Annotated in this window: 64 protein-coding genes and 1 riboswitch (1 of these 65 running past the window's edge); of the genes, 22 read left to right on the forward strand and 42 right to left on the reverse strand. The window is 53.6% G+C overall.

Features of this window, described 5'->3' with window-relative positions; all coding sequences use genetic code 11:
* Positions 1 to 29: 29 nt before the first annotated feature.
* From RT52_RS06625 to RT52_RS06640, 4 genes are all read right to left on the reverse strand, one after another.
* Complete coding sequence (locus RT52_RS06625) at positions 30 to 374, reverse strand: YflT domain-containing protein (RefSeq protein WP_034807698.1); 345 nt, start codon at positions 372 to 374, stop codon at positions 30 to 32.
* A 96-nt stretch (positions 375 to 470) separates the two neighbouring features.
* Positions 471 to 1,931, reverse strand: a complete 1,461-nt coding sequence (locus tag RT52_RS06630) for a UDP-N-acetylmuramoyl-L-alanyl-D-glutamate--2,6-diaminopimelate ligase (RefSeq protein ID WP_034816096.1) — start codon at positions 1,929 to 1,931, stop codon at positions 471 to 473.
* A gap of 154 nt (positions 1,932 to 2,085) precedes the next feature.
* Entirely contained in the window at positions 2,086 to 2,286 is a 201-nt protein-coding gene (locus RT52_RS06635; protein ID WP_034816098.1) for a helix-hairpin-helix domain-containing protein, read from the reverse strand.
* Positions 2,283 to 2,516 carry a hypothetical protein gene (locus RT52_RS06640; protein ID WP_034816100.1) on the reverse strand — a complete coding sequence of 78 codons (234 nt, stop codon included), beginning with the start codon at positions 2,514 to 2,516 and terminating at the stop codon, positions 2,283 to 2,285. The genes RT52_RS06635 and RT52_RS06640 overlap by 4 nt, the downstream gene beginning before the upstream one ends.
* Positions 2,517 to 2,638: 122 nt before the next feature.
* Between RT52_RS06640 and RT52_RS06645 the strand changes: the two genes are divergently transcribed.
* A complete protein-coding gene (locus RT52_RS06645) occupies positions 2,639 to 2,857 on the forward strand; it encodes a hypothetical protein (protein WP_245175482.1) in 219 nt (72 codons plus the stop codon).
* A gap of 146 nt (positions 2,858 to 3,003) precedes the next feature.
* On the forward strand, positions 3,004 to 3,276 hold the full coding sequence (locus RT52_RS06650; RefSeq protein ID WP_034816102.1) for a hypothetical protein: 273 nt from the start codon (positions 3,004 to 3,006) through the stop codon (positions 3,274 to 3,276).
* Positions 3,277 to 3,279: 3 nt separating this feature from the next.
* On the opposite strand, the gene RT52_RS06655 is transcribed toward RT52_RS06650, so the two are convergent.
* Entirely contained in the window at positions 3,280 to 4,071 is a 792-nt protein-coding gene (locus RT52_RS06655; RefSeq protein ID WP_034816104.1) for an HAD-IIB family hydrolase, read from the reverse strand.
* Positions 4,072 to 4,139: 68 nt separating this feature from the next.
* On the opposite strand from RT52_RS06655, the gene RT52_RS06660 reads away from it, so the two are divergent.
* The 4 genes from RT52_RS06660 (at position 4,140) to RT52_RS06675 (ending at position 6,771) form a co-directional block, all read left to right on the forward strand.
* Positions 4,140 to 4,388, forward strand: coding sequence for a hypothetical protein (locus RT52_RS06660; protein ID WP_034816108.1), 249 nt, complete (start codon positions 4,140 to 4,142; stop codon positions 4,386 to 4,388).
* 116 nt (positions 4,389 to 4,504) lie between these two features.
* On the forward strand, positions 4,505 to 5,065 hold the full coding sequence (locus tag RT52_RS06665; protein WP_034816110.1) for an RNA polymerase sigma factor: 561 nt from the start codon (positions 4,505 to 4,507) through the stop codon (positions 5,063 to 5,065).
* Positions 5,062 to 5,781: an anti-sigma factor gene (locus RT52_RS06670; protein ID WP_034816113.1), complete on the forward strand. Its 720-nt coding sequence runs from the start codon at positions 5,062 to 5,064 to the stop codon at positions 5,779 to 5,781. Before RT52_RS06665 ends, RT52_RS06670 begins: the two co-directional genes overlap by 4 nt.
* Before the next feature lie 84 nt (positions 5,782 to 5,865).
* Positions 5,866 to 6,771, forward strand: a complete 906-nt coding sequence (locus tag RT52_RS06675) for a Gfo/Idh/MocA family protein (protein WP_034816116.1) — start codon at positions 5,866 to 5,868, stop codon at positions 6,769 to 6,771.
* A gap of 39 nt (positions 6,772 to 6,810) precedes the next feature.
* Here the strand turns inward: RT52_RS06675 and RT52_RS06680 are convergent, their stop codons facing one another.
* Positions 6,811 to 7,728, reverse strand: coding sequence for a DMT family transporter (locus RT52_RS06680; protein WP_034816119.1), 918 nt, complete (start codon positions 7,726 to 7,728; stop codon positions 6,811 to 6,813).
* A 326-nt stretch (positions 7,729 to 8,054) separates the two neighbouring features.
* Between RT52_RS06680 and abc-f the strand changes: the two genes are divergently transcribed.
* Positions 8,055 to 9,899, forward strand: a complete 1,845-nt coding sequence (abc-f, locus tag RT52_RS06685; RefSeq protein ID WP_034816121.1) for a ribosomal protection-like ABC-F family protein — start codon at positions 8,055 to 8,057, stop codon at positions 9,897 to 9,899.
* An 18-nt stretch (positions 9,900 to 9,917) separates the two neighbouring features.
* Here abc-f and RT52_RS16450 read toward each other — a convergent pair whose 3' ends face one another.
* Entirely contained in the window at positions 9,918 to 10,079 is a 162-nt protein-coding gene (locus RT52_RS16450; RefSeq protein WP_034816123.1) for a hypothetical protein, read from the reverse strand.
* A gap of 89 nt (positions 10,080 to 10,168) precedes the next feature.
* Between RT52_RS16450 and RT52_RS06695 the strand changes: the two genes are divergently transcribed.
* Positions 10,169 to 10,501: a hypothetical protein gene (locus RT52_RS06695; RefSeq protein ID WP_034816125.1), complete on the forward strand. Its 333-nt coding sequence runs from the start codon at positions 10,169 to 10,171 to the stop codon at positions 10,499 to 10,501.
* Positions 10,502 to 11,036: 535 nt separating this feature from the next.
* On the opposite strand, the gene RT52_RS06700 is transcribed toward RT52_RS06695, so the two are convergent.
* Entirely contained in the window at positions 11,037 to 11,885 is an 849-nt protein-coding gene (locus RT52_RS06700) for a Cof-type HAD-IIB family hydrolase (protein WP_034816127.1), read from the reverse strand.
* Between the two features lie 162 nt (positions 11,886 to 12,047).
* Between RT52_RS06700 and RT52_RS06705 the strand changes: the two genes are divergently transcribed.
* The 7 genes from RT52_RS06705 to RT52_RS06735 all read left to right on the forward strand — a co-directional run bounded on the left by RT52_RS06705 (position 12,048) and on the right by RT52_RS06735 (position 20,424).
* Positions 12,048 to 13,562, forward strand: a complete 1,515-nt coding sequence (locus tag RT52_RS06705) for a BCCT family transporter (RefSeq protein ID WP_034816129.1) — start codon at positions 12,048 to 12,050, stop codon at positions 13,560 to 13,562.
* Positions 13,563 to 13,687: 125 nt separating this feature from the next.
* A complete protein-coding gene (kynU, locus tag RT52_RS06710) occupies positions 13,688 to 14,965 on the forward strand; it encodes a kynureninase (protein WP_034816132.1) in 1,278 nt (425 codons plus the stop codon).
* Between the two features lie 12 nt (positions 14,966 to 14,977).
* On the forward strand, positions 14,978 to 15,817 hold the full coding sequence (kynA, locus tag RT52_RS06715) for a tryptophan 2,3-dioxygenase (RefSeq protein WP_034807724.1): 840 nt from the start codon (positions 14,978 to 14,980) through the stop codon (positions 15,815 to 15,817).
* 12 nt (positions 15,818 to 15,829) lie between these two features.
* The gene (kynB, locus tag RT52_RS06720) at positions 15,830 to 16,453 is read left to right on the forward strand and encodes an arylformamidase (protein ID WP_034816135.1); all 624 of its coding nucleotides are present in this window, start codon (positions 15,830 to 15,832) and stop codon (positions 16,451 to 16,453) included.
* Between the two features lie 119 nt (positions 16,454 to 16,572).
* On the forward strand, positions 16,573 to 17,559 hold the full coding sequence (locus tag RT52_RS06725) for a glycosyltransferase family 2 protein (RefSeq protein WP_034807728.1): 987 nt from the start codon (positions 16,573 to 16,575) through the stop codon (positions 17,557 to 17,559).
* A complete protein-coding gene (locus tag RT52_RS06730) occupies positions 17,507 to 17,896 on the forward strand; it encodes a GtrA family protein (RefSeq protein ID WP_034807730.1) in 390 nt (129 codons plus the stop codon). Before RT52_RS06725 ends, RT52_RS06730 begins: the two co-directional genes overlap by 53 nt.
* Positions 17,893 to 20,424 carry a YfhO family protein gene (locus RT52_RS06735; protein WP_034816137.1) on the forward strand — a complete coding sequence of 844 codons (2,532 nt, stop codon included), beginning with the start codon at positions 17,893 to 17,895 and terminating at the stop codon, positions 20,422 to 20,424. Before RT52_RS06730 ends, RT52_RS06735 begins: the two co-directional genes overlap by 4 nt.
* On the opposite strand, the gene RT52_RS06740 is transcribed toward RT52_RS06735, so the two are convergent.
* Positions 20,417 to 21,301: a MurR/RpiR family transcriptional regulator gene (locus RT52_RS06740; RefSeq protein WP_034816139.1), complete on the reverse strand. Its 885-nt coding sequence runs from the start codon at positions 21,299 to 21,301 to the stop codon at positions 20,417 to 20,419. The genes RT52_RS06735 and RT52_RS06740 overlap by 8 nt on opposite strands.
* A 191-nt stretch (positions 21,302 to 21,492) precedes the next feature.
* Here RT52_RS06740 and RT52_RS06745 point away from each other — a divergent pair, with 191 nt between their 5' ends.
* Complete coding sequence (locus RT52_RS06745; RefSeq protein WP_034816141.1) at positions 21,493 to 22,890, forward strand: 6-phospho-beta-glucosidase; 1,398 nt, start codon at positions 21,493 to 21,495, stop codon at positions 22,888 to 22,890.
* A gap of 42 nt (positions 22,891 to 22,932) precedes the next feature.
* On the opposite strand, the gene rbsB is transcribed toward RT52_RS06745, so the two are convergent.
* The 7 genes from rbsB to RT52_RS06780 all read right to left on the reverse strand — a co-directional run bounded on the left by rbsB (position 22,933) and on the right by RT52_RS06780 (position 29,578).
* Positions 22,933 to 23,844, reverse strand: coding sequence for a ribose ABC transporter substrate-binding protein RbsB (gene rbsB, locus RT52_RS06750; protein WP_034807738.1), 912 nt, complete (start codon positions 23,842 to 23,844; stop codon positions 22,933 to 22,935).
* A 377-nt stretch (positions 23,845 to 24,221) separates the two neighbouring features.
* Positions 24,222 to 25,187, reverse strand: coding sequence for an ABC transporter permease subunit (locus RT52_RS06755; RefSeq protein WP_024371256.1), 966 nt, complete (start codon positions 25,185 to 25,187; stop codon positions 24,222 to 24,224).
* Between the two features lies 1 nt (position 25,188).
* Positions 25,189 to 26,667, reverse strand: coding sequence for a sugar ABC transporter ATP-binding protein (locus RT52_RS06760; protein WP_034816143.1), 1,479 nt, complete (start codon positions 26,665 to 26,667; stop codon positions 25,189 to 25,191).
* Between the two features lie 11 nt (positions 26,668 to 26,678).
* Positions 26,679 to 27,068, reverse strand: coding sequence for a D-ribose pyranase (gene rbsD / locus RT52_RS06765; RefSeq protein WP_034816147.1), 390 nt, complete (start codon positions 27,066 to 27,068; stop codon positions 26,679 to 26,681).
* Complete coding sequence (rbsK, locus tag RT52_RS06770) at positions 27,068 to 27,949, reverse strand: ribokinase (protein ID WP_034816149.1); 882 nt, start codon at positions 27,947 to 27,949, stop codon at positions 27,068 to 27,070. Before rbsK ends, rbsD begins: the two co-directional genes overlap by 1 nt.
* Entirely contained in the window at positions 27,946 to 28,929 is a 984-nt protein-coding gene (locus RT52_RS06775) for a LacI family DNA-binding transcriptional regulator (RefSeq protein ID WP_034816152.1), read from the reverse strand. The genes rbsK and RT52_RS06775 overlap by 4 nt, the downstream gene beginning before the upstream one ends.
* A gap of 97 nt (positions 28,930 to 29,026) precedes the next feature.
* Positions 29,027 to 29,578, reverse strand: a complete 552-nt coding sequence (locus RT52_RS06780) for a GNAT family N-acetyltransferase (protein WP_034816154.1) — start codon at positions 29,576 to 29,578, stop codon at positions 29,027 to 29,029.
* Between the two features lie 68 nt (positions 29,579 to 29,646).
* Here RT52_RS06780 and RT52_RS06785 point away from each other — a divergent pair, with 68 nt between their 5' ends.
* Positions 29,647 to 30,093 carry a DUF4385 domain-containing protein gene (locus RT52_RS06785; RefSeq protein WP_034816158.1) on the forward strand — a complete coding sequence of 149 codons (447 nt, stop codon included), beginning with the start codon at positions 29,647 to 29,649 and terminating at the stop codon, positions 30,091 to 30,093.
* Here the strand turns inward: RT52_RS06785 and RT52_RS06790 are convergent, their stop codons facing one another.
* The 14 genes from RT52_RS06790 to RT52_RS06855 all read right to left on the reverse strand — a co-directional run bounded on the left by RT52_RS06790 (position 30,094) and on the right by RT52_RS06855 (position 44,378).
* Positions 30,094 to 30,534, reverse strand: a complete 441-nt coding sequence (locus RT52_RS06790; RefSeq protein ID WP_034816159.1) for a GNAT family N-acetyltransferase — start codon at positions 30,532 to 30,534, stop codon at positions 30,094 to 30,096. It lies immediately after the preceding gene.
* Positions 30,535 to 30,622: 88 nt separating this feature from the next.
* Positions 30,623 to 31,072 carry an OsmC family protein gene (locus RT52_RS06795; protein ID WP_034816160.1) on the reverse strand — a complete coding sequence of 150 codons (450 nt, stop codon included), beginning with the start codon at positions 31,070 to 31,072 and terminating at the stop codon, positions 30,623 to 30,625.
* Positions 31,073 to 31,114: 42 nt separating this feature from the next.
* Positions 31,115 to 32,680, reverse strand: a complete 1,566-nt coding sequence (locus tag RT52_RS06800; RefSeq protein ID WP_034816163.1) for a diguanylate cyclase domain-containing protein — start codon at positions 32,678 to 32,680, stop codon at positions 31,115 to 31,117.
* 128 nt (positions 32,681 to 32,808) lie between these two features.
* A complete protein-coding gene (locus tag RT52_RS06805; RefSeq protein WP_034816166.1) occupies positions 32,809 to 33,441 on the reverse strand; it encodes an SDR family oxidoreductase in 633 nt (210 codons plus the stop codon).
* 23 nt (positions 33,442 to 33,464) lie between these two features.
* A complete protein-coding gene (gene thiE, locus RT52_RS06810) occupies positions 33,465 to 34,106 on the reverse strand; it encodes a thiamine phosphate synthase (protein WP_034816168.1) in 642 nt (213 codons plus the stop codon).
* On the reverse strand, positions 34,075 to 34,917 hold the full coding sequence (gene thiD / locus RT52_RS06815) for a bifunctional hydroxymethylpyrimidine kinase/phosphomethylpyrimidine kinase (RefSeq protein ID WP_034816170.1): 843 nt from the start codon (positions 34,915 to 34,917) through the stop codon (positions 34,075 to 34,077). Before thiD ends, thiE begins: the two co-directional genes overlap by 32 nt.
* The gene (gene thiM / locus RT52_RS06820; RefSeq protein ID WP_034816177.1) at positions 34,914 to 35,702 is read right to left on the reverse strand and encodes a hydroxyethylthiazole kinase; all 789 of its coding nucleotides are present in this window, start codon (positions 35,700 to 35,702) and stop codon (positions 34,914 to 34,916) included. Before thiM ends, thiD begins: the two co-directional genes overlap by 4 nt.
* Positions 35,699 to 36,373, reverse strand: a complete 675-nt coding sequence (gene tenA, locus RT52_RS06825; protein ID WP_034816178.1) for a thiaminase II — start codon at positions 36,371 to 36,373, stop codon at positions 35,699 to 35,701. The genes thiM and tenA overlap by 4 nt, the downstream gene beginning before the upstream one ends.
* 74 nt (positions 36,374 to 36,447) lie before the next feature.
* Positions 36,448 to 36,552: riboswitch (TPP riboswitch) on the reverse strand.
* Positions 36,553 to 36,613: 61 nt separating this feature from the next.
* Positions 36,614 to 38,062, reverse strand: a complete 1,449-nt coding sequence (gene pelG / locus RT52_RS06830) for an exopolysaccharide Pel transporter PelG (protein ID WP_034816180.1) — start codon at positions 38,060 to 38,062, stop codon at positions 36,614 to 36,616.
* Entirely contained in the window at positions 38,043 to 39,461 is a 1,419-nt protein-coding gene (gene pelF, locus RT52_RS06835; protein WP_034816182.1) for a GT4 family glycosyltransferase PelF, read from the reverse strand. The genes pelG and pelF overlap by 20 nt, the downstream gene beginning before the upstream one ends.
* On the reverse strand, positions 39,458 to 41,305 hold the full coding sequence (locus tag RT52_RS06840) for a DUF2194 domain-containing protein (protein ID WP_034816186.1): 1,848 nt from the start codon (positions 41,303 to 41,305) through the stop codon (positions 39,458 to 39,460). The genes pelF and RT52_RS06840 overlap by 4 nt, the downstream gene beginning before the upstream one ends.
* The gene (locus RT52_RS06845) at positions 41,287 to 42,225 is read right to left on the reverse strand and encodes a tetratricopeptide repeat protein (protein WP_034807776.1); all 939 of its coding nucleotides are present in this window, start codon (positions 42,223 to 42,225) and stop codon (positions 41,287 to 41,289) included. Before RT52_RS06845 ends, RT52_RS06840 begins: the two co-directional genes overlap by 19 nt.
* 2 nt (positions 42,226 to 42,227) lie before the next feature.
* Entirely contained in the window at positions 42,228 to 43,397 is a 1,170-nt protein-coding gene (locus RT52_RS06850; RefSeq protein ID WP_034807779.1) for a GAF domain-containing protein, read from the reverse strand.
* 153 nt (positions 43,398 to 43,550) lie between these two features.
* Positions 43,551 to 44,378: a glycoside hydrolase family 191 protein gene (locus RT52_RS06855; protein WP_245175483.1), complete on the reverse strand. Its 828-nt coding sequence runs from the start codon at positions 44,376 to 44,378 to the stop codon at positions 43,551 to 43,553.
* A gap of 108 nt (positions 44,379 to 44,486) precedes the next feature.
* On the opposite strand from RT52_RS06855, the gene RT52_RS06860 reads away from it, so the two are divergent.
* The gene (locus tag RT52_RS06860) at positions 44,487 to 44,882 is read left to right on the forward strand and encodes a potassium channel family protein (protein WP_034816190.1); all 396 of its coding nucleotides are present in this window, start codon (positions 44,487 to 44,489) and stop codon (positions 44,880 to 44,882) included.
* 11 nt (positions 44,883 to 44,893) lie between these two features.
* Here RT52_RS06860 and RT52_RS16455 read toward each other — a convergent pair whose 3' ends face one another.
* The 3 genes from RT52_RS16455 to RT52_RS06875 are packed head-to-tail and all read right to left on the reverse strand — an operon-like array spanning position 44,894 to position 46,533.
* A complete protein-coding gene (locus RT52_RS16455; protein WP_034807783.1) occupies positions 44,894 to 45,046 on the reverse strand; it encodes a hypothetical protein in 153 nt (50 codons plus the stop codon).
* 48 nt (positions 45,047 to 45,094) lie between these two features.
* A complete protein-coding gene (locus tag RT52_RS06870) occupies positions 45,095 to 45,934 on the reverse strand; it encodes an aminoglycoside 6-adenylyltransferase (protein ID WP_034816193.1) in 840 nt (279 codons plus the stop codon).
* Positions 45,931 to 46,533 (reverse strand): pentapeptide repeat-containing protein, encoded by a 603-nt coding sequence (locus RT52_RS06875; RefSeq protein ID WP_034816195.1) that lies wholly within the window; start codon positions 46,531 to 46,533, stop codon positions 45,931 to 45,933. The genes RT52_RS06870 and RT52_RS06875 overlap by 4 nt, the downstream gene beginning before the upstream one ends.
* 54 nt (positions 46,534 to 46,587) lie before the next feature.
* Between RT52_RS06875 and RT52_RS06880 the strand changes: the two genes are divergently transcribed.
* Positions 46,588 to 47,034, forward strand: coding sequence for an NUDIX hydrolase (locus RT52_RS06880; RefSeq protein WP_034816197.1), 447 nt, complete (start codon positions 46,588 to 46,590; stop codon positions 47,032 to 47,034).
* Here the strand turns inward: RT52_RS06880 and RT52_RS06885 are convergent.
* On the reverse strand, positions 47,005 to 47,715 hold the full coding sequence (locus tag RT52_RS06885; RefSeq protein WP_034816198.1) for a YjjG family noncanonical pyrimidine nucleotidase: 711 nt from the start codon (positions 47,713 to 47,715) through the stop codon (positions 47,005 to 47,007). The genes RT52_RS06880 and RT52_RS06885 overlap by 30 nt on opposite strands.
* Before the next feature lie 71 nt (positions 47,716 to 47,786).
* Between RT52_RS06885 and RT52_RS16005 the strand changes: the two genes are divergently transcribed.
* Complete coding sequence (locus RT52_RS16005) at positions 47,787 to 48,629, forward strand: GNAT family N-acetyltransferase (protein ID WP_051622663.1); 843 nt, start codon at positions 47,787 to 47,789, stop codon at positions 48,627 to 48,629.
* An 11-nt stretch (positions 48,630 to 48,640) separates the two neighbouring features.
* On the opposite strand, the gene RT52_RS06895 is transcribed toward RT52_RS16005, so the two are convergent.
* Genes RT52_RS06895 through RT52_RS06910 form a run of 4 tightly spaced genes read right to left on the reverse strand, consistent with a single transcriptional unit; the run spans position 48,641 to position 51,086 of the window.
* Positions 48,641 to 49,588 carry an alpha/beta hydrolase gene (locus tag RT52_RS06895; protein WP_034816200.1) on the reverse strand — a complete coding sequence of 316 codons (948 nt, stop codon included), beginning with the start codon at positions 49,586 to 49,588 and terminating at the stop codon, positions 48,641 to 48,643.
* Between the two features lie 58 nt (positions 49,589 to 49,646).
* Positions 49,647 to 50,003 carry a hypothetical protein gene (locus RT52_RS06900; RefSeq protein ID WP_034816203.1) on the reverse strand — a complete coding sequence of 119 codons (357 nt, stop codon included), beginning with the start codon at positions 50,001 to 50,003 and terminating at the stop codon, positions 49,647 to 49,649.
* Positions 50,003 to 50,728, reverse strand: coding sequence for an HAAS domain-containing protein (locus tag RT52_RS06905; RefSeq protein WP_156028790.1), 726 nt, complete (start codon positions 50,726 to 50,728; stop codon positions 50,003 to 50,005). Before RT52_RS06905 ends, RT52_RS06900 begins: the two co-directional genes overlap by 1 nt.
* Positions 50,729 to 50,732: 4 nt before the next feature.
* Positions 50,733 to 51,086 carry a PadR family transcriptional regulator gene (locus tag RT52_RS06910; protein WP_034816206.1) on the reverse strand — a complete coding sequence of 118 codons (354 nt, stop codon included), beginning with the start codon at positions 51,084 to 51,086 and terminating at the stop codon, positions 50,733 to 50,735.
* A gap of 170 nt (positions 51,087 to 51,256) precedes the next feature.
* On the opposite strand from RT52_RS06910, the gene RT52_RS06915 reads away from it, so the two are divergent.
* Entirely contained in the window at positions 51,257 to 52,714 is a 1,458-nt protein-coding gene (locus RT52_RS06915; RefSeq protein WP_034816208.1) for an aldehyde dehydrogenase family protein, read from the forward strand.
* Positions 52,715 to 52,758: 44 nt separating this feature from the next.
* On the opposite strand, the gene RT52_RS06920 is transcribed toward RT52_RS06915, so the two are convergent.
* From RT52_RS06920 to RT52_RS06935, 4 genes are all read right to left on the reverse strand, one after another.
* Positions 52,759 to 53,097, reverse strand: coding sequence for a zinc ribbon domain-containing protein YjdM (locus RT52_RS06920; protein WP_034816209.1), 339 nt, complete (start codon positions 53,095 to 53,097; stop codon positions 52,759 to 52,761).
* Between the two features lie 67 nt (positions 53,098 to 53,164).
* On the reverse strand, positions 53,165 to 53,677 hold the full coding sequence (locus RT52_RS06925) for a GNAT family N-acetyltransferase (RefSeq protein ID WP_034816210.1): 513 nt from the start codon (positions 53,675 to 53,677) through the stop codon (positions 53,165 to 53,167).
* 110 nt (positions 53,678 to 53,787) lie between these two features.
* Positions 53,788 to 54,114: a four-helix bundle copper-binding protein gene (locus RT52_RS06930; protein ID WP_034807807.1), complete on the reverse strand. Its 327-nt coding sequence runs from the start codon at positions 54,112 to 54,114 to the stop codon at positions 53,788 to 53,790.
* 85 nt (positions 54,115 to 54,199) lie between these two features.
* Positions 54,200 to 54,811 carry a serine/threonine protein kinase gene (locus tag RT52_RS06935; RefSeq protein WP_034816211.1) on the reverse strand — a complete coding sequence of 204 codons (612 nt, stop codon included), beginning with the start codon at positions 54,809 to 54,811 and terminating at the stop codon, positions 54,200 to 54,202.
* A 135-nt stretch (positions 54,812 to 54,946) separates the two neighbouring features.
* Between RT52_RS06935 and RT52_RS06940 the strand changes: the two genes are divergently transcribed.
* Positions 54,947 to 55,103 carry the start of an aldo/keto reductase gene (locus tag RT52_RS06940; protein WP_034807813.1) on the forward strand. The gene runs 740 nt beyond the window's last position, so only the first 157 of its 897 coding nucleotides appear in the window; the start codon lies at positions 54,947 to 54,949; its stop codon lies beyond the right edge, outside the window.

The following is a 55,103-nucleotide window of genomic DNA, read 5'->3' on the forward strand; positions in this document are numbered from 1 at the left end:
CCCCTGTCTCTGTATGCTTCAAGGAAAGGTTATAATGTGAAGCCGTTCGGCGCGTCTTTGACGACGACAATCACTTTCCCTTGGTCCAACTTCTTCTCAAGGCTATCCGCCTCGGTCGCTGAGAAACCAAGTTCCTCGAACTGGGCACGTAACTCGTCCCCTTTTTTACGGAACAAGTTTTTCGCTGCCGTTCCGAGACCGACGTCCGATGCCGATACCGTATTCGCGTCCGCGTTGTCGGCGACTCGATCGGTCCGGTCATCGTCGTGGGTGATGACGTAAATGTGCGACTCGTCAACCCCTTTTGCTTTCATCGATTGAATGGCGGTGACGACTTCTTCATCATTTGTGAACTCTTTGTACAAAACTGACATGTCTATTCTCCTCCTTCAATTGCGTTACAGTTATAGGTATTTCCTGTTTTCATCGTTTCTACACATTAAAAAACGATGACAAGCGTCATCGTTTCGTTAAACGGCCGGTTCTTGGCCCTTCAATTTTTTCAGTTCATCCAACAAAATGTCAGATTCGTTGAACGGAATCGATTGCTTCCCGACACGTTCGATGTGGTCATGGCCTTTTCCGACGACGACGACTCGTTTGCCGTCGAGTCCTTGTAGCGCCGCATGTTTAAGGGCGTCTAACCGATTCTCAAACGTCACATGTGGTGTGTCCGCATCAATCCCCTCGAGTAAGCCATCGATAATCTGCGTAGGATTTTCTGAACGCACGTCGTGAACGGTCACAATCAAGCGGTCGGCGTAACGGCTCGCAACCCGACCCATCTCGGCCCGTTTCGTCGAGTCGCGATCGCCGGCCGCACTCAAGACGACGACCAATTCGCAATCGTCAGCTTGAAGCGTCGACAGACACTTTTCTAGCCCGTCCGGTGTATGCGCATAATCGATATAAATCTCTGCGTCCTCCGTGTCGAGACGCTCGAGACGACCTTTCGGAAGCGTGAGCCCCGGCACGTTGGCAATGATGGAACGGAGCATCAATTCAGACGTCGAGACGAGCCCGATTGCAGCAGCCAAGTTCGCCGCGTTGAACGCTCCCATGAACTGAACGGGTACTTCAATCGTCATCGCGTTCACTTTGACGCGCACCGTGTCATCGAGCCAAATGACTTGGATGTCGGCCGGTACGTTCGTGTGCGTACTGTACATGACGCGGCGTCTCGTCGGAGCGAACGACGCCATAATCGTGCTCGCCTCGTCTTCCGCATTCAAGATGATCGCGTCACCGTTCGTCTGTTCGACTTGCTCGAACAGACGGGCTTTCGCTCGCGCGTATTCATCCATCGAACGATGATAATCGAGGTGATCGTGCGTCAGGTTCGTGAACGCGGCCGCATGAAAGTGGACCCCTTCGACGCGCCCTTCCATCATCGCATGTGAGGATACTTCGACGACACAGTCGGTCACCCCGGCATCTGCCATCTCGGCCAAGAGCCGGTGCAAGACGACGGCTTCCGGTGTCGTATTCGGTGTTTCTAGCGTTTGGTCTTTATAGCGAGCCCCGATCGTGCTGACGATGCCGACCGGTCGTCCCGACAATCGAAACAAATCGTATGTGAGTGTCGCTGTTGTCGTCTTCCCGTTCGTTCCCGTCACGCCATAAATGCGCATCCGGTGCGACGGATGATCGTAAAACGAGCTCGCCACGATGCCGGCGGTCCGTTTCGTGTCAGCAACGACAATGTTTGGTACATCAAGTTCAAGCGGATATTCCGAGATGATGGCGCTCGCCCCTTTTGAGACGGCATCTTCAGCGAATTCATGACCATCCACCGTATAGCCGCGGATGCAAATAAATAAATTCCCTGGACTGACCTTCCTGGAATCCGTTTCAATTCCGGTCACCCATGGATCACATTCGATGTCATCCATCTCATTTCCTAGAATGGCGGATAAACGTTTCGTCCTCATGCTGTGTACTTCCTTTCTCATGGGTGTCACTAGGTTCGTAAACCTTATCGTCATGGTACTCGATTTTAGGCGTAATGGAGATGACAAATATATTACTTCCCTTTTTCATATGAAAACATACGTCAAACTAAAAAAATCCTAGCCCATGACGGGACTAGGAGGTTAATTCGCTATCGGTAAACTGAAGTCCTTGTTTGACGAGCGCACACTCTAACACTTGTAGTACTTTCGGGCCGATACCATGCATCGCGGCGATTTCTGTCTTCGAATACGTCGCGAGTTGTTCGAGCGTGTCAATGTAAGCGGCAGCGAGCGCCCGTTCTGCCGGCGCTGGACATTTTGGGAGCGGTGTCATCCGATTTCCTCCTCTTTTCCATAAGCGCGTTCCATAATCGGGAGACAGGCGAGGACGCGTTCAACGTAAAACGTTCGACGGGCCCGTTTTCGAACATCCCAAGCAATGATTCGCTCGCCTTGTAACCTCAACAATTTGACTCGGCGCTTTGAAATCACCCCATGTCGATCGACATACATCAATTCTACCAATCGACCTAAACGCATATCACGTAACAACTCATCCTTCATCTGTTCTCCCTCCTTTACTCCCATTATACCGAACAAAAGTTCGCATACCTAGTTTTAGGTGTGCACTTCGATATTTTCGAGTATGCTGGGAATAACGGATGTGAACGAAAGGAGCGTTGTCGATGACGACATACGTCATGCTCGCGCTCTTGGCGCTCGTCTTATTCATCTCTATGACGTTCGCGGCCAAGGCGTTACCGAATTTAAAAAATGTGTTATATAATCGCGGCAGCCTTTTCGGGGCGGACAGTGAGACCGTCACGTGCCCGAACTGCAAAAAAACGTTCAAGCGTTCCGGTGGCAACACCCAGACGTGTCCACACTGCTACCGTTCATTTTGAACCGATACCCGATCGCATCGCGCGTTCGGGTTTTTGAATGTGCTCAAATCGAGTTGTTATCGTTTACAGTCGATTCGAGACAGGGAATAGGTCCATTATTGCTATGTCCATTTCCAGGCCATGATGTGCCTTCAAAGGAGTTCACGATGTCATTCTTATCCGACCACGAATTGTTTGAACGAATCATTCAACGAGATACCTCTGCGTTCGAGCTCCTCTACGACCGATATGAGCGGGTTCTCTACTTAACCGCACTCCGTTTGACGAACCGGGCCGAATTGGCCGAAGCCGCATTGCTCGAGGTGTTTACCGACCTGTGGCGCGCCCCTCAAACATTTGATATTCAAACCACGTCGCTCCGACTCAGGCTGTTTGCTCGGGCCGAGACGGCTGCTCGCCAGTTGCTACAGAGCGCATGATCGTCAATCGAACTCACGTGTTAACACTTCTAAAATCCCGGCCGCATAAGATTTTTCCGTAACGCGTTGATGGGCTCGCTTCGCCTGCTCGGTCCCATTCCCGAGGACGTATCCGTTGCCGACCCGCTTCAACATCCCGAGGTCGTTGCCGCTATCTCCGAACGCGTAGGCGTCTTCGGCGCGAAACGAGAAGCGGTCACATACATACTCGACAGCTGCCGTTTTTCCGGCACCTTCCGGGATAAAATCGATGTCGTACGACCCGTCCGGATCGCCCGCGAGCGGGTTGCACCGGCTGATATTCACCGCGATACCGACCGTCCTCGTCGCTTCCCGAATGCGCTCGAATGCGGCCTCATGATGATCGTGGTAATAATAGTTCTGCATCCACACGTTCGTCCCGGCCCCGGGTTGCGCTTCGAGCACAATGGCTTCGGAACGCATCATGTCGACGACACGTCCGACCCGGTCCGAGAAGTCGTCCGGGAACAGTTGGCTGAACGCGTCATCTCGTTTCAGCGTCCCGCTGGTATTGACGCGATACAGCTCCGTCCCGAGGCTTGAAGCGATGCGATGCGGCCAATAGCGCATCGAGGCGCGCATCGTCTTTTCCGCCAAGTCGGCGAACGAACTGCCGGTGACCCACATCGTCGAGAACCGTTCCGCGTGTTGTTCTAAAAAATCTTCGAGTCGACGGACGTCGGCTAATTGTTCTTCCGTGCACGCATGGGGGAAGTACGTCTCGTCAAAATCGAAACAGACGAGCGTCCGCCCTTCTCCGGTAAATCGTCTCATTCGTAATCCTCCTCCTTGTGTCGCCATACCCCATCTCGTATAGTAAAAGTACGAAAGGAATGAGCGACGTGAAAAATTGGGTAAGTCGTTACTACTGTCAGTATAGCGGAATCATGATCGGGTTCGGGCTCGTCTTCGCCTTTTTGCTCGGAATCCGGACCGCCTCATTTTGGCAACAATGGCTTTCGAACGGGCCCGCGCTCGCAGCGGGTCTCGGCACGGCATGTTTATTCAGCTTGTTCGCCTATATGCTTCTCAGCCACATCCAAGCGTCTCTGTACAAGCATCTAGGTGAGGCTACGACGTGTTCCCGTTGAACGCGTCGGTTACATAACGAACTGTTCACGAATTTGTCACCCGAAAAAGACATCCATTTCACCGTTTGATCCGTTAGATAACTACAAGGGACATCCCTTCTATAAAGGAGAACGCGATGACTGATTACGAACTATATGAGCGTGTCAGGCAAAAAGACAAACAAGCGCTCGAAACGTTATATGATCGTTACGAACGGATCCTGTATGCGTTCCTGATGCAATTGACACAGGACCGCGACCTCGCCGAGGAAGCGATGCAAGAAGTGTTCATCAAGCTGTGGCGCGGCGTCGGTGTCTATGACGAGACCAAAGGCCAGTTCCGTTCTTGGCTTTTCACGATGGGACGAAACGTCGCCATCGACTTGATTCGAAGACGAAAGCCGGACCTCCAGCTCGACGAATCTTACGCCGAGACGATTCCTTCGACCGAACGTTCAGTCGAGCGTGAGGTCGAGTGGCAAGAAGAACGGACGCAAATCGAGACGGCGATGGCCGAACTTCCGGCCGAGCAACAGCAAGTCGTCCGCCTCATGTATTTCCAAGGACTTAGCCAGCAAAAGATTGCGGATGCGTGCGGTATCCCGCTCGGCACCGTGAAAGGAAGGATTCGGTTGGCGTTGAAGCAGTTACGAAGACGATTATCCCCAGATTTAATCGATAAGGAGGTGGAACGATGAACGCTTGTGACCAATTGATTGATTACTTTAACCGACATTTGACAGAAGATGAACGAATCCGGTTCGAGGCACACCTCGCGACTTGTGAGACGTGCCAACAAGAACTCGAACAACTCGAGGCTCTCGTCGGCGGCGTCGCGTTCCTCTCCGAACCAGCAGAGCCGCCAAGCGGGATGAAGGCTCGAATCTTAGATCACGTCTTCGCCGAAGACGAGACATCGAAAGCGGTCGAACCGAAGACAGACAAACCGGCACCGGTAACGCCGTTCACCGCACCGAAAGAAAGGCGGAAAGCACCGTGGGGCGCGTTCGCCCTCGCCGCTGCCTTACTGTTATCGCTAATCGGGAACGGGTACTTGTTGCTCAATCAGACCGAACCGAGCGGCATCGCCTTGACCGAGACCGTCCCACTCGACGGGGAAGCCGACGGTGTGGCCTATCTCGCCGAACAAGACGGGACGCGACAGCTGATCGTTCAAACGAACGGACTCACTCCGCTCGAGGCGAACGAAGTGTACCAAGTATGGCTCATAAAAGACGACTCCCCGATTCCGACCGGAGCGTTCGTCACCGATGACAAAGGCAACGGCACCGTCATCTATACGCTTGATGCGACGGAGGCCGAGATGGATTGGGACACGGTCGCCGTGACGAAAGAACCGGAGCGCGGCAACACGACGCCTGAAGGAGAGATTGTCTTACTCGCGAGCCTCTAATGTACAGACCGGGGACAAAAACGCATCAGGCGTGGATGTCTTTCGGTCTGTTTTTTCGTTATGATGAGACAAAGGAGTGATTGGATGCGAAAACCGAAAATCGGGGTCGTCGGTCTCGGCGGCATCGCCAAAAAAGCATACTTGCCGATTTTAACGAACAGCACAAACTTTGAACTGATCGGCGCGTTCTCACCAACCGTCGCGAAGCGGGAGGCGATTTGCCGAGCTTATCGGATGGAGTCGTTCGCGGGACTGCCCGAACTCGCAACGTCCGTCGATGCGGCGTTCGTCCACAGTTCGACCGAGACACATTATGACGTCGTCTCTTATTTACTCGCCCGTGGCGTCGATGTATACGTCGATAAACCGCTCGCCGCGACGATGGACCAAGCCGAGCGACTCGTCGAGCTGACCGAACGAAACGATCGCAAACTGATGGTCGGGTTCAATCGTCGTTTCGCCCCGATGTATCAGCAAGTCCGGGATGCAGGGCCGTTCGATTTGCTCGACTTTGTCAAACATCGGGGAAACGGCATTGGACGCGACTATACGTTCACGCTACTCGATGATTATTTGCACGTCGTCGACACGCTTCGATACTTCTCAACAGGTGACCTGCGCCTCGTGACGGGACACATCGAGACGACCGAAGCGAACGAACTGCACGTGGCGCGACACGTCTGGCGAGACGACCACGGCCTACATACGACGGCGATGCATCGACACGCTGGAGCAAACCATGAAGGATTGAGCGCCGTCGCCGCAAACGTCCGGTTCACCGTCGACGAGATGGTCACGTTGAACCGCTTCACGAACGGGACCCAGACGACCGAGACGTTCGGGTCGTGGGACACGCTCCTCACCCAGCGCGGCTTCCAAGGCGCCATCGACCACTTCATCGAGGCGTTGTCCGAGGATACCCCGATTTTGACCGACGGCCGCGAAGCGCTTCTGACGCAACAGCTCGTCACCGACTTATTCAAACGCTGAATCCATGACAAACGGGACCTGTCGGCCAGGTCCCGTTTGTCATTGGATGTGTCGTTTATCCGGTTCAATTTGGCTAATGGCGCGTTTTTGTCGACGCTCGACGAGAGTCGACCACGTCACGGCCGTCACGATACAGGCGGCGCCGATGAAGAAATTGCGATCGAGTTGTTCATTCAAGACGAGCCAGCCGAGATAGCCGCCGACGAGCGGTTGAAAGAAGAAAAAGAGCGAACCGACGCTTGCGTCCATGAGTTCGATCCCTTTGTTCCAAAAGAAGAACGCCCCGGCCGTCGAGACGATCCCGACATAGAGCACACTGAGCCAAAGAGCCCCCGTCATCGTCGGCAACCCATGATCGATGACTTCCATGCCCATGAGCGGCGTCATCAACACGAACGCGATGCCAATCGCAAACGTCGTAATCGTCAGAGACGACAGTGTCGCCGACGCGATTTTGACGTAGATTGACATGAGCGCCCACGTGATGGCCGCCCCGACCAAAATCAAGCTACCGATAAAATACGTCCCCTCGACGTGCCAGCCGACGACGATAATGACCCCGACTGTCGCCAAGAGGAGCGATCCGACTTTCACCGGTGTCAACTTCTCTTTCAAAATCACACGGGCAAACAGCACCATGAACGCGGGCGTCGCAGCCGTGACGAGCGATCCCGTATGCGCGTCCGACAGTTTCGTCCCGATGAACTGAAACGAAATCGAGGCGACATAGCCGATGACTCCGACGAGCGCGATCCACTTCCAATCACCACGCCCGATCCGTTCTCTTCCGAACAGCCACCACGCGCACATCAACACGATGAAGGCCACGAAGTAGCGCATCCAAATGAGCGTGAACGGCTCGATAAAGTCGAGCGCATATTTACTGACGACGTACATGCCCCCCCAAATACTTGCGGCGAGTGTCAAACTGATGGCACCGAGCCACTCTTTACGCATCGTGTCCCTCCTCTCCTGATGCCTAAACAATACGACACCGCTTGATCATATTCCTGTTTTCTAGTTGTCCGATATGAAGAAATCGCTTACACTGAGGATAACGATGATTGAAGGGAGGGAGAAAGGTGAACTTTGTCGGACGTACGCATTGGTCAACAGAACATTTGTACATTTTGCGTGCGATTTTTCACGATGTCGCGTAGTCACAGGACCCGTCTGTCCTTTTTTAGACATTGTTGAAATACGACAAAGCGCCTCTCCCTCTTGCCGAGCGCTTCTTTGCGCTCGGCTTTTTTGATAGGCCTCTACTTTAGGAGGAACGATTTATGTTAATCGAATTACAAAACATCCAAAAGCAATACGGCGGCCATGCCGTCTTAATCGATGCCAATCTTCATGTGAACGCCGGCGAACGAATCGGGCTCGTCGGACGGAACGGGAGCGGCAAGACGACACTTCTGCGTCTGATCGTCGGTGCTGAAACACCGGATGGCGGAACGATTTACCGGAAACAGCGGTTGATGATTGGCTATTTGGCCCAAATCCCGTCCCATCCCGACAAGACCGGTCGAGACGTGCTCTATACCGCATTCGCCGAATTGACGCGACTCGGCGACGAGATGCGACAGCTTGAAGCAAATATGGCTTCAAGTGACGACATCGACGTGCTACTCGAGACGTACGGCGCCTTGCAGACCCGTTTCGAGAACAACGGCGGCTACCTCATCGAGTCGAAAGTGAACGCGATGATCGACGGGTTGCGCCTGACCCGCTTCGTCGACCGGCCGTTCGACACGCTTAGCGGCGGCGAACGGACGAAAATCGGACTCGGCTTGGCGTTACTTCAGGAACCGGACTTGCTCATCTTGGACGAGCCGACGAATCATCTCGACCTCGAGGCGATGGCTTGGCTTGAGACGTTTCTTTCAGACAGTCCGTCCACGCTCCTTCTCGTCTCGCACGACCGTGTGTTTTTGGATGCCGTCGCCACCCGCATCGTCGAGTGTGAGGATGGTGAGTTGACAAGCTTTGAAGGCAATTACAGCGCGTTCGTCGCCCAAAAAGAGAAACGACTGCTCGACCAATTCCACGCCTACACGGAGCAACAGAAGAAAATCAAGAAAATGAAAGAGACGATTCGTCAGCTTCGGCAGTGGGCGAACGAAGGACACCCCCCGAACGAGAAGTTTTACCGTCGGGCCAAGTCGATGGAGAAAGCGCTCGCCCGAATCGAGACGATCAAACGGCCACAACTCGAATCCATTCAGCCTGACATCCAGTTCATGGCGCATGGCCGGACCGGACGCGACGTCTTCGAGGCGACCGATGTGACGGTCCGTTTCGACCAGACCGTCTTCGAGCACGTCTCGTTCTACGCGGGCCATGGTGAACGCATCGCCATCGTCGGCCCGAACGGGAGCGGCAAGTCCACGCTCTTGAACGTGTTGCTCGGCCACATCGAACCGACCTCAGGCGAAGTGCGGCGAGCGGAACGCGCGAAAATCGGTTATTTATCCCAGCACGTCGATTTTGATCACTCGCATCGGCTCATCGAGGCGTTTCGGGACCGAATCCCGGTCGATGAAGGAAAAGCACGACAACTGCTCGCCCAATTTCTTTTCTACGGTGCGAGCGTGTTCAAACCGGTCAAGGATTTGAGCGGCGGCGAGAAGATGCGGCTCATGCTCGCCATCTTGATGCATGAAGAGATGAACGTGCTCGTCCTCGACGAACCGACGAACCATTTGGATATCGAAGCACGTGAGGCACTCGAAGAGGCGCTCGACCGTTTTAACGGGACACTCGTCGCCGTATCGCATGACCGCTACTTCTTGAATAAACTATTCCCAATCACGTACTGGCTCGACGGGACGACGACGCGTTTCCCGGGAAACGTGATGTACGCGCTCGAGAAGCGACGCGAGGCAATCTTGACGGTGACTCCGATGCCAAAACCAAAAGCACCTCCGAAGCAAAAAGTAGCGACACCTTCAAAAGACGTCTCGCGCGGAGAAGCGCGTTTGGCCGAGCTCGAGGCGCTTCATCAGTCGCTCGTTCTTGAAATGAATGACACGAACGATTTGAAACGATTGATGACGTTGCAACGACAAAGCGACGCCTTGCAAACTGAAATTGATTCATTGGTCTTAGAATTACTCGAATCCATGTAAACAAAAACGACGCCGGGCTTAGCGGCGTCGTTTTTGTTCGTACCATGATTGCGTGAGAAATCCGATTATCCCGACCGCGATCAAAACGTAGGGTAGGACCCGCGGCACTGCTGCCCCCTCCCCAATGGAGAGGAAGAGCAGACCGCTCGCGAACGTCCCGAGCCAATAGATTTTCGGCATTTTGTCACCTCCCGTAAAAATCGCTTGTAATTTGTCTGAATTTTCCGTAAAATATCATCTAATTCTATCTAAAGAAAGGAGACTCGCCAATGCCACGTCGTAATTGGAACACCCTTGTCCGTTCTACCTTATTCGTCACCATCGCCCTCGCTGCTTTTTTATACGTACGTTATGACGCAGAAATCAAAGAACGAGAACACGCTTTGGAATCATACCTTGCCACTCATTATAACATTCCGGAACAGACCTACTCGCTTGACGGAGCACTCGGCTTTAGCGGGTACGTCTATGACGTCACGTTTCGCGACGAACCGGATGCCGACTATTCGTTCCGTGTGACGAAGGCGGTCGACGGTCACCGCATCGAGTATAAAGCGGCGGCTGGTGCTTCCCCGTCACGTGTCTCCACGTTCACGCAATGAAAAAGCGCCACAGTCGTGGCGCTTACGGTGAGCGTTTCTAGTCGGTTGGACTTCCACCCGATCAAGTTGATCGACCGTCCCATAAGTGTTACGTCGTGCTAGAAAGCGATGCGATTCATGCAACGATTTCCGAGCAATCGTTCGTCTTTCTGACAAGGCGGCACATACAGAAGCACGGCTTCCGGTTGCCGATCAATCGTCAGTTCGACCTATGTGAACGAAATCTGTCACGAATCCCATCCGGCCCACCTCCGCCCGAGGAGACACCCCAACCATCCGACTCGTGTTCCCAAGAATCCTTTTCGTCTGCCCCTCACATCGCGTAAGGTCGGCGACAGGTAGCGACAGGGAACGGTTCGATGACCGGTTGTCCGAACAGGCTGTCTGTCGTTTGACCGGTTCACGCCTAGTCAAACGTCTCAAGCGATGCTTCATCTGTCGTCCCCTTTCGACTTCCTAGATGAACGAGGACTACAGTAATACAATAGCCGTTTTTGAAAGCTTCGAATCCGTGTTCACCATTTCTCCAAATCCTTTACATGTAATGCTCGAGCGCATACGCGACGCCGTCTTCTTCGGCGTCTTTTGTGATGTGCGTACTGATGTCTTTTAACGCATCCACGGCATTTCCCATCGCGATGCACGTCTCCGCCACCTCGAACATCGAGACGTCGTTCAAATTATCGCCGATGGCCACTATATGTTGTTTTGCGATATGATGATGTTCTGCCAACTGTTCGAGCGCCATCCCTTTACTCGCTTTCGGATGACCGATCTCAATTTTCGTCCACCCGGCTGTCGTAATCAAAATATCGGTCCGCGGCTCATATAATTTCCGAAGTTTGTGGAGTTTACGACGATCGAACGAGTAGATGAACACTTTATACACTTCATCCGCCTCGAAATCGATGTCCTCGATCACATCGACGTACATTAAACCGAACTGTTCGTTTTGAATCTCGATTTCCCGCTCTCCCCATTCCCGCGTGAATGATTGATCGTGCGGGAGCACCTCGTCAAGCTCTCCTTTCAATAAATCCGTCCCCGAACGCAGCACTTTCACGCCGGTATTCGTATAAAACTCCACGTAGGTGTCGTGCTCGTGGGCAATGTCCCATAGCTCTTGGACGACATGTTTCGGGAGCGAGTGATAGTAAATGCGTTCATTTTCATAAAAGGCGATCGCCCCATTCCCGGATAAAATCGGGCACGTCAAATTGCTCCGTTTTAAGATTTCTTCGATATCATGAATCGAGCGTCCCGACGAGATGGCGACTAAATCGCCTTGCGCTTGCCGCCGTCGAATCGCCTCCTGGTTTGCTTCCGTGATGATGCCTTTTCGCGACAATAACGTCCCATCCAAATCAATCGCAATTAACTTCATATCGGTCCCTCCTCTTAATACAGTCTTCTTCTTTATCATTCCCTCATTTGTCATCGCTCAACGTCCAGATTGCACAATCGATGAAAATCTCGTTTTCTGACATTACTTTTAGGGAATAATAATGACGCCTACATAATCGTATTCATTTAGGAAGGAGATTTTATGAATCATACATCGAATAAGCCACGGCTGAACCGTGTGTTTTATATCTCGGCAAGTGTGATCGCCTTGCTCGTATTGTTCGGGGCCGTACGCCCGACGTTGTTCGCGGAAATCGCCGGCAACATCTTCAGTTTCACGACACAGTCGTTCGGCTGGTTTTACTTGATGGCCGTCTTTTTCTTCGTCCTCTTTCTCGTCTTCCTCGCGTTCAGTAAATATGGAAAAATCCGTCTCGGCGCGGACAGCGATCGGCCGCAGTATCCGTTCTTCACTTGGATCGGGATGCTGTTCTCGGCCGGCTTCGGCGTCGGGCTCGTCTTTTGGGGCGTCGCCGAACCGATGAGCCACTTCTTCACACCCCCTTATGCGGACACCCAAGCGTTGACGGTCGAAAGCGCCCGTCTCGCCATGGCCTACTCGTTCTTCCACTGGGGAGTGAGCCAATGGTCCGTGTTCGCCATCGTCGGTCTGATCATCGCTTATTTCCAGTTCCGGAGAAACGCGGATGGCCTCATCTCGACGAGTTTGTCTCCTCTTTTGAAAGACCGCTCGTATACGCGGCCGCTCAATCAGACGATTGACATCTTTGCTGTCATCGCGACGGTCATGGGCGTCGCCACGTCGCTCGGTTTAGGGGTACTGCAAATCAACGGTGGGCTGAACAGCGTATTCGGTTTACCGAATACGGCGCTCGTTCAAGTATTGATCATCATCGTCTTGACCGCCCTGTTCTTGACGTCGACGACGACCGGCCTTGACCGCGGGATCAAATGGCTCAGTAACGTGAACTTAGCGACGGCACTCGTCCTAATGATTTTCGTCTTCTTTGCCGGTCCGACCGTCTTCATCCTCGAGACGTTCACGCTCGGATTCGGTGATTATTTGCAAAACTTTATCCGCTACAGCCTCCGGCTCCAACCGTATCAACAAGGAACGTGGGTCCGGGACTGGACGATTTTCTACTGGGCGTGGGCCATCGCCTGGTCACCGTTCGTCGGGGCGTTCGTCGCCCGCGTCTCGCGTGGTCGCACCATCCGTGAGTTCATCGTCGGCGTTCTCGTCGTGCCTCCGGCCATTGCGCTTCTATGGATCGCGGTATTCGGCGGGACGGCGCTCCACCTTGATTTGTTCGAGGGGACGTCGATTGCCCAAGCGGTCGATGCGGACGTCACGAGCGCCTTGTTCGTCACGTTCGCCGAGTTGCCGTTGTCGTTCCTTTTGTCCGTCTTGTCCATCCTGCTCATATTGACATTTTTAATCACGTCCGCCGACTCAGCGACGTATATCATCAGCAGTATGACGACGAATGGCAGCTTGAACCCGCCTCTCGCCGTTCGCATCGTCTGGGGTGTATTGCTTGGCGGCATCGCGGCCGTCCTGCTCATCGCAAGCGGCCTCGAAGGATTACAGACCGCCTCTCTCATTTCGGCGTTGCCGTTCACCATCATCCTCATTCTGATGGTGTACACGTTGTTCAGCCTGTTGCGAAAAGAAAACATGAAGAAAATCAAATGATGTCACAAGAGCCGCCTTTTACTAGGGCGGTTCTTTTTAGTCGATCGTCTCCACTCAGTTGACACGGTTGACGTCGATTGCTACGCTTTTGTCAGAATTGCATGACGAATTTTAGGGGGATGAGTATGCTACAAGATTTCACACGGTCATACGCCGAGACGCTCGACAAAAGCGATGCTCTGGCACGCTATCGGGAAGAGTTTTATTTGCCGCAAGACGGGATTTATATGGACGGGAACTCGCTCGGGCTGTTATCGAAACGGGCCGAGCAGACGCTTCTCGAGTCGCTTCAAGACTGGAAAGAGCTCGGGATTGACGGGTGGATGTCGGGACGTCATCCGTGGTTCAACTTATCGGAAGAACTCGCCGGTTTGAACGCACCGCTCATCGGGGCACGTGCGGAAGAAGTCATGGTGACGGGATCGACGACGGTCAACTTGCATCAGCTCGTCGCCTCGTTCTATAAGCCAGAAGGTAAGAAAACAAAGATTTTAGCGGATACACTCACGTTCCCATCGGACATCTATGCGCTGAAGAGTCAACTTGAATTGCGCGGATTAAACCCAGAGGACCACCTCGTTCAAGTCGAGAGTCCGGACGGCCGTTATTTGCGTGAAGACGACATCATCGCCGCGATGACGGATGAGATCGCCCTCATCGTCTTGCCGACGGTGCTCTATCGGAGCGGACAAATTTTAGATATGGCCCGTCTCGCCAAAGCGGCCCATGAACGCGATATCTTAATCGGCTTCGACGCCTGTCATTCCGTCGGGGCCATCCCGCACGCCTTCCACGATTGGGGGGTCGACTTTGCGTACTGGTGCAACTATAAACACTTGAACGGCGGCCCAGGGAGCGTCGGCGGCTTATTCGTCCACGAGCGCCACTTCGGGACGACACCCGGCCTCGCAGGCTGGTTCGGTTCGCGTAAAGACAAGCAGTTCGATATGGACCACACGATGACGCCGGCCGACCATGCCGGAGCGTTTCAAATCGGGACGCCACACGTTTTGAGCCTCGCTCCTCAACTCGGGGCGCTCGAGATGTTCAACGAAGTCGGGATGGAGGCGATTCGTGAAAAATCACTCGCCTTGACGACGTATCTGATGGATCTCGTCGAGACCGTACTCGCACCTTACGGGTTCGTGCTCGGCAGTCCGCGTGACGAAGCCGCCCGCGGCGCCCACCTCAGTCTCGAGCATCCGGAGGCGGCCCGCATCTGCAAGGCGCTCAAACAACACCGGGTCATCCCGGACTTCCGGGCCCCAAATATCATCCGGCTCGCACCGGTCGCCTTATATAATACGTTCACGGACGTATATGACGTCGTTCAAATCTTGAAGACGATCATGGATGACAAAGAGTATGAAGCGTTTGTGAACGTCCGCGAAGTCGTGGCGTGAGGAGGAAACAAGATGAGTGAACGCATTGAACATAACGTCGAACAGACGATTCAAACTGACTTTTCTAAGGACATGTCTTATGGAGACTATTTGCAGCTCGATCCGATTCTATCGAGTCAGCACCGTCTATCGGACCACCATGACGAGATGCTCTTCATCATCATCCACCAGACGAGCGAACTATGGATGAAACTGATTTTGCACGAGTTGACGGCTGCGACGACGGCCATCGCGAACGAAGAGCTCGAACGCTCGTTCAAGATGCTCGCCCGCGTATCAAAGATTCAACAACAACTCATCCAGTCATGGAGCGTGCTCGCCACGCTCACACCGGCCGAGTATCTCGAGTTTCGGGACAAGCTCGGTTCTTCGTCCGGTTTCCAGTCATATCAAAACCGGCAAATCGAGTTCGCACTCGGATTCAAGAATGCCCGCACGCTCAGCGTCTACGCCCATGACGAGGCGTTGTATCCGCTTTTAGAGGCGTCGCTTCACGCCCCGAGTATTTATGACGTGACGGTGCGTGAGATGCATCGTCGCGGCTTGGCCATCGACCAAGCCGTCCTCAATCGTGACGTGACGACGGATTGGGAATGGAACGAGAGCGTCGAAGCGGCCTGGGTCGAGGTGTATCGGGACGTCGACACGTACTGGGACTTGTACGAGCTCGGGGAGAAACTGCTCGACATCGGCAGCCAACAACAGATGTGGCGCTTTAACCATATGAGTACGGTCGAGCGGATTATCGGTCAAAAGATGGGCACGGGCGGCTCTTCTGGCGTCAACTATTTGCGACGTGTCCTCGATCACCGGTTCTTCCCGGAACTCTGGACCGTCCGGACGAAATTATGAGGAGGCAACAGCATGAGTTGGATTGATGTATCGCAACCGCTCGAAGATACGACGACGACGTGGCCCGGGGACACCCCGTTCCGTTATGACATCGCTTGGCCGATGGCCGACAGTGGCTCGGTCAACGTCGGCAAAGTGACGATGAGCCTTCACACCGGCACTCACATCGACGCACCGTTCCACTTTGATGACGCCGGAAAACGCGTCATCGACCTCGATCCCGGACTTTATATCGGGCCGGCCCGGGTCATCCATCTGCCTGGACACGAGCGAATTGAGGCGAGTGACTTGGACGGCTTTGACTTGACCGGTGTCGAACGCCTCATTATTAAAACAGACGGTTGGCCAGATAAACTCGTGTTCCCGGAACGCATCCCGGAACTGACGCCGTCGCTTGCCGACCGGCTCGGCGAACTCGGGATTTACTTGATCGGTCTCGATTTACCGTCGGTCGATGCGATCGACAGTAAAGAGATGGCGGCCCATCACGCGCTCGCCCGTAACGGGGTCCATATTCTCGAAGGACTCGTCCTCGACCATATCGCACCGGGCGATTATGAACTGAACGCCGTCCCGCTCCCGATCGTAAAAGGGGATGGCAGCCCCGTCCGCGCCTTGTTGCGCGCCCTCGATTAATCTGACATCCATCCCTCGCGGATGGATGTTTTTTGTGGGAAACTGTGGGACGATGCTTGAGTTGTCGACTTAGCGGGAAGAGAGGTACTACGCAAACTGTGTATAAAGGAGTGTTTTTTATGAACGTCATCTCATTTATTCTCCCCGCCTATAACGAAGAAAAAAACATTCCACTCATCTTTGAAGCCATCCGCGAGCAATTCGAGGGGAGCCCGTACGACTATGAAATTGTATTCATTAACGACGCAAGTTCAGACGATACGCTAGACGCCATCAAACGGTTGGCGAACCGGCACCCTGAAGTCCGATACGTCTCCTTCTCACGAAACTTCGGAAAAGAAGCGGCTATCCTCGCTGGTCTGCAACACGTGACCGGGGACGCCGCCATTTTAATGGATACCGACTTGCAACATCCTCCTGCCCTCATTCCTCAAATGATTGCGGGTTACGAAGAAGGATACGACCAAGTCATCGCCAAGCGCGACCGGACCGGTGAGAGCGGGCTTCGAAAGTTCGCCTCGCAGACGTATTACAAACTCATCAATAAAATCGTCGATGTCGAGCTCGAGGACGGCGTCGGTGATTTTCGCCTACTCAGCCGCGAGGCAATCGACGCCTTGTTACGCATGAATGAGAATCACCGTTTCTCGAAAGGATTGTTCTCTTGGATCGGAATGGAACAAAAAATTGTCACATATGAGAACGTCTTACGCCAAAACGGCGAGACGAAATGGTCGTTCAATCAGCTGTTCAATTACGGGATCGATGGTTTGATTTCCTTTAACTCAAAACCACTCCGGTTCTGTTTTTACACGGGCGTCTCAATCTTAATGCTATCGATGCTCTATATCTTGTTCACGCTGTTCGGCATCATCCAAGACGGTGTCGAGACACCTGGTTACTTCACGCTCATCTCGGCGATTCTGTTACTAGGCGGCATTCAGCTCGTCAGCCTCGGGATTATCGGCGAATACGTCGGACGCATCTATTTCGAGACGAAACAGCGTCCTGCTTATTTGATTCAAGAGACTAATATGCAAAGGAAGAGTGTGAATGAACAAGCGAAAGGCAGAGTTTATAAAATTCATCGTCATCGGGGGAATTAACACCCTCAATTACTATTTGGTGTACATGTTGTTTCATCACGTATGGAAAGTCGGCTACGGGGTCTCTCATGTGGTGGCGTTCACGCTCAGCATGGTCGCCTCTTTCTTTTTGAACAGTTATTTCACGTTCAAAGTCAAACCGACGTTACGGAAATTTTTGCAGTTCCCGTTGACGCAAGTCGTCAACTTCACGGTCACGACCGTCTGTATTTATCTACTCGTCGAACAGCTCGGTGTCTCGACATCGATCGCACCGCTGTTCGCTATCTTCATCGCCGTACCGGCGACGTTCATCGTTACGAGTAAAATTTTGAAACGCGAGCAGTCGACCGTATGAAGAACGTCATTCTAATCGTCGCTGCGTTTCTCGTGTCAATCGTCGCCCATGCGTTCTTCATCTACTATCAATCGCAAGGCGGCTACATCGCCGGACCGAACGACGGATTGTCGCAGATGGTCCCGTTCAAACATTTCTTGTACGAGACGTTCCATAAAGGCAACCTCGTCTATGCGGAAGACTTCGGCTTTGGCGGCGGGGTCATCACCCAGCTCGCCTACTATTACGCGACGTCGGTCGTCTTTTGGCTCACCGTCGCCGTCGTCTCGTTGTTCGACGTGCTCGGTCTCGTCACGCCGGACCTCGAGCTTTGGTTACAGCTCGCGCTCGTCGTCAGCATCGTCCGTCTAGCCGTCGTCTTCGTCTTGACGACGTACGCGTATCGACTCTTTCACGTGCAGACGCTTTACGCCTTTGCCGGTGCCGTCGTATACGGTGTGTCGGTCATGTACATCCGGCACGTCACATTTTGGGAGTTTTTCGCGGACGCCTTTTTATGGGTACCGCTCCTCGTGATCGGGCTCGAACGCATCATCCGGCTCGGTCGGGCGGACCTGTTCATCGCCGTCAGCGCGCTGATGCTCGTCAACAACTTCTACTTCGCTTACATCAATTTGGTGTTCGTCCTCGTCTACGTCTTGTTCCGCCAGTTCATCCGCTTCCCGGAAGATCGGCTCAGGCGTCGGCACCAATGGATGCTTTATAGCGGGTCTGGCGTGCTCGCACTCTTATTGAGCGCGTTCGCGTTCGTTCCGGCGACGTACGGCTTTCTACAGAACGAGCGACCGTCACTCGCCCATGACATCCCGTGGCTCCGCCCCGATAACGTGTTATACGATAGCACCATTCTCATTATTCCAGCAGTTTTCGTGCTGCTCGCACTCTATCGTCCGCTCTATCGCCATACCGCGTTCCGGCTATTCGCGTCGATGAGCCTCTTGTTCATCGTGCTCCACTTCAGCCCGCACGTCGGCAGTTTCTTTAACGGGTTCTCAGCGCCGCAGTTCCGCTGGGAGTATCTCGCGAGCTTCACGATGGGCGGTGCGGTCGCGGTCGGGTTGTCGCAGTGGCGATTCGAGATGCGCGCGTTCCTTATCGCTGCAGCCGGAACGGTCACGCTCTATCTCCTTTTCGGTCTGGTCGGTGATGTCGCATCGTGGCCGGTCAGTCTTGTCATCTTCTTCTTGATGCTCGCCACCGTCGCGTCACTTTGGTGGAAACCCGCACTCGCACCTTACGTTCTGATCGCGTCTTGTCTCATCGTCTTCAACGGCTATACGAAGCTCATCCTTCACGACAAGTCCATCGTCAACACGAACGAGGCGTTCGTGAACAGTTCAAGCTACGACAGTGCCGAGCAACGGGAGTTAATCGATGTCGTGAAAGCCGACGCCGGACCGCTCGAGCGGCTCGACTGGATGGTCCACTTGCGCAACAATACGCCCATCGTCCAGTCGTTCCTCGGGACGAGTCTATATTCAAGTATTTTAAACGGGAATTTGCTGACGTTCTATTGGCGTGATCTTGAAATCGATATGTTACGGGAAAGCGTGAGCCGTTACGGCACGCTCGGCAATCGCGCGAACTTGCACCACTTGTTGTCGAGTCCGTACTGGATGCGCAACCAAAACGTGTCGAGCGAAGTTCCTTACGGTTTCGACTTACTCGCCGAGACGGAGCGCTACGCCGCCTACGAGAGTGAGACCCGGCTTCCGTTCGTCCGGACGACGACGTCCACGTATCGTCAAGCCGACCTTGAGGACGCCTCGGTATTGACACGTGAGCAGGCGATGCTCTCGGGCGTCATTTTAGAAGACGGAAGTGACACACCGACCCCGGCTCAGTCCATCGATTTCACGACCGAAGATGTTGAGGCCGCACTCGTCGGGGATACGCTCCGCGTCACTTCTGAAGAAGGTGGCATCGACTTGATTCCTGACGTACCGGAGGACGCGATCGGCGACTTGTATGTCTCGTTCAACATCCGGAAACTTGAAGGAGACGGCTTCTTCATCAAGCTCGGTGGTTATCGGACGACACGAAAGCCCGAGGCCTCGATTTATCGGACCGACCTCACCTCGATGACGCTCCGCACGCCGCTCGCTGACCGTGTGCCGTTACGGCTTCCTGAAGGCACGTACACGCTCGAGAATGTGACGGTGGAATGGGAAGATTATGCGACGCTCGAGTCTGTGATTGATGAGACGGATGCTCGACCGGAGATCCCGGTCACGTGGGACGGTCCCGACCTCGACTTTACGGTCGAAGAGGCCGCCCCGGGAACATACGCCGTTCTTCCTGTTCCGTTTGAACGAGGATGGAGCGCCCGGGTCAACGGAGAAAAGCGTGACGTCTTACAGGCGAACTATGCGTTCAGCGCGATTCAACTCGATGAAGGACGAAACGACGTCGAATTGACGTATCGTCCCCCATTCTTCACCATCACGACCGCGCTCAGTTTGCTTGGTCTCGGTCTGTTCTTCGGTTATCTCCTCTATCTGCGCCGCAAAGAGCATCCGTTCACGTGAACGGATGCTCTTCTTCTTGCATGATTTCACTCGAACTCTTGCGGTGATCGAGTCGTTTCGACATGTTGATTTTATAGGCGAGGTTCGCTTCGTAATCTTTCGAGAACACACCGGCGTATAGCAAATCGAGCAGATACTGCGTCGAGTCGTTCGATGTAAAGCTACCGATCTTTGAGTAGAGACGTTCCCGCGTCGTCAACCGGAGCGTACAATCCGCCTCGTTCGAGATGGCGTTCTCGCCGACGCTCGTCAAAGCGAGAACCGGGACGTGACGCTGTTTCAAATACGGGATGAGCCGGAGCGTCGTGTCACTTTCCCCTGTATAGGAGATGAGTAGCGCGCACGTCGTCTCGTCCGAGTTGGCCGCTTCGAATTCAGGGTCGACCTCACAGAGCGAGACGTGTTTTCCGATTCGGTTCATCTTCGCTTTAAAGTCGTGACAGAGCAACAAGTTATGAACGATTGAGAAAATTTTGATGTGACGTGCCTCATGAAGCATCGTCACGGCTTGCTCGAACGCCTCATGGTCGAGGAGCGACAACGTGTCCTCAATCGTCATCTGTTTCAAGGCAGCCATCTTGTTCGCCACCGCCATCAATCCGTCTTCGGGCGCGAACGGGTAGTTGGCATCCACGTCTGAGAAGTGACGGTTCAAATAATCGATTTCCTCTAATAGCCCCGCTTTCAATTCGACCCAGCCGGTATACTCGAGCTTATGGGCGATTCGGCTCAAAATCGACGGATGGGTATACGTCGCCTCGGCGATTTGCTTCATCGTCTTCTCTTCAATCAATTCACGTTGCGCAAACAAGTAATCAATGACGGCACGCTCAGACGGTGAAAATCCCGTTTGTTTCAATTTTTCAGTTAGTAACAATGGAAGCCCTCCTGTAAATGAAATTCACAAAAATAAAGCTGATTTCGTTTTTATTTGTAAACGCTTTCGGAGTTATCTCGTCACCTCTTGTGTTCGTGTATCCCTATTTTATACTGAAAAAGAAGACAGGATACATCCACATCATTTACACATGTGCTTTATTTTTGTGAAACGACAAGGAGGAGATTGTTTTGACAACCGGAATCAAGCTCGTCACGATTGGTGGCGGTAGCAGCTATACACCAGAATTGATGGAAGGCTTCATTAAACGCTATGAAGAATTGCCGATTCGAGAAATTTGGCTTGTTGACATCGAAGCAGGGAAAGAAAAGCTCGAGATTGTCGGAAAGATGGCACAACGCATGTGGGACGCCTCGCCGTATGACGTCGACGTCCATTTGACGCTCGATCGTCGAGAAGCGCTTAAAGACGCAGACTTCGTTACGACCCAGTTCCGCGTCGGCTTGCTCGACGCCCGGATTAAAGATGAGCGGATCCCGCTCTCGTATGGCATGGTCGGGCAAGAGACGAACGGGGCCGGCGGCATGTTGAAAGCGTTCCGGACCATCCCTGTCATCCTCGACATCGTCGAAGATATGAAACAGCTCTGTCCAAACGCGTGGCTCGTCAACTTCACAAATCCAAGCGGCATGGTGACCGACGCGATCATCCGATACGGGAAATGGGAAAAAGTCATCGGGCTTTGCAACGTACCGGTGCATGCGATGATGGCCGAGCCAGAACTGATCGGGAAGAAGCCAGAAGAATTGACACATTCATTCGCCGGATTGAATCACTTCCACTGGCACCGAGTCCATGACTTGAACGGGACAGATGTTACAGGTGAAATCATCGCCAAGATGCACGAGGATGCTTCCGGCATTCCAGCCAATATTCATGAGATGCCGTTTTTCAAGGAACAGCTAGAGCAGATGAACATGATTCCATGCGGTTACCATCGTTACTATTATCGCACCGAAGAGATGCTCGCCCATATGCTCGAAGAGTACCAGGACCCGGCGATCGGGACGCGGGCCGAACAAGTGAAGCAAACGGAAGCGGAACTGTTCGAACTGTATAAAGACCCACATCTCGACCATAAGCCAGAACAACTGTCTAAACGTGGCGGCGCCCACTATTCAGACGCGGCTTGTGAGACGATCGCCTCGATTTACGCGAACAAAAACACACACATCGTCGTGTCGACAAAAAATAATGGGGCCGTCCCAGACCTTGCCCCGGACGATGTCGTGGAGGTGTCCGCCTATGTCGGAGCGACGGGCGCGAAACCAATCGCCTTCGGTTCGCTCGCGCCGGCCGAGAAAGGCTGGCTCCAAGTCATGAAAAACATGGAGCTGTGCGTCGAAGAAGCAGCTGTGACCGGTGACTATGGCATCGCCCTCCAAGCGTTCATCCTGAATCCGCTCATTCCAAGCGGTGAAACTGCGAAGCGGGTTCTCGATGAACTCCTGATCGCGCACAAAGACCACTTGCCTCAATTCGCCGAGAAGATTGCCGAGCTCGAAGCAAGCGGTGTGACGGTCAAAGATGAAATCGTCCGATCGCTCCACCCAATCGAACAAGCATGAAAAAAAGCCGGCGCATTTTTTAAAATACGTCGGCTTTCTATGTTAGTTGATCAACTCGAGGTCGACCGGGATGTTTTCTTCGACCGTCTCCCCTTTCAAGTGCTTGACGGCAGCTTCGACACCCAATTTCCCAATCTCCGCCGGTTTTTGTGCGACTGTCGCGGCCATCGTCCCATCCTCGACCGCTTTGACGGCATCGTCCGTCGCGTCGAAGCCGATGACTTTGACATCGCTCAACCCTGCGCTACTGAGCGCCTGGACAGCCCCGAGTGCCATCTCATCGTTATGGGCAAATACTGCCACGATGTCTTTATTGTCTTGGAGAATGTTCTCCATGACCGTCAACCCTTGGGCCCGGTCAAAGTTGGCCGATTGTTTTGCGACAACGTCGAGTTTGCCATCGATTGCCTCGTTGAACCCTTGGCCACGGTCTCGTGTCGCTGACGCCCCTGGAATTCCTTCGAGTTCGACGACTTTCCCGCCTTCCCCGACGAGTTCGACCATGTATTCGCCAGCAAGCTTTCCGCCGGCAACGTTGTCTGATGCGACGTGCGCGACGACTTCGCCTGACTCAGCGTTGCGGTCGACCGTGATGACCGGGATGCCGGCATCGTTCGCGCTTTGGACAGCAGCGCCGACCGCTTCAGAATCGGTCGGGTTGATGAGAATCAAATCCATGCCTTTTTGAATCATATCTTCGACGTCACTCACTTGTTTCGCTGCATCGTTTTGTGCATCCGCGACCGTGAGTGTGGCGTCGAGTTCAGCCGCTTCTTCTTCCGCACCGTCTTTCAAGGCGACGAAGAACGGGTTATTGAGTGTAGAAATCGAGAGCCCGATTTTGAAGTCCCCGTCTTTTGTCTCTTGTTCCGAACTTGTTCCCGGTTGTTCCGTCGAACAAGCCGCCATGACGACCATTGTCAATACGAGTAGCCAAGCTGTCCATTTTTTCATCTTTAGTCGGCAAGGATACCCCTACTTCAATCGTGTCCCGGGCACAGCCCGACGATAAGTGGGGGAGGAATTTCCATCATCTTCGGTATAGGACACAATAATGCTAAACATGTGCATGATAACCGCTTATGAACTCCTACCTTGCCTCCTCCCTTCTATTAGTTAAGTCAATTCATTTTCCGCTAAAAAAACGGGTGTCGTTTATGTAGGGAAAGGTGGTGAATACCATGTCTACAATCACAGCAAAAATACAAATCTACATCCAAGCCTCTCAAGCCGCTACTATGAGGGCAACGATGGACGCAAGCCCGCACTTCAGACGGACCGTCAGTTCGTTAAGTGATGGGTCGTTGACCTTCCGTTTCCCCTTTCGATGATTACGCGTTTTGTTTTCGATCAAGGAGTACCGCGAACAAAATGACGGCTCCTTTGACGACAAGTTGGAAGAACGATGAGACCCCGAGCAAGTTCAAGCCGTTGTTCAACGTTCCGATAATGAGCGCCCCGATGAGCGTCCCGACAATCCATCCGCGACCGCCTGCAAGGCTCGTCCCCCCGAGGACGACGGCTGCGATCGCATCGAGTTCATATGACGTCCCGGCCGTCGGTTGCGCCGAGTTCAGACGTGACGTCAAGATGATGCCGGCGAGTGCGGCGAGCATACCGGACAACGAGTAAATCATGACTTTCACTTTGTTGACGCCAATCCCCATCAGCTTGGCGGCTTCCTCGTTGCCGCCGATGGCGTACGTGTGGCGGCCGAACGTCGTCTTCTTCAAGATGAAGTACAACACCCCGAACGCAATCAACATCGTGACGGCCGGCACCGGGATAATCCAGAGGTAACCGCGGCCGAGCATCTCGAACCACGTCGAATCGCCTAAACCCGTGATTGGACGACCGTCCGTATAGACGAGCGTCATCCCCCGATAAATCGTCATCGTCGCAAGTGTCGCGATGAACGGGGCCACTTTCCCGTACGTGATGACGGCACCGTTGAACGCGCCAAGTAACGCCCCGGCGATCAATCCGAGTGCGATCGCCATGACGGCGTGCTGCCCGTCGACCATCATCCCGGCGACAAACGCCGACGAGAGCGCCAAAATCGAGCCGACCGACAAGTCGATCCCCCCCGTCAAGATGACGAACGTCATCCCGAACGCGATCAGGGCGTTGATTGATACTTGGCGCAAGACGTTAAAGATGTTGTTGAGCGATAGAAAACCTGGCTCGAGCGCCGTGACGACGACGATAATGACGAGTAGACCAAACAACGGTCCGAGCTTTTGGCCCCAGCCAAGCTTTTGTGGTCGATTTAATGCAGTCGCTGCTTTCAATTCCATTTCACTGTCCTCCTGTCGCGTAAGTCATGACGCGCTCTTGTGTCGCCTCTTGTTTCGTGAGCGTCCCGGTGACGACGCCTTCGCGCATGACGACGATCCGATCGCTCATGCCGAGCACTTCCGGTAAATCGGATGACACCATGATGATGGCGACGCCGGATTCGGCGAGCTCGCTCATAATCGTGTAAATCTCTTTCTTGGCGCCGACGTCGACACCGCGTGTCGGCTCATCGAGGATGAGGACGTCTGGTTCCACACCGAGCCATTTCCCGAGCACGACTTTCTGTTGATTCCCGCCCGATAGCGACTTCACTTTTTGTTCCATCGAGTGGTGTTTGACACGCAACTTTTTCAAATAGTCGTCAGCAAACGTCTCTTCGGCTTGCTTCGAGATAATCGTCCCTTTCGCTCGCCGGTCGAGCGTCGGGAGCGAGAGGTTTTCCCGGAGCGAGAAGTCGAGCAACAACCCTTCGCCTTTGCGATCTTCCGTCAAGAAGGCGATGCCGTGACGAATCGCGTCACTCGGCTTTTTGATGCGAATCGGTTTGCCGTTCAGCTTGACCGTCCCGGCTTTGGCCCGGTCTGCCCCGAACAAGGCGCGCATCACTTCCGTCCGCCCTGCCCCCATGAGGCCCGAGAACCCGACGATTTCACCGGCACGGACGTCAAACGAGACGTTGTGGAACCGGTTACCTATCAATCCGTCCACTTCGAGCACGACGTCCCCGATTGTCGCGTTCCGGTCCGGGTAACGTTCGCCGATTTCTCGGCCGACCATCTCTTTGACGATCGCTTCGAACGATGTGTCCGCGATGCGGTGTGTCCCAATCGAGACGCCGTCACGGAGCACGGTGATGCGGTCACACAGTTCAAAAATCTCTTCCATCCGATGCGAGATATAGATGATGGACACCCCTTGGTCACGAAGCGCTCGTGATACCGCGAACAGCGCCCGAATCTCGCGGTCGGTGAGCGCGGCCGTCGGTTCGTCCATGACGATGACTTTCGCATCCGTCATGAGCGCCTTGGCGATCTCAATCATCTGCTGTTGCCCGACCGATAAGTTTTTCGCAAGTTCATCGACTTCCATGAACACGTTCAGCTCGGCCAAATATTCGCGGGCCCGACGCTTCATCTCTTGGTGCTTGATGACACCGAACGCACCCGTCAACTCGCGGCCGAGAAACAAGTTCTCCGTCACCGTCAACTCCGGCAAAATATTCAGCTCTTGATGGATGAAGGCGATGCCTTCACGCTCCGCTTCTTTCGGATGTTTGAATTGACGAACCGCCCCATCGATGACGACCTCGCCTTCGTCTTGCGTATGGAGTCCGGTCATCACTTTCATGAGCGTCGACTTTCCAGCCCCGTTCTCCCCCATCAGCGCATGAATCTCGCCAGGAAGGAGCTCGAAATCGACACCTTTTAACACGCTGACCGGTCCGAATGCCTTATGGATTTGTTTCAATTCGATATGCATCGAATCCCTCCTTAAAATATGACGCCCGCGTGCAAGATGACGTTCGCGTAAGGTGTCGCCTCACCCGTCCGGATGACGACTTTCGCCGTCGCGACTTCCCGTTTAAAGTCCTCATGGGAACATGTCGCTACCGTGTCGAACCGTTCGGTCAACGCTTTGGCGATTGCCTCGTTTTCCGTGAACACCTCATCGGCAATCGTGATCTGTTCGATGACCATGTCCGACTCGACCGCATCCAAGACGTCGAGGAACGACGGCTCTCCGAGGCGAAGCGCCAAATCGACGCGTTCGACTCCGTTTGGAATCGGCAGGCCGCAATCGGCAATGACGACTTTATCCGTATGGCCGAGATCGGCGAACACTTTCGTCAAATGGCTGTTCAAAATCCCATGCTTCTTCATCACACTCGCTCCAATCGCATCAAGACTTCTTCTCGTGTCGGCATCCCGCCTTGTGCACCGAACCCTTCCACACTCATGCCTGAAGCGACGACGGCAAAACGCACCGCTTCCAGCAAGGGACGACCTTCGACGAGACCGACCGCGAGCGCGCCGTTGAACGTGTCACCGGCTCCCGTCGTATCGACGACGTTCGCACGGATCGCCCGGATGTGCTGAATCCCTTCCCCGTCGTGGAAACGGACACCCCGCACCCCCTCTGTGACGATGAGCTTGTTCGGGAAACGGCGCAACACGTCCTCGATCGGCACATCGCCGAACAAATCACGGCATTCGTGTTCGTTCGGCGTCACGTACGTCACATTGTCGAGCAGCGTATCCGTGAGCGTTTGAGACGGGGCCGGGTTCAATAGGACCGGAATGTTTCGCTTTCGGCAGTAGGCACTCACGTGTTCGACCGTCTCGAACGGAATCTCGAGCTGGAGCAAGACGAGTGTGTCCTCGTCGAGCAGTGCGTCGAGTTCACCGTCAGTGAAGCGGACATGTTTGTTGGCTGATTGAACGACGACAATCGAATTGTCGCCTTCGGCGAGGACGATGTGTGCCGTCCCGGTCACATCTTCCACCGTCTGCAGATGACGGGTACCGACATGATGCGTCTCAAAATTTTGACGGATGCTCGACCCGAACGCATCCGAGCCGACACAGCCGACCATCTCGACCGTCCCGCCTAATTTAGCGGCAGCGACCGCTTGATTGGCTCCTTTTCCGCCGGGCACGGTTTGGAACGTGTTCCCGATCACCGTCTCTCCGGCGCGTGGACGTTTATCTGTCGTAACGACCAAATCCATCGAGATGCTTCCAATCACTACAATTCGGTTCATCTGTCTTGCCCCTTCCGTCTCGTCGTCTGCCGTTCCGTTAACGTAACCGGCAACAACATCTCTTTTGTCTCGACGTCTCGTTTTTCAATCAAGTCCAGCAACCGCTCTGTCGCGAGACGCCCCATCTCATAAATCGGCTGCGCGATCGTCGTCAGTGGCGGCGACGTCATCTCCCCGAGCTCGATGCCGTCATAACCGATCACCTGTAAGTCTTCCGGCACGCGCACGTCACGCCGTACCGCTTCTTGAAGCACGGCAGCGGCGATGACATCGTTTGCTGCGAACAGGCCATCGAACGGCCAGTGTGTATCAAATAACGTTTGTGCGGCCGTGAGCGCTTCTTTGAACGTGAAGTTCGAATGGGTCATCCCGATGAGGCGATCCCCAGCGACGTCAAGAAAGCCCTCGGTGCGCCGTTTCACGGTCTGCAATTGCTCGGGTCCAGCGATATGGACGAGACGCGTCGCGCCAGAGGTGATGAGTGTGTCGGCCGCGAGGCGCCCCCCTTCATACCCGTCTGAGATGACGGCATCAATGCCCGATTTCACGATTCGGTCAAGGGCTACCATCGGCAAGTCGAGCTTCTCATAGTTCGGGTTATCCGAATGATTCGTCGTGATGATCAAGCCGTCCACATGCATCGTCTGTAAGGCGACGAGATAGCCCTGTTCTTTCTCGAGTTGCTCGTCCGTGTTGCATAGGACGACTTGATACCCGTGCTGATTGGCGACATCTTCAATCGCACGTGCCAACTGTGGAAAGAACGGGTTCGTGATGTCAGGCATGATCAACCCGATTAACCCGGACGTCTTTGTAAATAAGGACCGTGCGACACGGTTCGGTGCGTAATCGAGATCGGCGATGGCCTGTTCGACGGCGGCTCGCGCCTCCGCGCTCACGTAGCCGTTATTGTTCATGACACGGGATACCGTCGCGACCGAGACGTTCGCCTGTTTCGCCACTTGTTTGATTGTCGCCATCTCCACACCCCCATTTTGGTAACGCTTACAAACACATCATAATGTGTAACCGGTTACATATCAAGCTTTATTTTTCGAAAAAAAACCGGATGACTCATCAGAGAGCCAAACGGTTCGTGTAGTCTTCTTTTGTGAGCACGTAGACGAGACTCGTTACGGTACGACCGTCTAACCGCGTCAGCTGTTGCGACGTCGTGAACGCATAGACGAATCCACATTTCTCGACGACACGTCGCGACTGTGCGTTGAAATCGAAATGCCCGCACCAGATGCGCTCGAGTCCAAGATTTTCAAACCCGTGGCGCAGCATCGCGCGCACCGCCTCCGGGATGTAGCCTTGTCCCCAAAATGCCGGATTCAATACGTACCCGATCTCCCGCTGCGCCTCGTGCTGAATATTCGGGTCCGGACGCCGGTCGTGCAACCCAATCGTCCCGATAACCTCGCCTGTCGCTTTCAACGTGATGGCCCATACGTCTTGGTCGGCTTGAAACATACGAATGACGTCGCGCGTTTCGTCAATCGATTGATGAGGAGCCCAACCCGCATTCGGGCCGACCCGGTCGTCTTTCGCATAAGGGTACATCATCTCCGCGTCATCGAGTAAAAAGGCGCGAAGTCGTAAACGTTCTGTCTCGAGTTGAATCATCTTGGACTCCTTCCCATCGTTTTTCCCTTGCTCGTTCAGGGAATGGATTGAACAGAGGAGGGATGACGATGCCGTTTGATTATGATTTAGACTTTGACACGATCGACTTCCGGGAGCAACCCGAACTGTATCGCGTCGGCCGCGGGGAGCAAGGGGTTCTCCTCGTCGAGCCATATAAAAGTGAGATTTTGCCACACTGGCGCTTCAAGACGCCGGACATCGCCAAGCAATCGGCGGATGAGATTATGGAGCTGTTTGAAGCATATCGCAACAATGACGACTTTGTCGGCATGGACATGGCCCGTAAGTTCATTCAAATGGGTTACACGCGGGCACGCCGCTATGCCAACTATAAAGGCGGACGCAAATATAAGGCGGACGGTGACATCCACGAGCGTGACATCGATGAAGAGAAGGCCGAATCGGCCCGCATCTTTAAAGAACGCTGGGATCAAATCCGAGCCGATGAGGACTATTTGAAACGAAAAAAGGCCCATCAACGCCAATACGGTTAATCAGTTCACCATGATGAGGAAGCGGGTCGTGCCTTTCTCAAACGATGCGATTTTCCGGAAGCCGGCGCCCTCATACAGCGGAACGGCTCGCTCATTGAACGCCGCAACGGTGAGTCGGACGGGCTTCCCGGTTCGTTTCGCTTCGACAAGCACAGTCTCAAGGAAACGCCGTCCACGGCCTTGTCCGGTCAAGTCCGGACGCATGCCGAGACCGAAATCGATGTGTGTATCGTCATACGTATATGTATCGTTCGGGACTTGGGCATAGTGCCCGAGGCAATAAAAGCCAATTAGTTCACCTGCTTCATGGACAGCCTGATAATGCATCAGTTCTTCGAGTCCTGATTGTGACGGAGTTTGATTATAGAAATCATACGGTGCCTCGTACGTCCACGACTGAATCGCGCGGGCGTCTTGTTCTGTCATCGGTTGGACGTTCATGTATGCCCTCCTCCTTGCGTCTCTTTGTTCGCGTTCGCAGAGGAGGATTCCTGGTTCGCCCACAAAAAAAGACGGGCTGGCCCCGTCTTTAATTTCGTGTCCACGTCGCCGTGATGTCGACATCGGCCGCGTGCATCAAATTGTGGATCGGACACCTCGCCTCGACACCTTTTTGAAGCTCCGCAATCCGCTCATCCGATTCGACCGTCTCGAGCACGATATGGACATGTACGTTCTCAAAATATGTCCGTATTCCTTCGACACCTTGGAAGCCGCGCGGGTCGAGCGTCCCTTCGGTCACGAACGTCACACCATCATAATCGAAGTTCTGGTCCTGCGCGACGTAGGCGATCATAATCGTCGTGCACGACGATAACGCACCAAGCAAATATTCGAGCGGGTTCGGTCCGGCGTCGGTGCCGCCGAGCCGCTCCGGTTCATCGACGATGAACGGAGCCAAGTCGCGGACGTGTACCGTCGTCTTCACCCCGGTCGATTCTCCTTCAGCGCGCATCGTCACTAACGGTTTCTCTGACATGACATCTCCTCCTTGTAACGGGTTATCGTGAGTCTGTTCCCGTTATTTCGGACCGTGTAACACGTCGTCATAAATAGCGTAGTCGTTCTTGCCGTCTTGCTTGATTTGGTACATCGCCTGATCGGCTTTATGGATGAGCGTATCGAGGTCGACCCCTTGCCCAGGAGAGAGGCTCACGCCGATGCTCGCCCGAATCGGAATCGATTGCCGTCCGAGCAAGAACGACTCCTCGCTGAGCGTCCGTTGCAGCCGTCTGACAAAATCGATGAGACGAGGCTCTGTCACATCTGTCAAGAAGATGTAGAACTCGTCGCCGCCGACCCGGGAAGCTAGACCGTTTTCCGGCGTGACCGATTCGAGCAACGTCCCGAGATGGATGAGGAACTCGTCGCCGACTTGGTGACCGTACGTGTCGTTGATCCCTTTAAACCCATCAAGGTCGAGGATGATGAGGGCAAGTGTGTCCGCTTGAAGCAGCGCTTGGTCGGCCTGGTCATAAAACGCGCGGCGGTTGGCGAGTTTCGTGAGCGGGTCGTGATACGCGAAAAAGCGAATCGTCTGTTCGGCCTCTTTGAACGAGTGCACGTCCCGGATGAGGATCATCCCGTGAACTTTTTGGTCGATATAGACGAAGTCGCCATCGATGACGACATAACGCTCTTGCCCCGTCTTCGTTTGAATCTTCGTCTCGAACTCGAGGAATTTCTTTTGTGCTTGGAAGTGCTGGCGGTAATGATGACACCACTCTTCCCGCTTTTTCTCCGGCAACAAGTCGACGAAACGTTCGTTGACGACCCGGACCGTATGGAACAACATCCGGGCGGCCGGGTTGGCGCTCTCGATGCGCCCGTTGTCGTCGACGAGCAGAATCGCGGACGGGTTCAAATTGTAGAGCGTCCCATATCGTTTCGCGTACGAGGCCAAGAAGTCGAGGCGGTTCATCGCCACGACGAGCGCGACGGCCCAGACGAGACCTCCATACATATAACCGTACGGCGGCATGACACCGCGGAATTGGAAATAACCGAACACGACGTCCCAGACGAGGACGGCGAGCGCCGTCCAAATGAGCATGCGTAGTACGCGCTGGTGCTCGGTTCGCTCTGCTCGTTTGAGCGCATAGACGAGCAAAAGGACGATGAGAAAATGGAACACGTTCCCAATCGTCATCGTGATCAAATACGAGGCGTTGAACTCAGGATAAATCCAAATTCCGACTTGGTCGAACCGTTGGCTGTTGATGATGTTCTCTTGACGGATGAACGTCAAGGCGACCGGGATGAGCGGTAAATAAAGGACATATGGGTAGAGCCATTTCGGCAACTTGGCTCCGACACCCGTCACTTTGAAGATAAAATGGACCGAGCACACAAAAATTAAAATCCCGGCGTTCCCGAACCAATACGTCACGAAGGCCGGACTGAGTTCAATCGGTGACAAATGACGGCCGAACTCTGCCAGGAACAACATCGCATAGCCGAAGACGAACAGACTGAGCAGCCGATGTTCGACTTGTCGCGGATTTCGAAGCAACACATCCAGTGCGAGATGGCTGAGCAGGAAGGCCGGTAAGAGATAAACGACCATATACGTAAACAGTGCGGTCATGGATGGACCCCTTTCTCAAGACAGGTACGTCTCTACTTTCTCTATCGGATGCATCGTTCCCTTTGTCGAGTCGATGCGCACATACAAAAAACGAGCGGGACTGAGGTCCGCTCGTTTTCGTCATCTCGTTATAACGTCTCTTCAATCGCCGTATCGCCTTTGACGAGGTCGATTGACTTGTTATAGGCCGCTTCGTGGCCAATCACATGGGCGAGGAAAGCCGCCACGTCGGCGCGTGGAACTTCACCGGTCGACACGTCCCCGGTCTTCACTTTCCCAGTCCCGACGTCATCCGTGAGCGCCCCTGGACGAACGATCGTGTATGTCAATCCGCTCTCCTCGAGCAGACGATCCGCGTGATGTTTCGCCACGTAATACGGTTTCATCTCATCCGGCCATGCCGAGCGGTCTTCCGCCTTCAACGCGCTCACCATGACGAACTGTTTCACACCTTGTTGTTTTGAAGCTTCGATACTTTTCGCTGCCCCGTCTAAATCGATCAAGAGCGTCTTATCGGCACCCGTATGTCCGCCAGAACCTGCTGCGAATACGACGACGTCGGCACCGTCGATGGCGTCTGCCAAGTTCGCGACGTCGCCTTCAAGGTCACCGAGTACGGCTTGATAGCCTTTGTTTTTAAAATCTTCGAGTTGTTCGTCTTTCCGTACCATCGCCGTCACCTCATGCTTGCCTTCCTCCTGTAAGCGTTCGACGAGCTGTTTTCCAATCTGTCCGTTCGCACCAATTACAAATACGTTCATCTGTCTTCCTCCTCGAATCGAATTCAGAGACACTTGAAACGTCGTGTGGCTGCTGCCACGTCCGGCGCCGAAGCGATGGCCGAGATGATGGCGACCCCGTCGGCCCCGTCACGTCGAATCAACTCGACATGTTCAGGCCGAATGCCCCCAATCCCCACAATCGGGAGCTCTCGGTACGCCGCCCGCACTTGACGGATGAGCGTCGTCCCGTTCACTTCCCCGGCGTCCGCTTTTGAGTCCGTCGGAAAGATGGGGCCGATGCCGACATAGTCCGCATGCACCATCGCCGTCGCCGCTTCTTCGAGCGAATGGACGGAGACACCGAGCCATTTGTCCGCCCCAATCATCTGTCTGACGCGACGGGCCGACGCATCTTCTTGCCCGACATGGACCCCGTCCGCGTCGAGCTTCATCGCCAGCTCGACATCATCGTTCACGATAAACGGGACGCCGTACGCGCGACAAAGTCGAAGCAACGTCCGGGCCACCGCTTCTTTTTGATCTCCATACAGTGCCTCATTTCCTTTTTCGCGAAATTGAAAACATGTGACGCCACATTGAAGTGCCGTCTCGACCGTCCGGAAGATGTCTTTTGTGTTCGTCGTTCCACAGATGAAGTACAGCTCTAGCTGTTCAGCGAGCTCGGCTCGTCGTGATCGTTTCAAGCGTGACACCCTCCTCTCCGTGCATCCCGTACGCCCAATGGTTCGTCGGTCCGTGCCCGGTTCCGATCTCGAGTCCATACGTGATGGCGCTTTGGATGAACCGCTTTGCCGTCACGGTTGCCTCAATCATCGGACGGCCTTTGGCGAGCTCGGCCGTGAGCGCCGCCGAGAACGTACAGCCAGTGCCGTGCGTGTCAAGCGTGTCGATACGCGGTGCCGAGACGAGGAAGGCCTCTGACGCCGTCAAGACGAGATCTTCGGCACGTTCACCCTCGAGATGACCGCCTTTTAAAACGACGGCCTTCGCACCGAGCGCCAAGATTCGTTCCGCCGCTTCAAGACGGTCTTGGAATGAGCGAATCGTCAAACCCGCCAACACTTCTGCTTCCGGCACGTTCGGCGTGACGACGGTCGCGAGCGGCAACAACGCCGTCTTGAGCGCCTCGACAGCCGTGTCTTGAAGCAAAGACGCCCCCCCTTTTGCGATCATGACCGGGTCGACGACGAGCTGTTTGAACGCATGCCGCTTCACGCCGGAAGCGACGGTCTCGATTCGACTCGCATCGAACAACATCCCGGTCTTGCACGCCTCGATTGAAAAATCGGAGCCGATCGCATCGAGTTGTTGCGCGAGCAATTCAGCCGATACCGCTTCGACGCCATGCACACCCCGTGTGTTTTGCGCCGTGACTGCCGTCAAGACGCTCGTCCCGAATACACCGAGCTCTTGAAACGTCTTCAAATCGGCTTGAATGCCGGCGCCGCCGCCCGAATCAGATCCGGCAATCGTCAACACTTGTGCGCGCTTCATGACACCACCTCAATCCGGTCACTCGGCAGTTCGACCGCGGTCATCTTCCCAAGCTCGTTCAAGAAATGAATTGGGAAATCGCCCGATCCCTCGGCACGTGCGGTCGCGAGTTCCCCGCAACGGGCGTATCCGGCGAGCGCCGTCGATGTCGCGGTCATCGCGTCAGCCTCAACCGCAAGAAACGCGCCGACGACCGCGCTGAGCAGACAGCCGGTCCCGGTCGTCCGCGTCATCGTTTCGGTTCCTCCTTTGATTTCAATCGTCACGTCCCCGTCGCTGACGACATCCGTCTCTCCGGTCATCGCGACGACACAGCGATACCGTTTGGCCGCCTCGCGCGCGACGTCTGTCACGTCTTGCAACGCTTCTCCCGTATCGACCCCGCGCGCGTGCGCCGTCCGGTCAATCAATGTCGCCATCTCACCGGCGTTCCCCCGGATGACCGTCACCTGCACCTGCTCGAGGATCGCAGTCGCCACTTGACGTCGAAACGCCGTCGCACCGACACCGACCGGATCGAAGACGATAGGACGTCCTGCAGCGTTCGCCGCTTGTCCCGCTCGAATCATCGTCCTTTCCGTCGTCGCATCGAGCGTGCCGATATTCAACACGAGCGCATCGCTCACCGTCGCCATTTCCGCTACTTCCTCGACAGCGGACGCCATGACCGGTGACGCACCGATCGCGAGCAATCCGTTCGCCGAGAAGTTGGCGACGACGATGTTCGTAACGTTATGGATGAGCGGCCGCTCGGCCCGTACCTTATCCCACAAATCACGCTTCATCGGCTCACCTCCACCGGTACGTCCCACGTCTCGAGCGTCCAGGCCATCTGCCAAAACGCCACTTCGTAATAACAGCTCTTCAAGAACAACTGACGGTAACGTTTGCGTTCGGCTTCTGTCGCTTGCTCGGCCAACAGGTCGAGCCGTTCAATCTGTTCTTCGACGAGTTCGCGGAACCATTCCGACCCATACGTCGCAATCCAAGCCGTATAGATCGGATGCTCCGGCTTTGCATCTTTCAATCGTTCGCCAATCTCGTAGTATACCCAGTAGCACGGTAAAATCGCTGCGAGTACGTCCCCGAGCGTCGGTCCGGCTTGTTGCATGTGCATCGCGTACGCATATGCGGTCGGCGCCGGCTCGAACGTACGTCGCTCTTCCTCGGTCACATCAAGCATCGTGAAGAACTCACGATGTAACGCGTGTTCCGCCTCGATCGTGTGGAGCGCGTGTGTCAAAAAACGGCTCGACAGTTCCATATTTTGCGCCACGATTGCCCCTCTCGCCTGCACTTTCGAAAATTGGTTCAGATAGTATGAGTCTTGCAGAACATAGTGGCGAAACTTCGCCTCGTCGAGCGTCCCTTCGCCGAGTGATCGGACGAACGGGTGGTCAAAACTCGCTTGGAACAAAGTATCCGCTTCTTGTCGGATGTGTTGGGTGAACGTCATGATGAACTCCTCCTTTTGTATGAAAAAACGCCGCCTCCCATAACGGAAGCGGCGTCGGACATACAGCGTGAGAAAAGTCGTTTCGCCCACTTCCCTCCGCTAGCGTGAACTAGATCAGGTTCAAAGGGTCTGGACCTCGTCCATCTCAGCCGCGTCATGCGACTCCCCTAGTGGCAAACATTATGAAATTCGGTCGTCTTCGGACACATCATATCAATCTTTCGCTGAAATAGGAACCCTTCAACGCGAGAAGCGACGATTCAATGCCGTTCCCATCTGTGAGAAGCGCTCGATTCCGAGCTTGCGTCGATTCGAGGACGCGAACACGTAATAGTCGACTTTTCCCATGAAATACATCAAGCGCAAACCGGCGATAAAGAACGTGATGGTCGTACTGACGGCAAACCCGACGCCGTACCAATCGATGCCGAGCGGTAGCAGCGCCAGGGTGAAGAGTGCGTTGCCTGTGAAAAACGACAAGTTAACGAATAGTGCCCCGCGCCGGTCCTCAAAATAGAGAAGGAGTAGCGTCAAGACGAGAATCATCGCGTTCGCGAAAGCGGCGAGCGTCGTCATCCGAAAGATTTGACCGACTTCTTCCGGTACGCCAATCCAGCCGACGAACACACCCGCCATGAGAATGGCGAACAACGTGACGACCCCTTGGCTTCGTCCGAGACGAATCAATTCGTTCTTCAGGACGGTCGTCATCGTCTGTTTCGCCTTATCGATTTGATGCAAAGCGCCCCCGTAGTTGATGAGGCCGTAGAACGTGCGATACCGTTCATAAAAGCGTGTCTCGACGGCGACGACGAACAAGAGCTGGGTCGGGACAATCGTCAAGTAAGACCAGAATACGGCCGTGTCATAGTACGGGTTGAACACGAACGATTCCGCGACGACGGTCCGCCCCTCCCCGAACCAAATGATGAAGTTCGTCACCCAAATGCCAAGAACGTACAAGACGCCGATGGCGAACAAATCGGGGTAGAGATCAAAATAGCGGAAATAAGAAAACTCGTTCGTCGCATAGCGGAGCGGGAACGTCCGTAGCATCGCAAAGAATAAGCCGAACAGCGTGACGAGCATCCCGACCGTGAAGCCGAGCAACAGCTCCAAGCTCGTCGGGTCCACTAGGATGCGGCTAATCAAGAACACACCGCCAATCGCGATAAAACCGCCGAGTAAAAAGCTGTACGCGATCGCCTGATAAAACTTGGCCGCGCTCAAAAATAAGAACATGACCCAAATGACGTTAATCGTCATGAACAAGACGAACAAGACGAGCTTATACAAAAAATCGAGCGGTGAAATCATCCAAAAGATGCTGTACATGATGATTGCTGCGAGCATCGTCACTTTCAGCATTCCGGTAAAGACGGGAAAAATATCGTGTGCTTTCTTCTCGTAAAACAAATCGGCGACGTAGCGCGTGACGACGAGCTGTTGGAAACTGAACAAGATTTGCGAGAAGATGAACGCATAAGATACCGACAACATAAACAGCGTCCGTTCCTCGAGTGAGAGCATCGGCATTTGAAACGCCAGCCATTGAATCGTCCCGACGACCAAAATGACGATGAGCCAAGGTCCTGAGGTGACGAGACCGGAGAACGTGTACGCCTTCAGTCGGGATGAATAGTAGTCTTCTTGAAACAACTTCTGTAACTTAAACCCGATGCCCGCCATACTGTTCCCTCCTCGCTTCATAGATTGCTTTATACCGGTCGACGAACTGTTGCAACCGATAATATTGACGGACGCGTTCGCGGCCGTTCTTGCCGAAGCGCATCCGTTCACGCGGATAATCTATCATCCACTCGATTTTATCGGCGAGTGCTTCCGGGTGGACAGGCGGCACGATGAACCCGGCTGGACCGAACGGGTCGTCCGAGCGACCGTATAAAAGTTCCGAACAGGCACCGACGTCCGTCGCCACCCATGGAATACCGGCAGCCATCCCTTCTAGGACGGCTAGCGGCTGCCCTTCCGAGATGCTCGTCAGTAGCAACAAATCGAACGTCGGTAACCATTCCTGCACATTCACTTTCCCGACAAGTTCGACATAATCCGTCAGACCGCTCCGTTCAATCAACAACCGACATTCCTCGGCATATTCTTCGTCCTCATCGAGCGGGCCCATAATCGTCAGTTTAAAGAGACGGCGCCGTTCTTGTAAAATCTTCGCCCCATAAATCATCGTCTTTAAATCTTTAATCGGTACGACACGGACGATGGCCCCGATTTGAAACACGTCGTGCTCGACCGGCTCGATGACCGGACGGATGTGGCGATCGGCGATGCCGTTGGCGATAATCTTCGTCTTTTCGCTCGGTGCCCCAATCCATTCCTGATATTCACGATTCCGTTCAAACAGCGTAATAATCTCATCGGCCGCATTGTAAGCCTCGCGTGACAAGTGGTGGAAGAAACGGACCCAGCGCGGCTTGTACGGAGCCGGAATCCAGTAGGACTGAAGAATCTCTTCTTCCCGCTCACGGGAATAAATGCCATGCTCGGTTAATATGAACGGGATGCCTTGTGTCTCTTTCATATAGGAGGCGACCATCCCGGCGTAACCGGTCGACACGGAATGGACGAGATCGACGTCGGGGAGCGGCTGATGCAACACGCGAAGCACCGGCATGTACATGCTTTGCCACATCCAAAAGTAGTCGATGAAAGATCCACCGTTCATCTCTTCAGAATAGGCGGTCTTGACGTTGTGCCAGAAAAACTCACTGGCGAAAAACGCCTCACTCGAGGGGACTCGCGTCCCGATAATCCCGAGCGCTTGTCGATTCGGACTCTTCAACATCAGCCAATCCGACAGCTTCCGCTCTTCCTCAGGCGCGAGTTTCATCCGTCCTTTCCCCTTCACACCGGACTCGTTCAAATAGAGATGCGTGATTCCAGACACATTTTCCGGCAACACATACTTCATGTCCTCGGGACGCTTCACGGTCGGTTGGATGGAGATGATTTGAAACTCCACATCCGGCATCTCTTCAATCAGCGTCTGGGTCCAACTCGACACCCCTCCGCTCACGTACGGATAACTCCCTTCTAACACGAGTCCAATCTTCATGGTGTGCCTCCTTCGATGGCAATCTGAGCGTTCGCCGCCGTCAATGTGACCAAGTAGAGCGGGCGATCCGCTTCCATTTGTTCGACCGTCCCAAAGTCGAACGTACCTGTCTCAAGCGATTGTCCGGACTTGAGCCGGACCGTGAAATGCGACGGATTGACGAGCCCTTCGCCTGACAAGTAGACAGTCCCGTCATCAAACGAGACGTTCACGTCCGCCGCTTGGTAGGTGATGAGCTTTTCCGTCGCGTAATGCTGGGTATACGACTGCAGGTGCGGATAGTTTGTATTCACGTCGTCATTGATTTTTTTCAGACTGGCGAACATCGTGTCCCAGTCACGTCCAAGTGCCCGGTCGGGGTCGATAACGTCATCTGGGTGAATGAAGTGCGAGAAGACGCCAAAATTGGCAATCGCGTCGACCATCTGGAAAATCGAACCGCGCTCTTCCCCGTAATCGCTCGATACACGTGGAAAGTGGTAGACGTGAGGGTGTGTCTCATCGAACTCGAACTCTTGCACGAAATCCCCGTTCTCTGGTTCCCCGGTATAAAGCGACGCGATTGTGCGCAGTTCAGGTAACGCTTCAGCGATCGCATCGACGCCGGTCCGATTCAAGGCGTTCGACGGTGGGACGTACGATTTGAGCGTCTCAGCCGGGAAATAGTTCGCGAACACGGACTCGGCTTGAAGAAGCGACCGCTTCATCTCGTCTTTATCTTTCCACGGGATATAGCCATACGTCGGGTCAATCGGCTCATCAGCCGTGACGAGGGATTGATGGTTATAGCCATGTAAACCGATTTCTCCACCGCTTGCCAATAACTTACGACCGAAAAACAGCATCGGGAATTCGCCTCGTCTAATCAACTCTTCATCGACGAGTTCCATTTCTTCCTCGTACGTGCCAATCATCGCACCGGTGTAAATCAAGTCGTCTTCTTCGCCCATTCGGAGCATGTCTTCCCACCAATCTTCAGCAAAGAAGTCTTTGACCGATTTGTCGAGCGGCGTCGTCGAGACGTCTTTCATCTTCCCGCTCATAATCGGAGCCGGAAAGTCATCGATATACATGAGCTTGATGGCAGCCTGTGCGGAGACGAACGCCGGTGGCAACGTGCCGAGCGTTTGGACGAACAGGCCACGCGTCATCTTTTGATTAGTGATGGTCGTGTTCCAATAGAGCACGTTCCCATCGCCGACCGCATATTCCCAAAGGATAGGAAACCCTTCTGCCGACAGTAAGACGTTTGCGTCGTCTGCGATGGCAAAATCGACGACACTGTGGACGAACAGATCTTCCGGTGGATTCAAGTCGACGTAGCCTGGGAAAATCACTTCCTCGAAATTCAAGCCGTACACGTCCGGCACAAACTCCCCAATCTCTTCAATCCCTGTCAGCTCATTGAAGGCAGCATCTTTAAACCGGTTGCCAAAGATGAGGTTGCCGCCTTGCTTTACAAATTGTTTCATCTCGATGAGCGGCCAACGTGTCGTCCGTTCTCCCGTGAAGATGAGAATCGTATATGGCGAGGGCGTCACCGTCCCGACTTGTTCCGGTGTGATTTCTTGGACGTCGATTTTCGCATAGCGAAGCCCATATAGGATATTTTCAGCCGTCTGAACGGCCAATTCTTCTTCGTCACGGACAAGATAGACTTGAAGGCGATGTTGGCCGGTCTGAGCCGTTTCTCCGCCTTGAATCTGGTCAATCTCGATTCGCTGCTCTGCGATACCCGGCAACAGCGTGTGCAACGAGTGGGTCCGTAAGTATTGAATCGCGCCGACGATGACGAGAAATAAGACGATGAAGAGCGAGAATGAGATTACAGTTCGTTTTTCCATGATGTCGTGTCACTCCATTCTTCAAATAACAGCCGATACTCGTACGGCACGTCCTCGAGCGAGAATTGGGTTTGCATCATAAACATGACCGCTTTCACCTCGGCCCAACGTTCCCGCTCATAATAGAAATCGATGAGCATGAGATGGGCCTCGATGCGTTCCGGGAAGTGATGCACATACTCTTTCAAGATAGCGAGTTGCTCTTTCGGTCGTTTCGCATCACGATAAATTTCATTCAAATCTTCATATATCCAAGCCGTCGGCGGAAAGAGCGTTTTGGCAATCAACAACTCCTTCAACCAGGCTTCCCGCTTGTCGGTCAGCATGACCGTCGTAATCAGTTCACTGTGAATCATCCGTTTATAGATGGTGGCGAGCCGGCGAATCGATGCCGGATTCCCAAGGTCGTAGTCACGTTTCGCCTGCTTCAATTCTTGTTCGTATTGATCGACCAAAATGTTCATCGTTGCCGCTGCATAATGGACCGTTTCACTGTCCTTACTCTGCAGACCCATCTGCAAGTACTTCCCTTGTTGGTCAATCGAGTTATTCACGTGCGTCAAAATCGAATGTTTCCGAATCGCCGGGTCTTTTGAGTTGATGGCATCGGTCAACGGGAGCAAGCTCGCACTCGATTTCGCCTCGTGACGAATCTTTTCATAGTTGACGACCTTGAAGTCGATATATTCATCGTAGTCTTCAATCAAGCCACTGCGACCGAACCGTTCGGCGAGTCGATAGACAGCATAGACGGCAAGCTCGGCGATGAAAGGTAAAAACAGCCCGAAGCAAAGGGCTGTCACTGCGACCCCGTAATCTGGGGCTTTCATTCTCCGCTTCAACACAATGAGCAAGGCGAGGGCGAGGATGGCATGAATGACATAGAGGAAAATCCAAACGGTGCTACTAATCGTTGCCATACTCACACCCCTTTCTGAATCAAGATGCCTTCAATCCGGTCATAAATCCGTTGCCGGTGTTCTTCGCTCGTCCCCGGCAGTAAGAGCATCAGCTTGTTGTCATCTTTGTCGTAGCCGACGACATCGATTTCCCGCAAGTACGAATGGACGATGGCCTCGATGCTTTCGAGGGACACCGGCTCATAGCCAAGCGCATATTCGAGTACGATGTAAGGTTGGCCGTGATGCAGTTTCTTTTGCTCTTGCAACGCAACGAGCTCAGTGAACGCATCTTTTTTATAGAACGACGTCCCCGGATAGAGCAAAGCATGCTGTTCTTTTCGAATGAGCGTCTGCGCGTTCTCAATACGCGTCCCGATCCAGGAGAAGAGGATGTTCAAGACGTGCAAATCATCGGTCGTCAACTTACGGAGCGGTAAACGTTTGATGACGACGACTTCACGCGTCTGTCCATCAATCGTGATCGGCGCGAGCAACATCGGGTCCGAGTCTTCATCATCGAGTTGGCGTAGCGTCGTCTCTTGGACTTGGAAAAAACGTTTAAACATGCCCGATGCCTCGTCGAGGAAAATCGTTTGCGGGAACTCTTTTTTCTCCGCTTGGCGAATAAGGAGACGCATCGACTTCTGCGACCGGTCGACGTGATAGATGGCAACGTCACTTGCGAGAAAATATTTTTTCAAGAGGCGAATCGTTTCGCTTCGAATCAATTCAGGATGTGGTAAATCGAGCGAGACGGCCAATTCATACAGTTGGTTGAGGCTATATTCCGATTGGAGTAACTTTTGACGAAGTGTCGTCTGAGAAGTGTTGAGTAAGTCGACTGTCTCTTTCAAGTACGTGTTTTCATCTTTCAGTTCCTCGTTGCGGAACTGACTGATCTCGTACCGTTCACGAAATGACGTGCTGAACAATCCGACGATGACAGTGAGGGCGAAGTAATAGAATAACGTGAGAAGTGAATTTGTATCGTAGAACAATAGGAAGATGTCGCCACCGACGAAACCCGTATAGACGACCTTATAGACAAGCAACAGAGCGAAACTGATGAGACCAAAGATTGTCCCGTACCGTAAGGCGAATAAAATCGCCGCAACGTAAAACAAGTTTAAATCGTTTTGAATCGACCCTAAGCTAAACACGAGGTCGATGCCGATCAATACGGCGAACACGACAAGGATTTCGGTCCACTTGATCCATGGACGGTCTTGAGCGTAAAAAATAAGAATCCCCTCCTCTTCGAGTTTTATGTTGTTTTATGGTAAAAATATTAGTTCCTTACATTAAATACCCGCACACTTCCTTCCTATAACCTTAAATAATCCCTAAAAATCCCATGTATCATAATAGGTTGGCTCATGATAATGGATGTAACCGTTCGCTTCGGCCAAGTTACGACTCGTACTTTCTTCCGTATCCGATACGGTCAATACGGCAATGTCGTACGTTTCGCGCAACGCGTTTAATCGCTCAATTTTTTCCATCGACCATGAATCTGATGTGATGGCCGTATAGTTAAACCCTTCCCACATGAATCCGTCGACGTAAGGGGCACTCGTCCGCTCCAACGTCTCGATTCCCCAATTCTGAACGATCGGGACACCCGGATACGTGCCTTGGATTGATTTTAGAAACGTTTCTAAACCGTCGAGCTGTTCGGCTAAGTCGGTAGGATAGTCGAGATGAACGTCATCGATGTCACCGACCGTATCCAAGAAGATGCCATCGATATGCTTATTGATGATTTGTTTTTGGATTTCACGAATCAAGATTTTTCGAAAGTTGGCAGATGCGATATTCGTCAAATACGAGTCCCATCTCTGAAAATAGATACGTTCCCCGTCCCGATAAAAGAAATCGTCCTCTTTCATTTGTCCAATTAACGCCCGGTTCCACGTATCTGCCTCCATCACGTTGATATAGCCGAGTACTTTCGTCCCCTTCGATTGAATCGCCTCGATTTGTTCGGTCGTGTACCAAATCGGTTCGATAATCACGAGGTCATAACTGGACATATCGGCGATAATCTCGTCTGTCGGCACGTTGTAAAAGATTTTATACGTTTCAATCTCATCGAAATCGAATGGCGTTTTTGTCACGCAACCCCCTAAAATAATCGTTGAACACAATACGATCAATAAGTAACGCCGCACACGGACACCTCCTTGTCGTTGGTTCGTTCATGATGTCAAATTGGTCCGTTTCCTAGTGTCTGGGCAGGGTACAACAGTTATAGACCTTCTAAAAAAGGAGACACGAACATGAATACCATTCTCTTCACGATTGCCGTATTATTCGTCGGCATGAACGTATATACCTTCTTTCGGCACAAGACGTATCGGCAGACCGGCTTTGACGGACGCTTCTTCAGTCACTTATTCGTCAGTCTGTGCGGCGTCCTAGCCGGATTTGCCGTCATCTATTACGCCTTATCACAAAACGGTGTCATCCTCGTCACGTCGCTCGAGTCGATGACCCCGGTCGATCCGAATTGGCAGAACCTCCTCTACTTCAGCGGGGTCACTCTCCTTTCCATCGGCTTTGGGGACATCCTACCGGTCGGTCCGGCCCGCTGGTTTGCGCTCATCGAAGCCGTCATCGGCATCTTATTGCCGACAGTGTTTTTTGTGAAATCCATCTACAAAAAAGAAGACTGACAGGCAGTCTTCTAGCGTCCGGTAATGAGCAAATACATGTTAAACGCGACGAGTCCGAGCGGAAACAAGGCCACGACGATGATGGGCCATTTTTTCGTCCGGATGCCGACAAATAAAAGTAAACTCCCCACTAGGAGCGCGATGAACGTCGTATACGGATTCAAGCGTCATTCCCCCTTCTATACAAGGGGGTTTCCCGACTCGGTAAAAAGTTAATCGCGCTGACACCAAAGTGTCGAATAGGCGTCACGTATGCGTCGTGCTTCTGCTTCCTGAAACGGAATCCCTGACTGGTCGGCCACTCGTCGACTGACCTGTTCGAACAAATCGATCAGCTGACGATGGGCTGACTCGAGCGAAGTCGTCTCGATGACAGGATATGTGTCGAGATACGCCTCCCAACACTCCCGGGAGACGTGTTGGCTGAGGCCGTCTCCAGACTTCCCGACGTTCACAGTAAAGCCCGTTTGAAACCCGACCTCGAACGAGAGCATCTGCCGGAGCATCGTCCGCATGATGGTCAAATGGTCATACGCGTACAACAACTGTTTCCGGTTGATGCCTTTAACGACGTAAAGCGACACCCACCAAAATTCGTTCCAACACTGTTCATAATCGAACCGCGTCGGTCGTTTGATGCGGTACGTGTCATCAGACGGGACTGGTTGACCGGCGATGTCGTCTTTATCAATCAGGACGAGACTGAGCGAATCAGCGGCGAGCGTGGCCGCGACCGCCTCAAGCGGACGGACGGTCAAATCGACACGATGGCCGGCGGCGAACTGAACGAGAAAGGCGAAGCGTTCATAGTCGGCGTGGCCCGGCACCTCATCCGGCGTCTGCATAATCAACACGTCCCCGAGCGGCCCCATCCACGAGCGGTCTTCGATGAACGCGTTCACGTCTTCGACGAAACAAGTGACATCGACGTCTTGATAGCAATCCCGTTGCACGTCCGGGTTGGCGAGCGACCCGTTCAAAACGAAGACACGAACGTTGTCGTCTCGGCTCACGAACTCACGTAACCGTTCGAGCACACGTTCATTCGTCATATGACGTTCGCCCCGAGCGAGCGGGCGACTTGTACGGCCTGCATCACGTCAATCGTCGCTTGTTTTATATTGACGTCTGAAAAATCGACCCCGTCCATCTCGGCTCCTACAAAATCCGCACCGGTGCAGTCGGCGTGTTGCAAGACGGCACGGGACAAGACGGCGTTCGTCCACACCGTCTCTTTCAAATCAGCCCCGTATAAATCGGCCTCGGTCAACCGGACACCGGACCAGTCCATCTTCCGGAGTGGGGCGTGCCGAAGATTGACGAACGACCAATCCCCTTCACGCACGACGACCCCTTCGAACGTGCATGACTCGAATGACGAACCTGTCATCTTGCACTCGTCGAACTCCGACAAGAACAGGTTTGCCCCGGTGAACGTGCAGTTTAAGAACGAACTCTCGTTATGACGTGAGGCGTTCCATTTTGAATCGGTGAAGTCACAGTTGATGAAGCGGCACTGCTCGGTCTCGAACTCGGTCGCATCAATATAGGTAAAACGACAGTTCTCGAACGTCGTCTGCGTGAGTTGAACGTCACGGAGCGTCTCGTCCCGAAAATCGTCTCCAACGTATGTGGCATGTGATTGAAACATAATCGGCCTCCTTGGCGTATACTCGTTATAGCTATAGGAATGGAGTGATGAAACATGGATATCGTATTTCCGACCGAACAAGGCACGTTCAATTACCGGGTCGCCGGCATCTGGGTCCAGGACGGTCATTTGCTCGTCCATCGGAACGTGAACGATGACTTTTGGGCGTTACCGGGCGGACGCGTCGGCATCGGCGAAGAAGCCGAGCTCGCCTTGACACGAGAGTTACAGGAAGAACTCGAAGCCGCAGTGACCGGAACAACATTCGCATTCGTGTCCGAAAATTTCTTCACGTACCTCGAGCGTACCGTGCATGAAATCGGGATGTACTTTTATGTATCGGGCGACCTCCCGCTCCAACATGGAGACTTCCATGGCCCGGAAGGGGATCACCTCATCTATCGTTGGCAGCCGCTCGAGACGCTCCGCGAGTTAAAACTGTTCCCGGAGACGCTTCACGCGTTGCCCCAATCACTGCCGCCCCACTTTATCGACCGCTGAGCCGGACAGAATGGATGTCAGCTCGTTCAAGTCTTGAATCTCATACGTCGTTTCGACCGTCGCCGCAATCTCATGCGGATTGTACCAGCACGTATCGAGCCCGTACATGCGTCCACCGGCGATATCGGCCGTGACCGAGTCGCCGACGATAAGCCCGCGTTCCGGTGCGACGTGCGGCACACGGTCGAACACGTAGTCGAAGAACGGTTTCATCGGCTTCTGTGACCCGGTCGCGTCCGAGACGAACACGTCTTGGAAATAAGGGAGCAGTCCCGAGGCTTCGAGCCGTTTGAACTGCGTCTCCGTGACGCCGTTCGTGACGATGTAGAGCGGATATTGTTCGCTGAGCGTTTGGACGAGCTCGAGCGCCCCATCGATGATGTGCACACCCGAGTGAAGATGGTCGCGATAGCGCTGTTCAACTTCATGTGCATCGATTGTGATACCAAGCGTGTCGAACAGTTGCGTGTGGCGTCCCATCAAGACGTCTTCCCGTCCGACCTCGCCGCGCTCGAAGGCGCGCCATAATCCATTATTAATCGTCACATACTGTTGTTTCAGTTCATCGGTCATGTGAACGTTGTACGCAGCGAGCAACTGCTGCAAAGCGACGTGCTCGCTCTGTTTAAAGTCGAGCAACGTATCGTCGACATCGAATAAAATCGCTTCATATCGTTTCATAATCTGTATTACCCCTCTCTGCCTCTAATGTACAGGAACAGACATTGAAGTTCAAAAAAGGAGCAAACTGTATGCCAAAAAAGCCAATCACCAACCTCGAATATTCGGAAAAAGAGCTCGACTCGTTTTTTTACTTAGCCGACGAGACATTCGGCATCGATTTTCGCGAGTGGTACAAAGCTGGCGAATGGACTGACCGTTATCGCTGCTATTCATTGACGTTCTATCGGAATGTCATCTCGAGCGTCGGGATGAGCCGGATGACAGTGATGATGGACGGAACCGCGCGAGAAGCGTATCAAATCGGAACGGTCATGACAGACGAGATCCGACAAGGACAAGGACTCGCCACCCGCATCTTTAAACACTTGTTTAAGCAACATGACACGGATGGGTTGCCTTATTTTCTAGCTTGCAACGAAAGCGTTGAACCGTTTTACGAGAAGCAAGGCTTCTCCGCACAATCGGAACCGGAGTTTTTCGTCCGCGTCTCGGGATCGGCTTCTCCACTCGAACACGTCGACGTCGATGCCGAACAGTGGCGGCGTTTCAAACTGGAATCACTCCCGTTTTCACCGCGCCTCTATACGACAGACGATATGCACATTTGGATGTTTCATTACTATCAAGGGATGGACGAGGATGTGTATCGTTTCGATGACGTCCATGTCATTTATATAATCGAACGCTCGCGTTTAATTCTGTACGCCGTGCTGTCGCCGCGTCCTGTCGATATGCGTGACGTCGTCGCACGCCTCTCTTTTGAAGGCATCACCGAAATCGTCTTTAAATTTACGCCCGATTTGGATGGTGTCGAGCAACGTCCGTCCAGCGACGGTCCATGGATGATTCGCATGAACGAAGGGAAGTTTTTCCCTGAAGGTTGTCGCTTCCCTTATTTGTCGCAAGCATGAAAAAACTCGCCTTACGGGCGAGTTTTTTGCGTATAGAATACATGTCGAAGCGCCCTTGCCGCTTCTTTAACGGCTCGTCTCGCTTCCGGGACGTATGCGTAATAATTGACGAAGCCGTGGATGAGTCCTCCGTAATTGTGGTACGTCACCGACACCCCGAGGCTAATCAGTTTATTCGCATACGCTCGACCGAGGTCGCGGAGCGGGTCATACTCGGCCGTCAACAGTGTCGCCGGCGGTAAATCAGCCAAATATTCGGAAAAAATCGGCGAAGCGTACGGATGTTTCAGCTCCGTCTCATCGTTAAAATACTGATGCTGGAACCATCGAATCAACCCCTCGTCGAGCAAGTAGCCGTTCGCATGCTCAACCATCGACAACGGCACGTTTTCCTCGGTCCCAGTGACCGGGTAGAGGAGCAGTTGGTGCACCACTGGCGGGCCGTCTCGTTCGACGGCGATTAAGGCGCTGACCGTCGCGAGCGCCCCGCCGGCACTGTCACCGCCGACGGCGATGCGGGCCCGGTCAATCCGTAACGTATCCGCGTGATCGGCCACCCAGACGAGGGCGCCGTACGCATCTTCGACAGCGGCCGGGAACTTGTGCTCCGGCGCGAGACGGTAACCGATTGAGATAACGGTACAATCCGCCTCGTTCGCGAGCGTCCGGCAAATCGCGTCATGTGTGTCGAGGCTGCCGCTGACATAGCCGCCTCCGTGATAGTAAACGAGCACCGGGGCGATGGTCTCGGTTGTCCGATATACCCGCCCCGGAATCGTCCGGCCGGAGAGGGTGAGCGTAACCTCTTCCACTTCCTGGACGTGCTCTTTATGTTGAAATCGGGTCATCATCGCATCTTCTTGTCTTCTCAATTCGAGCGGATCCAATCGATCGTATGTGACCGGCAAGTCATTTTGCAGCTGGTTTAAATAAAATTGAATCGTCGGATTGACTGGCAATGGGAATCCCTTCTTTCTCTATTGGCGTTCAGTTGCCTATTCCCAGCCGCGTCCAACCTTAAGCAGAATCGTGCGTTTTTCGAAATGCCCAACGATAAAAGGACGTCAAGCCAACACCAATCGCGAACACCATCGTCCAGATGTTTATGACAATGAACTGATTGAACGGCTTAAAGAAGTAATCCCACGCCCCGTCGACACGCCAAACCATCGCCGTGGAAATGAAATAAGATACGATGAGTCCGAATGCGAGCCACGGGAACATCCCACGTCGGGCAAACCGCCACGCGCCCCACCACATAATGACCGGAATCATGACATACCCGAACGCATTCCCTAAAAGAAAGTCTGATGCTGTCACGAAGAAACCCCACGGCAGACACAGGAGGACGACGAAGATGATTCGCCCCAGCATCAGGCTTGCCCCTGTTGATTCTTTTTCCACCAGACGAACAAGAAGACCCCCATCCCGACGAACAGAATCAGCATCGAGAATATCAGTTGTTGCTCGAGCGGCAAACTCGTCTGGGCGAACGCGTATTGCGGCCCGAATAAGAGCAGCGGAATAATCAGATTGATCCACGTCTTCGTCCACACCGAGACGATGAGTAACGTAACGACGGCCATTCCGAGCAAGACGAGTTGGCCGGTCGAACCGAACACGATCGTCGGGGTCTCGACGAAGATGTCGAGCACCATCAGACCGAGGAACAGCGTCATCGGCAACACGGCAAGCGCGATGTACGTCGCCCCGTTTTTGAATGGACTTGCTTTCGAACGGACGGACAGATTGCGGAACGCTTGCGAGGCGGCCAGCAAGAACAGGACGGCTACGAGCGGGAACCCGATCAGCTGAACCGTCGAGAACGTCATCTCGCCTTGAATGAAGTTACCGATGATGATGTAGGCGAACACGTTCGGAACCAACATCGCGATGATTTTGAAAAAGCCTTTCCCATCAAACGCCATCTCATGCCCGAGATGCTGCATATAGGCTTTCGGACTTTGGCCGACGACATCGTCCACACTTTTTCCTGCCCGTTCCGCTTCCTCGAGGTGGTCTTTGAGCTCGGCGACGACGTCGTGCACTTCCTCTTCCGCTTTCCCACTCGACATAAGATAGACTGCTAAATCATCCAAAAAATCACGACTCTTTTTTGAAAGCTCCATCTTCATTCCCCTCTCCGAGTACGCGGTCGACGCCGCTTGACACTTCCGCCCAACGTTGTTTGAAGGCGAGCAATTCTTGTTGCCCCGCCTCCGTCAAGATGTAATACTTTCGCTTCGGCCCTCCGGACGGCAGTGTCTTTTGAATCGTCTCGACCCAGCCGTCTTTCTTCATCCGCAATAACACCGGATAGATGCTGCCCTCACTCACCATCGTGAATCCGTACGCCTGCAACTTCTCCGACATCTCGTAGCCGTACGTCTCTCCTTTATCGATGATGGCCAACAGGCACCCTTCGAGCAATCCTTTCAACATCTGACTCATCGCCATGGCGTGACCTCGCTTTCATCAAACTAACTTGTTATACATAATAGTAATGGAAGGTACTACCAAGCGCAACTATTTTGTAAAACAAGCTAGTTCCGCATCGATAGGTTTAATTTTTCAAATCAGGTGAATACTTCTTAAGGTGAAGCAAAAACATAAAGGAGTGTTTGAGTATGCATACCGATTTTACGAAGATGTACATCGATGGCCAGTGGGTCGAAGGATCGAGCGACAAATCGATTGATAACACCAATCCGTTCACGGACGAGACGTTGTTCTCCATCCGCTCGGCCGACGAATCCGATCTCGACAAAGCCTACGCGGTTGCAAAGGAAGCACAAACCGAATGGGCAACGATGCTCCCGCAAAACCGACGCGCCTTGATTGAGAAGTTCGCCGAAGTGACGCTCGAGCATAAAGATGACATCATCGACTGGCTCGTCAAAGAGTCGGGCAGCACGCGCATCAAAGCAGAAGGCGAATTTTTAGCCTCGATGGCGATCATCAAGGAAGCAGCGACGTTCCCGTTCCGCATGGACGGGCTCATCAAGCCGTCAATCGTCCCAAATAAAGAGAACCGGGTCTATCGGAAACCGCTCGGCGTCATCGGCGTCATCAGCCCATGGAACTTCCCGTTCCACCTCGCGGTCCGCTCAATCGTCTCCGCCCTCGCGACGGGGAACACCGTCGTCGTCAAACCGGCTACGGCGACACCGGTCACAGGAGGTCTCCTCTTCGCCTCGCTCTTTGAAGAAGCGGGTCTTCCGAAAGGCGTTTTGAACATCGTCGTCGGTCGCGGTTCTGAGATTGGGGACGCCATCGTCGAGCACCCGGTGCCAAAACTCATCTCGTTCACCGGTTCGACCGAGGTCGGCAAAGGGATCGCCGAGAAGGCCGGACGCCTGTTGAAAAAGACAGCGCTCGAACTCGGTGGGAATAACGTCTTCGTCGTTTTAGACGACGCCGACATCGACCGTGCCGTGGAATCGGCCGTCTATTCGAAATTCTATCACCAAGGGCAAATCTGTATGTCGACGAACCGAATCCTCGTCGCCGAGTCGATTCACGATGAATTCCTCAAAAAATTCGTTGATCGGGTCCGTGCCTTGAAGTTCGGCAACCCGAACGAATCAGACACACAAGTCGGTCCACTCATCGACCACGACCAAGTCGACCGCATCCTTGATCAAATCAAGCAGACGGTCGACGCCGGTGCGACGCTCCAGGTCGGCGGCAACGCTGACGGGAACGTGCTCGAGCCGACTGTCGTGAGCGGTGTCACGAACGACATGCCGCTCGCGAAAAATGAGATTTTCGGACCGGTCGCCGTCATTCTGTCGTTCAAGGACGACGCCGAGGCGCTGAAACTCTCGAACGAGTTGCCATACGGACTGAGCGGTGCCGTCCACGGTTCGATTTACCGTGCAACCGAGTTCGCACGCCAAGTCGAGACCGGGATGATTCACGTCAACGACCAATCGGTGAACGACGAGCCGCACTTGCCGTTCGGCGGAGAGAAAGATTCGGGTCTTGGCCGCTTCAACGGCGAGTGGGTGCTCGAGGAGTTCACGACGCTCCAGTGGGTATCCGTCATGCACGAACGCCGGGAATACAAACCATTTTTCTCATAAACAGCAAAAAGCGTGTTGATCCGTTTGCGGACCGACACGCTTTTTTAGATTTTCTTCACAAATTCCGATTTGAGTTTCATCGCACCGAGCCCATCGATTTTGCAGTCGATATCATGATCGCCATCGACGAGACGGATGCCTTTCACTTTCGTGCCTTGTTTGACGACGAGCGACGTCCCTTTCACCTTCAAATCTTTGATGACCGTGACCGTGTCTCCGTCTTGGATCACATTTCCGTTCGCGTCTTTGATTTGCGCGTCTGCTTCCGCTTCGGCTACCTCGCTCGGCGACCACTCGTAGGCGCATTCCGGACAGACGAGCAAGCTCCCATCCTCATACACGTACGTGGATTGACACTTCGGACAATTCGGTAGTTCTGTCATGCTGATTCCTCCATTCGATTCCCTGTAGCCAGTATATCGTAATTTCGGAACGTCCGACAGCTACCGCTCAGCCCTCTTCCGGCGCCTCCGGACCGTTCAAATCGAGTTGATAGAATGATAAATCAAGCCATTTTCCAAACTTGTAGCCGGCCCGTTTCACCGTACCGGAATGAACGAATCCGACTTTTTCGTGAGCCCGGATACTCGTCACGTTCGAAGCGTCGATACCACCGATGACGGTCTTATACTCACGCTCTTCTGCGAGACGGATAATCTCACGGAGCAACTTGTTGCCAATCCCTTTGCTGCGGTAACCGGGATGGACGTAAATCGAGTGCTCCACCGTGTATTTATAGGCTGGCCAAGGTCGGAACGGACCGAACGTGGCGAATCCCATGACGACGTCCGCTTCTTCCCAGACGATTACCGGAAGACCGGATGCCTTCTTCTCTTCATACCAGGCGATTCGGTTTTGAAGCGTCACCGGTTCATAGTGATAGACGGCGGTACTGTTGACGATAGCATCGTTGTAAATATGTAGGACGGCCTGAAGGTCGTCGCGTCGACAAGTTCGAATCATGAGGCACCACTTTCTTAGCGTTTTCTTCATTATACTTATCTCGATTTCAAAATACACGTGGCGATTTGCTCCCACATAAAAAAGTCAGTCGACCGACTGACTTTTTTACATTATGCGGCCAACCGATCGCACATCGACGCGCACTCGAAACAGACGCGTGCGCATTCCTGACAATGCTCATGCTTGTGTTTCTCACACTCCTGGGCGCACGCCTTACAGACGACGGCACAAGCCCGGGCAAGTTCCGGCACGAACGCCGAATCCCGCGTCATCGCCTCGGCGAGAAATGTACAGAGGGCGGCGCATTCACGGTCGAGTCGGATGCAATCGACCATCATCTTCACGTCTTTCTCTTCTAGACACGATTCCAAACAGTAGTTACACGTCTCGACACAGTCATGTAGCGTCTCCAATTCGTTCGCATAAATCCGATGCATAAATGGATCCTCCTTTTTTTTAACTGAGGTGACAAGTCCAATACGTTACTGTTATTCCCTAATCGCCAAAAAAAAAACGGCCCGCTCACTGTCTCGGGTCGTTGACGAACGTCCGATATAGGTAAGCGACCGCATTCAACAGCCGTTTCGAATAACGCTTCGGCATGAACGGGAGACGGTAGAGCCGATACATCCGCTTCAAATCTTCCCATTGATGGTCGACGTGCTGGCCTTGACGGAATCGGGCCAAATCGATTAAATAGATGCGCCCGTCCGGACTGAGGATGATGTTTCGCAAATGGACGTCGGACGGTGTCAGCCCGAGCGCCCGTGCCGCAAGGAGCGCTTCATCGACTTGATTGATATAAGACGCGTCAATCCAAATCCCTTCGGTCAAACATTCAAATAGCGTCTTCCCCGCGATGTAGTCGATGACGATATAATTCGGCCCGGCCTCATAGAGCCGTGGGAAGTGCGGCACCCCTTGCAGCGTGTCATAAATGACGTGCTCTTCGGCCGCGATGTGAGTGAAACCGGGGAAAAACACTTTGATGACGAGGGCGGTCCCGTTGATTCGAAACACCGCGGCGCTTCGCCCGATTCCATGTAACTCGAGTTGATCGTGATGCCTGATAACGTGGGTCTCGTGACCGGATTGGTCGAACACCACGTCGGCGTAGTCGTGATAGCGTTTCATGAGGGGCTCCTCTTCTAGATTGTGTTTTTATCATAGCGGATTTTAGTCGATTTGACTGCATCCTCGAATCGGCAAAGTGACGCTTCGTCGATTTATCCGTATAATGAAAGCGATTGACAAAGAGGAGGAATGACTATGCAACGCATCACGCTTACTGAAGACTTATCATTCTCACGCATCGTCCATGGCATGTGGCGTCTCGCCGAATGGAACATGAGCGCCCAAGAGCGGCTCACGTTCATCGAGTCGTGCATCGAGCTCGGCATCACGACGTTCGACCATGCCGACATTT

Source organism: Exiguobacterium alkaliphilum 12/1, assembly GCF_000714435.1.
In the GTDB taxonomy this organism is placed as follows: domain Bacteria; phylum Bacillota; class Bacilli; order Exiguobacteriales; family Exiguobacteriaceae; genus Exiguobacterium; species Exiguobacterium alkaliphilum.

What these genes read in the sequence shown, in the direction of transcription:
- RT52_RS16450 (WP_034816123.1), bottom strand. Translation starts at nt 10,079, where the DNA reads ATGCCGAAAATCTATTGGCTCGGGACGTTCGCGAGCGGTCTGCTCTTC.
- kynA (WP_034807724.1), top strand. Translation starts at nt 14,978, where the DNA reads ATGAGTGAACGCATTGAACATAACGTCGAACAGACGATTCAAACTGAC.
- rbsK (WP_034816149.1), bottom strand. Translation starts at nt 27,949, where the DNA reads ATGAACCGAATTGTAGTGATTGGAAGCATCTCGATGGATTTGGTCGTT.
- RT52_RS06800 (WP_034816163.1), bottom strand. Translation starts at nt 32,680, where the DNA reads ATGACCGCACTGTTTACGTATATGGTCGTTTATCTCTTACCGGCCTTC.
- RT52_RS06700 (WP_034816127.1), bottom strand. Translation starts at nt 11,885, where the DNA reads ATGAAGTTAATTGCGATTGATTTGGATGGGACGTTATTGTCGCGAAAA.
- tenA (WP_034816178.1), bottom strand. Translation starts at nt 36,373, where the DNA reads ATGACGTTCACCCAACACATCCGACAAGAAGCGGATACTTTGTTCCAA.
- RT52_RS06675 (WP_034816116.1), top strand. Translation starts at nt 5,866, where the DNA reads ATGCGAAAACCGAAAATCGGGGTCGTCGGTCTCGGCGGCATCGCCAAA.
- RT52_RS06900 (WP_034816203.1), bottom strand. Translation starts at nt 50,003, where the DNA reads ATGCTGGGGCGAATCATCTTCGTCGTCCTCCTGTGTCTGCCGTGGGGT.
- RT52_RS06665 (WP_034816110.1), top strand. Translation starts at nt 4,505, where the DNA reads ATGACTGATTACGAACTATATGAGCGTGTCAGGCAAAAAGACAAACAA.
- rbsB (WP_034807738.1), bottom strand. Translation starts at nt 23,844, where the DNA reads ATGAAAAAATGGACAGCTTGGCTACTCGTATTGACAATGGTCGTCATG.
- RT52_RS06655 (WP_034816104.1), bottom strand. Translation starts at nt 4,071, where the DNA reads ATGAGACGATTTACCGGAGAAGGGCGGACGCTCGTCTGTTTCGATTTT.
- RT52_RS06885 (WP_034816198.1), bottom strand. Translation starts at nt 47,715, where the DNA reads ATGAAACGATATGAAGCGATTTTATTCGATGTCGACGATACGTTGCTC.
- RT52_RS06640 (WP_034816100.1), bottom strand. Translation starts at nt 2,516, where the DNA reads ATGAAGGATGAGTTGTTACGTGATATGCGTTTAGGTCGATTGGTAGAA.
- RT52_RS06875 (WP_034816195.1), bottom strand. Translation starts at nt 46,533, where the DNA reads ATGTTTCAATCACATGCCACATACGTTGGAGACGATTTTCGGGACGAG.
- RT52_RS06760 (WP_034816143.1), bottom strand. Translation starts at nt 26,667, where the DNA reads ATGCATATCGAATTGAAACAAATCCATAAGGCATTCGGACCGGTCAGC.
- RT52_RS06870 (WP_034816193.1), bottom strand. Translation starts at nt 45,934, where the DNA reads ATGACGAATGAACGTGTGCTCGAACGGTTACGTGAGTTCGTGAGCCGA.
- RT52_RS06695 (WP_034816125.1), top strand. Translation starts at nt 10,169, where the DNA reads ATGCCACGTCGTAATTGGAACACCCTTGTCCGTTCTACCTTATTCGTC.
- RT52_RS06845 (WP_034807776.1), bottom strand. Translation starts at nt 42,225, where the DNA reads ATGGCAACGATTAGTAGCACCGTTTGGATTTTCCTCTATGTCATTCAT.
- RT52_RS06805 (WP_034816166.1), bottom strand. Translation starts at nt 33,441, where the DNA reads ATGAACGTATTTGTAATTGGTGCGAACGGACAGATTGGAAAACAGCTC.
- RT52_RS06860 (WP_034816190.1), top strand. Translation starts at nt 44,487, where the DNA reads ATGAATACCATTCTCTTCACGATTGCCGTATTATTCGTCGGCATGAAC.
- RT52_RS06775 (WP_034816152.1), bottom strand. Translation starts at nt 28,929, where the DNA reads ATGGCGACAATCAAACAAGTGGCGAAACAGGCGAACGTCTCGGTCGCG.
- RT52_RS06795 (WP_034816160.1), bottom strand. Translation starts at nt 31,072, where the DNA reads ATGTCAGAGAAACCGTTAGTGACGATGCGCGCTGAAGGAGAATCGACC.
- RT52_RS06645 (WP_245175482.1), top strand. Translation starts at nt 2,639, where the DNA reads ATGACGACATACGTCATGCTCGCGCTCTTGGCGCTCGTCTTATTCATC.
- RT52_RS06755 (WP_024371256.1), bottom strand. Translation starts at nt 25,187, where the DNA reads ATGGAATTGAAAGCAGCGACTGCATTAAATCGACCACAAAAGCTTGGC.
- abc-f (WP_034816121.1), top strand. Translation starts at nt 8,055, where the DNA reads ATGTTAATCGAATTACAAAACATCCAAAAGCAATACGGCGGCCATGCC.
- RT52_RS06635 (WP_034816098.1), bottom strand. Translation starts at nt 2,286, where the DNA reads ATGACACCGCTCCCAAAATGTCCAGCGCCGGCAGAACGGGCGCTCGCT.
- RT52_RS06780 (WP_034816154.1), bottom strand. Translation starts at nt 29,578, where the DNA reads ATGATTCAACTCGAGACAGAACGTTTACGACTTCGCGCCTTTTTACTC.
- RT52_RS06840 (WP_034816186.1), bottom strand. Translation starts at nt 41,305, where the DNA reads ATGGAAAAACGAACTGTAATCTCATTCTCGCTCTTCATCGTCTTATTT.
- pelF (WP_034816182.1), bottom strand. Translation starts at nt 39,461, where the DNA reads ATGAAGATTGGACTCGTGTTAGAAGGGAGTTATCCGTACGTGAGCGGA.
- RT52_RS06670 (WP_034816113.1), top strand. Translation starts at nt 5,062, where the DNA reads ATGAACGCTTGTGACCAATTGATTGATTACTTTAACCGACATTTGACA.
- RT52_RS06630 (WP_034816096.1), bottom strand. Translation starts at nt 1,931, where the DNA reads ATGAGGACGAAACGTTTATCCGCCATTCTAGGAAATGAGATGGATGAC.
- RT52_RS06730 (WP_034807730.1), top strand. Translation starts at nt 17,507, where the DNA reads ATGAACAAGCGAAAGGCAGAGTTTATAAAATTCATCGTCATCGGGGGA.
- RT52_RS06725 (WP_034807728.1), top strand. Translation starts at nt 16,573, where the DNA reads ATGAACGTCATCTCATTTATTCTCCCCGCCTATAACGAAGAAAAAAAC.
- RT52_RS06785 (WP_034816158.1), top strand. Translation starts at nt 29,647, where the DNA reads ATGCCGTTTGATTATGATTTAGACTTTGACACGATCGACTTCCGGGAG.
- RT52_RS06935 (WP_034816211.1), bottom strand. Translation starts at nt 54,811, where the DNA reads ATGAAACGCTATCACGACTACGCCGACGTGGTGTTCGACCAATCCGGT.
- RT52_RS06930 (WP_034807807.1), bottom strand. Translation starts at nt 54,114, where the DNA reads ATGCATCGGATTTATGCGAACGAATTGGAGACGCTACATGACTGTGTC.
- kynB (WP_034816135.1), top strand. Translation starts at nt 15,830, where the DNA reads ATGAGTTGGATTGATGTATCGCAACCGCTCGAAGATACGACGACGACG.
- RT52_RS06920 (WP_034816209.1), bottom strand. Translation starts at nt 53,097, where the DNA reads ATGACAGAACTACCGAATTGTCCGAAGTGTCAATCCACGTACGTGTAT.
- pelG (WP_034816180.1), bottom strand. Translation starts at nt 38,062, where the DNA reads ATGGCGGGCATCGGGTTTAAGTTACAGAAGTTGTTTCAAGAAGACTAC.
- RT52_RS06910 (WP_034816206.1), bottom strand. Translation starts at nt 51,086, where the DNA reads ATGGCGATGAGTCAGATGTTGAAAGGATTGCTCGAAGGGTGCCTGTTG.
- thiD (WP_034816170.1), bottom strand. Translation starts at nt 34,917, where the DNA reads ATGAAGCGCGCACAAGTGTTGACGATTGCCGGATCTGATTCGGGCGGC.
- RT52_RS06915 (WP_034816208.1), top strand. Translation starts at nt 51,257, where the DNA reads ATGCATACCGATTTTACGAAGATGTACATCGATGGCCAGTGGGTCGAA.
- RT52_RS06735 (WP_034816137.1), top strand. Translation starts at nt 17,893, where the DNA reads ATGAAGAACGTCATTCTAATCGTCGCTGCGTTTCTCGTGTCAATCGTC.
- RT52_RS06680 (WP_034816119.1), bottom strand. Translation starts at nt 7,728, where the DNA reads ATGCGTAAAGAGTGGCTCGGTGCCATCAGTTTGACACTCGCCGCAAGT.
- RT52_RS06880 (WP_034816197.1), top strand. Translation starts at nt 46,588, where the DNA reads ATGGATATCGTATTTCCGACCGAACAAGGCACGTTCAATTACCGGGTC.
- RT52_RS06790 (WP_034816159.1), bottom strand. Translation starts at nt 30,534, where the DNA reads ATGAACGTCCAACCGATGACAGAACAAGACGCCCGCGCGATTCAGTCG.
- rbsD (WP_034816147.1), bottom strand. Translation starts at nt 27,068, where the DNA reads ATGAAGAAGCATGGGATTTTGAACAGCCATTTGACGAAAGTGTTCGCC.
- thiM (WP_034816177.1), bottom strand. Translation starts at nt 35,702, where the DNA reads ATGAAGCGTGATTTGTGGGATAAGGTACGGGCCGAGCGGCCGCTCATC.
- RT52_RS06925 (WP_034816210.1), bottom strand. Translation starts at nt 53,677, where the DNA reads ATGATTCGAACTTGTCGACGCGACGACCTTCAGGCCGTCCTACATATT.
- RT52_RS06625 (WP_034807698.1), bottom strand. Translation starts at nt 374, where the DNA reads ATGTCAGTTTTGTACAAAGAGTTCACAAATGATGAAGAAGTCGTCACC.
- RT52_RS16005 (WP_051622663.1), top strand. Translation starts at nt 47,787, where the DNA reads ATGCCAAAAAAGCCAATCACCAACCTCGAATATTCGGAAAAAGAGCTC.
- RT52_RS06650 (WP_034816102.1), top strand. Translation starts at nt 3,004, where the DNA reads ATGTCATTCTTATCCGACCACGAATTGTTTGAACGAATCATTCAACGA.
- kynU (WP_034816132.1), top strand. Translation starts at nt 13,688, where the DNA reads ATGCTACAAGATTTCACACGGTCATACGCCGAGACGCTCGACAAAAGC.
- RT52_RS06705 (WP_034816129.1), top strand. Translation starts at nt 12,048, where the DNA reads ATGAATCATACATCGAATAAGCCACGGCTGAACCGTGTGTTTTATATC.